Annotated in this window: 51 protein-coding genes, 1 tRNA gene and 1 pseudogene (1 of these 53 running past the window's edge); 23 read left to right on the plus strand and 30 right to left on the minus strand. The window is 63.9% G+C overall.

All coding sequences use genetic code 11. From position 1 onward, the window contains the following. A pseudogene (locus YUA_RS52065) lies at positions 1-143 on the plus strand (IS701 family transposase); the annotation flags it as partial. Positions 144-368: 225 nt separating this feature from the next. Here the strand turns inward: YUA_RS52065 and mfd are convergent. Beyond that, positions 369-3,887: a transcription-repair coupling factor gene (mfd, locus tag YUA_RS0133235; RefSeq protein WP_027534551.1), complete on the minus strand. Its 3,519-nt coding sequence runs from the start codon at positions 3,885-3,887 to the stop codon at positions 369-371. Continuing rightward, complete coding sequence (locus YUA_RS0133240; RefSeq protein ID WP_027534552.1) at positions 3,884-4,174, minus strand: succinate dehydrogenase assembly factor 2; 291 nt, start codon at positions 4,172-4,174, stop codon at positions 3,884-3,886. The genes mfd and YUA_RS0133240 overlap by 4 nt, the downstream gene beginning before the upstream one ends. Before the next feature lie 185 nt (positions 4,175-4,359). On the opposite strand from YUA_RS0133240, the gene recG reads away from it, so the two are divergent. Continuing rightward, positions 4,360-6,468, plus strand: a complete 2,109-nt coding sequence (gene recG, locus YUA_RS0133245) for an ATP-dependent DNA helicase RecG (protein ID WP_027534553.1) — start codon at positions 4,360-4,362, stop codon at positions 6,466-6,468. A 15-nt stretch (positions 6,469-6,483) separates the two neighbouring features. On the opposite strand, the gene YUA_RS0133250 is transcribed toward recG, so the two are convergent. From YUA_RS0133250 to glmS, 3 genes are all read right to left on the minus strand, one after another. After that, complete coding sequence (locus tag YUA_RS0133250) at positions 6,484-7,341, minus strand: NAD(P)-dependent oxidoreductase (protein WP_027534554.1); 858 nt, start codon at positions 7,339-7,341, stop codon at positions 6,484-6,486. Positions 7,342-7,461: 120 nt separating this feature from the next. After that, on the minus strand, positions 7,462-8,232 hold the full coding sequence (locus YUA_RS0133255) for a DUF502 domain-containing protein (protein WP_027534555.1): 771 nt from the start codon (positions 8,230-8,232) through the stop codon (positions 7,462-7,464). A gap of 79 nt (positions 8,233-8,311) precedes the next feature. Continuing rightward, the gene (gene glmS, locus YUA_RS0133260; protein ID WP_027534556.1) at positions 8,312-10,138 is read right to left on the minus strand and encodes a glutamine--fructose-6-phosphate transaminase (isomerizing); all 1,827 of its coding nucleotides are present in this window, start codon (positions 10,136-10,138) and stop codon (positions 8,312-8,314) included. Positions 10,139-10,359: 221 nt separating this feature from the next. On the opposite strand from glmS, the gene YUA_RS0133265 reads away from it, so the two are divergent. After that, positions 10,360-10,578 carry a hypothetical protein gene (locus YUA_RS0133265; protein WP_027534557.1) on the plus strand — a complete coding sequence of 73 codons (219 nt, stop codon included), beginning with the start codon at positions 10,360-10,362 and terminating at the stop codon, positions 10,576-10,578. Positions 10,579-10,584: 6 nt separating this feature from the next. On the opposite strand, the gene glmU is transcribed toward YUA_RS0133265, so the two are convergent. Next, positions 10,585-11,952 carry a bifunctional UDP-N-acetylglucosamine diphosphorylase/glucosamine-1-phosphate N-acetyltransferase GlmU gene (gene glmU, locus YUA_RS0133270; RefSeq protein WP_027534558.1) on the minus strand — a complete coding sequence of 456 codons (1,368 nt, stop codon included), beginning with the start codon at positions 11,950-11,952 and terminating at the stop codon, positions 10,585-10,587. Positions 11,953-12,132: 180 nt separating this feature from the next. Here glmU and YUA_RS0133275 point away from each other — a divergent pair, with 180 nt between their 5' ends. Then, complete coding sequence (locus tag YUA_RS0133275; RefSeq protein WP_027534559.1) at positions 12,133-13,539, plus strand: hypothetical protein; 1,407 nt, start codon at positions 12,133-12,135, stop codon at positions 13,537-13,539. 375 nt (positions 13,540-13,914) lie between these two features. Then, entirely contained in the window at positions 13,915-14,295 is a 381-nt protein-coding gene (locus tag YUA_RS0133285) for a hypothetical protein (RefSeq protein WP_027534560.1), read from the plus strand. Here YUA_RS0133285 and YUA_RS0133290 read toward each other — a convergent pair. After that, positions 14,255-15,814, minus strand: coding sequence for a beta-1,6-glucan synthase (locus YUA_RS0133290; protein ID WP_027534561.1), 1,560 nt, complete (start codon positions 15,812-15,814; stop codon positions 14,255-14,257). The two genes, YUA_RS0133285 and YUA_RS0133290, sit on opposite strands and share 41 nt — an antisense overlap. Before the next feature lie 330 nt (positions 15,815-16,144). On the opposite strand from YUA_RS0133290, the gene YUA_RS0133295 reads away from it, so the two are divergent. The 3 genes from YUA_RS0133295 to YUA_RS0133305 all read left to right on the plus strand — a co-directional run bounded on the left by YUA_RS0133295 (position 16,145) and on the right by YUA_RS0133305 (position 19,959). Next, on the plus strand, positions 16,145-16,741 hold the full coding sequence (locus YUA_RS0133295; RefSeq protein WP_027534562.1) for a hypothetical protein: 597 nt from the start codon (positions 16,145-16,147) through the stop codon (positions 16,739-16,741). 212 nt (positions 16,742-16,953) lie between these two features. Then, entirely contained in the window at positions 16,954-19,614 is a 2,661-nt protein-coding gene (locus YUA_RS0133300; RefSeq protein ID WP_027534563.1) for a glycosyltransferase, read from the plus strand. 269 nt (positions 19,615-19,883) lie between these two features. Then, positions 19,884-19,959, plus strand: a tRNA-Lys gene (locus tag YUA_RS0133305). Between the two features lie 254 nt (positions 19,960-20,213). Here YUA_RS0133305 and YUA_RS51490 read toward each other — a convergent pair. Next, entirely contained in the window at positions 20,214-20,609 is a 396-nt protein-coding gene (locus YUA_RS51490) for a hypothetical protein (protein WP_210164571.1), read from the minus strand. Between the two features lie 353 nt (positions 20,610-20,962). On the opposite strand from YUA_RS51490, the gene YUA_RS0133320 reads away from it, so the two are divergent. Next, positions 20,963-21,121: a hypothetical protein gene (locus YUA_RS0133320; protein WP_156947428.1), complete on the plus strand. Its 159-nt coding sequence runs from the start codon at positions 20,963-20,965 to the stop codon at positions 21,119-21,121. Between the two features lie 137 nt (positions 21,122-21,258). Here the strand turns inward: YUA_RS0133320 and YUA_RS0133325 are convergent, their stop codons facing one another. From YUA_RS0133325 to YUA_RS0133370, 9 genes are all read right to left on the minus strand, one after another. Further along, complete coding sequence (locus tag YUA_RS0133325; RefSeq protein ID WP_027534566.1) at positions 21,259-21,444, minus strand: hypothetical protein; 186 nt, start codon at positions 21,442-21,444, stop codon at positions 21,259-21,261. A 408-nt stretch (positions 21,445-21,852) separates the two neighbouring features. Continuing rightward, on the minus strand, positions 21,853-22,521 hold the full coding sequence (locus YUA_RS0133330; RefSeq protein ID WP_027534567.1) for a hypothetical protein: 669 nt from the start codon (positions 22,519-22,521) through the stop codon (positions 21,853-21,855). Positions 22,522-22,743: 222 nt separating this feature from the next. Continuing rightward, complete coding sequence (locus YUA_RS0133335) at positions 22,744-23,202, minus strand: hypothetical protein (RefSeq protein WP_027534568.1); 459 nt, start codon at positions 23,200-23,202, stop codon at positions 22,744-22,746. Continuing rightward, positions 23,186-24,100: a DUF2950 domain-containing protein gene (locus YUA_RS0133340; protein WP_027534569.1), complete on the minus strand. Its 915-nt coding sequence runs from the start codon at positions 24,098-24,100 to the stop codon at positions 23,186-23,188. The genes YUA_RS0133335 and YUA_RS0133340 overlap by 17 nt, the downstream gene beginning before the upstream one ends. Then, entirely contained in the window at positions 24,097-25,794 is a 1,698-nt protein-coding gene (locus YUA_RS0133345) for a DUF3300 domain-containing protein (protein WP_027534570.1), read from the minus strand. Before YUA_RS0133345 ends, YUA_RS0133340 begins: the two co-directional genes overlap by 4 nt. A 419-nt stretch (positions 25,795-26,213) precedes the next feature. Next, positions 26,214-28,112: a HAMP domain-containing sensor histidine kinase gene (locus YUA_RS0133355; RefSeq protein ID WP_245285321.1), complete on the minus strand. Its 1,899-nt coding sequence runs from the start codon at positions 28,110-28,112 to the stop codon at positions 26,214-26,216. A 95-nt stretch (positions 28,113-28,207) separates the two neighbouring features. Beyond that, positions 28,208-28,627: a hypothetical protein gene (locus YUA_RS0133360; protein WP_027534572.1), complete on the minus strand. Its 420-nt coding sequence runs from the start codon at positions 28,625-28,627 to the stop codon at positions 28,208-28,210. 10 nt (positions 28,628-28,637) lie between these two features. After that, a complete protein-coding gene (locus YUA_RS0133365) occupies positions 28,638-29,870 on the minus strand; it encodes an HlyD family secretion protein (RefSeq protein WP_027534573.1) in 1,233 nt (410 codons plus the stop codon). Further along, complete coding sequence (locus YUA_RS0133370) at positions 29,863-30,276, minus strand: hypothetical protein (protein ID WP_035972433.1); 414 nt, start codon at positions 30,274-30,276, stop codon at positions 29,863-29,865. Before YUA_RS0133370 ends, YUA_RS0133365 begins: the two co-directional genes overlap by 8 nt. 162 nt (positions 30,277-30,438) lie before the next feature. Between YUA_RS0133370 and YUA_RS0133375 the strand changes: the two genes are divergently transcribed. Then, a complete protein-coding gene (locus YUA_RS0133375; RefSeq protein ID WP_027534575.1) occupies positions 30,439-30,909 on the plus strand; it encodes a hypothetical protein in 471 nt (156 codons plus the stop codon). A 25-nt stretch (positions 30,910-30,934) separates the two neighbouring features. Next, positions 30,935-31,735: a polyphosphate kinase 2 gene (gene ppk2, locus YUA_RS0133380; RefSeq protein WP_027534576.1), complete on the plus strand. Its 801-nt coding sequence runs from the start codon at positions 30,935-30,937 to the stop codon at positions 31,733-31,735. A gap of 46 nt (positions 31,736-31,781) precedes the next feature. On the opposite strand, the gene YUA_RS0133385 is transcribed toward ppk2, so the two are convergent. The 5 genes from YUA_RS0133385 to YUA_RS0133405 form a co-directional block, all read right to left on the minus strand. After that, a complete protein-coding gene (locus YUA_RS0133385; RefSeq protein WP_027534577.1) occupies positions 31,782-32,216 on the minus strand; it encodes a hypothetical protein in 435 nt (144 codons plus the stop codon). A gap of 29 nt (positions 32,217-32,245) precedes the next feature. Further along, positions 32,246-33,946 (minus strand): aspartate:alanine exchanger family transporter, encoded by a 1,701-nt coding sequence (locus YUA_RS0133390; protein ID WP_027534578.1) that lies wholly within the window; start codon positions 33,944-33,946, stop codon positions 32,246-32,248. A 12-nt stretch (positions 33,947-33,958) separates the two neighbouring features. Further along, positions 33,959-36,712: a decarboxylase gene (locus tag YUA_RS0133395; RefSeq protein WP_027534579.1), complete on the minus strand. Its 2,754-nt coding sequence runs from the start codon at positions 36,710-36,712 to the stop codon at positions 33,959-33,961. 134 nt (positions 36,713-36,846) lie between these two features. After that, positions 36,847-38,550 carry a SulP family inorganic anion transporter gene (locus YUA_RS0133400; protein ID WP_027534580.1) on the minus strand — a complete coding sequence of 568 codons (1,704 nt, stop codon included), beginning with the start codon at positions 38,548-38,550 and terminating at the stop codon, positions 36,847-36,849. Beyond that, positions 38,547-39,227: a YoaK family protein gene (locus YUA_RS0133405; RefSeq protein ID WP_027534581.1), complete on the minus strand. Its 681-nt coding sequence runs from the start codon at positions 39,225-39,227 to the stop codon at positions 38,547-38,549. The genes YUA_RS0133400 and YUA_RS0133405 overlap by 4 nt, the downstream gene beginning before the upstream one ends. A gap of 135 nt (positions 39,228-39,362) precedes the next feature. Here YUA_RS0133405 and YUA_RS0133410 point away from each other — a divergent pair, with 135 nt between their 5' ends. From YUA_RS0133410 to YUA_RS0133420, 3 genes are read left to right on the plus strand one after another with little or no spacing between them, the layout of a single operon-like run. Then, positions 39,363-41,051, plus strand: coding sequence for an aspartate:alanine exchanger family transporter (locus YUA_RS0133410; protein WP_027534582.1), 1,689 nt, complete (start codon positions 39,363-39,365; stop codon positions 41,049-41,051). Positions 41,052-41,062: 11 nt separating this feature from the next. After that, entirely contained in the window at positions 41,063-41,947 is an 885-nt protein-coding gene (locus YUA_RS0133415) for a dienelactone hydrolase family protein (protein WP_027534583.1), read from the plus strand. A gap of 23 nt (positions 41,948-41,970) precedes the next feature. Then, positions 41,971-42,543 carry an invasion associated locus B family protein gene (locus tag YUA_RS0133420; protein WP_027534584.1) on the plus strand — a complete coding sequence of 191 codons (573 nt, stop codon included), beginning with the start codon at positions 41,971-41,973 and terminating at the stop codon, positions 42,541-42,543. A 47-nt stretch (positions 42,544-42,590) separates the two neighbouring features. On the opposite strand, the gene YUA_RS0133425 is transcribed toward YUA_RS0133420, so the two are convergent. After that, the gene (locus YUA_RS0133425; RefSeq protein WP_027534585.1) at positions 42,591-43,214 is read right to left on the minus strand and encodes a response regulator transcription factor; all 624 of its coding nucleotides are present in this window, start codon (positions 43,212-43,214) and stop codon (positions 42,591-42,593) included. A gap of 307 nt (positions 43,215-43,521) precedes the next feature. Here YUA_RS0133425 and YUA_RS0133430 point away from each other — a divergent pair, with 307 nt between their 5' ends. After that, entirely contained in the window at positions 43,522-44,205 is a 684-nt protein-coding gene (locus YUA_RS0133430; RefSeq protein ID WP_027534586.1) for a helix-turn-helix domain-containing protein, read from the plus strand. A 1-nt stretch (position 44,206) separates the two neighbouring features. Here the strand turns inward: YUA_RS0133430 and YUA_RS0133435 are convergent, their stop codons facing one another. Further along, complete coding sequence (locus YUA_RS0133435; RefSeq protein ID WP_027534587.1) at positions 44,207-44,659, minus strand: potassium channel family protein; 453 nt, start codon at positions 44,657-44,659, stop codon at positions 44,207-44,209. Positions 44,660-44,823: 164 nt separating this feature from the next. Here YUA_RS0133435 and YUA_RS0133440 point away from each other — a divergent pair, with 164 nt between their 5' ends. Together YUA_RS0133440 and YUA_RS0133445 are read left to right on the plus strand one after the other, a co-directional pair. Beyond that, positions 44,824-45,471 carry a CoA transferase subunit A gene (locus YUA_RS0133440; protein ID WP_027534588.1) on the plus strand — a complete coding sequence of 216 codons (648 nt, stop codon included), beginning with the start codon at positions 44,824-44,826 and terminating at the stop codon, positions 45,469-45,471. Between the two features lie 3 nt (positions 45,472-45,474). Next, positions 45,475-46,125 (plus strand): 3-oxoacid CoA-transferase subunit B, encoded by a 651-nt coding sequence (locus YUA_RS0133445; RefSeq protein ID WP_027534589.1) that lies wholly within the window; start codon positions 45,475-45,477, stop codon positions 46,123-46,125. 174 nt (positions 46,126-46,299) lie between these two features. Here the strand turns inward: YUA_RS0133445 and fabI are convergent, their stop codons facing one another. The 5 genes from fabI to YUA_RS0133470 all read right to left on the minus strand — a co-directional run bounded on the left by fabI (position 46,300) and on the right by YUA_RS0133470 (position 52,691). After that, entirely contained in the window at positions 46,300-47,088 is a 789-nt protein-coding gene (gene fabI / locus YUA_RS0133450; protein ID WP_027534590.1) for an enoyl-ACP reductase FabI, read from the minus strand. After that, positions 47,085-48,299 (minus strand): acetate/propionate family kinase, encoded by a 1,215-nt coding sequence (locus tag YUA_RS0133455; protein WP_027534591.1) that lies wholly within the window; start codon positions 48,297-48,299, stop codon positions 47,085-47,087. The genes fabI and YUA_RS0133455 overlap by 4 nt, the downstream gene beginning before the upstream one ends. Before the next feature lie 4 nt (positions 48,300-48,303). Beyond that, positions 48,304-49,266, minus strand: a complete 963-nt coding sequence (locus tag YUA_RS0133460) for a phosphate acetyltransferase (protein WP_027534592.1) — start codon at positions 49,264-49,266, stop codon at positions 48,304-48,306. A gap of 29 nt (positions 49,267-49,295) precedes the next feature. Further along, positions 49,296-51,536 carry a DUF3141 domain-containing protein gene (locus tag YUA_RS0133465; protein ID WP_051383507.1) on the minus strand — a complete coding sequence of 747 codons (2,241 nt, stop codon included), beginning with the start codon at positions 51,534-51,536 and terminating at the stop codon, positions 49,296-49,298. 63 nt (positions 51,537-51,599) lie between these two features. After that, a complete protein-coding gene (locus YUA_RS0133470) occupies positions 51,600-52,691 on the minus strand; it encodes an AI-2E family transporter (protein ID WP_051383508.1) in 1,092 nt (363 codons plus the stop codon). Between the two features lie 162 nt (positions 52,692-52,853). On the opposite strand from YUA_RS0133470, the gene YUA_RS0133475 reads away from it, so the two are divergent. The 4 genes from YUA_RS0133475 (at position 52,854) to YUA_RS0133490 (ending at position 54,563) form a co-directional block, all read left to right on the plus strand. Continuing rightward, positions 52,854-53,405: a GNAT family N-acetyltransferase gene (locus YUA_RS0133475; protein ID WP_027534595.1), complete on the plus strand. Its 552-nt coding sequence runs from the start codon at positions 52,854-52,856 to the stop codon at positions 53,403-53,405. 113 nt (positions 53,406-53,518) lie between these two features. Further along, positions 53,519-53,689 (plus strand): hypothetical protein, encoded by a 171-nt coding sequence (locus YUA_RS51320; RefSeq protein ID WP_198029551.1) that lies wholly within the window; start codon positions 53,519-53,521, stop codon positions 53,687-53,689. A 237-nt stretch (positions 53,690-53,926) separates the two neighbouring features. After that, positions 53,927-54,169, plus strand: a complete 243-nt coding sequence (locus YUA_RS0133485; protein ID WP_027534596.1) for a hypothetical protein — start codon at positions 53,927-53,929, stop codon at positions 54,167-54,169. A gap of 154 nt (positions 54,170-54,323) precedes the next feature. Continuing rightward, the gene (locus YUA_RS0133490; RefSeq protein ID WP_027534597.1) at positions 54,324-54,563 is read left to right on the plus strand and encodes a hypothetical protein; all 240 of its coding nucleotides are present in this window, start codon (positions 54,324-54,326) and stop codon (positions 54,561-54,563) included. A gap of 160 nt (positions 54,564-54,723) precedes the next feature. On the opposite strand, the gene YUA_RS0133495 is transcribed toward YUA_RS0133490, so the two are convergent. Beyond that, the gene (locus YUA_RS0133495; RefSeq protein ID WP_027534598.1) at positions 54,724-55,644 is read right to left on the minus strand and encodes a LysR family transcriptional regulator; all 921 of its coding nucleotides are present in this window, start codon (positions 55,642-55,644) and stop codon (positions 54,724-54,726) included. Between the two features lie 107 nt (positions 55,645-55,751). On the opposite strand from YUA_RS0133495, the gene YUA_RS0133500 reads away from it, so the two are divergent. Both YUA_RS0133500 and YUA_RS0133505 read left to right on the plus strand, forming a co-directional pair. Then, the gene (locus YUA_RS0133500; RefSeq protein WP_027534599.1) at positions 55,752-56,075 is read left to right on the plus strand and encodes a Dabb family protein; all 324 of its coding nucleotides are present in this window, start codon (positions 55,752-55,754) and stop codon (positions 56,073-56,075) included. Next, on the plus strand, positions 56,072-56,858 hold the 5' portion of the coding sequence (locus YUA_RS0133505) for a maleylacetate reductase (protein ID WP_027534600.1). Its footprint extends 293 nt past the window's final position; the window shows 787 of its 1,080 coding nt (coding positions 1-787); its start codon is at positions 56,072-56,074; its stop codon lies beyond the right edge, outside the window. The genes YUA_RS0133500 and YUA_RS0133505 overlap by 4 nt, the downstream gene beginning before the upstream one ends.

The following is a 56,858-nucleotide window of genomic DNA, read 5'->3' on the forward strand; positions in this document are numbered from 1 at the left end:
CAACCCTGTGCATCGCAGCCTATGGCTTTCTGATCGCCGAGCAGGCGACGATTCCCCCCTCAGGACCACGTTCCGCCCCGTCAGTCCCGGTACCTCGCTTACCCGACGATTATCGACCGAGAGGCTCCGCCCACGCGGCCTGAACGCCACGTCCCGAACTCGATCGCAACCATGCGCGCCCGATTGATCCGCATGCTCATTAAAACCTTGCCGCGATGTCCATGCTGTGGCATCGGCGCAGCATCCAATGGACGACGACGCCCATGACGCAGTAAGATTAGCCGAAGGCGTAACCCACCACTGTTCGCATCCGCAGAGACAAAAGAGGTGGATTACGCCTTCGGCTAATCCACCCTACGGCAGCTCGCCTACGCCGCCTTCTTTTTCTGCGCGAGCTGCGAAAGCTGGCGCATGATCTCCGTGGTGCCGGCGAGCCGTTCTTCCGGCGTCTCCCAATCCTGCAGGAACACCACCTTCATGTCGGGGCGGACCTTGGCGGCCTGGCCGTAGCTGCGGATGAACGTCACCAGACGGTCTGGATGGGCGAAGGAATTGTCGCGGAAGGTGATGACGGCGCCCTTCGGGCCGGCATCGATCTTCCCGACATTGGCCTGGCGGCAGAACGCCTTGATCGCGGCGACCTTGAAGAGATAGCGTACCTCGTCCGGCAGCACGCCGAACCGGTCGCGCATCTCGGCGCCAAAATTCTCGATCTCCTCCTCGCTGTCGAGATCGGCCAGCCGCCGGTACAGCGACAGCCGCACCGAGAGATCGCCGACGTAATCCTCGGGAATGAGCACGGGCATGCCGATGGTGATCGTCGGCGACCAGCGGTCGGCGGCGGGCTCGGACACGCCGGCCTTGAGGTTGACGATCGCCTCCTCCAGCATCGACTGGTAGAGCTCGAAGCCGACCTCCTTGATGTGACCGGACTGTTCCTCGCCGAGCAGATTGCCGGCGCCGCGAATGTCGAGATCGTGCGAGGCAAGCTGGAAGCCGGCGCCCAGCGTCTCCAGCGATTGCAGCACTGTGAGCCGGCGCTCGGCCTGTGCCGTGATCTTCTGCTGCGGCGGCAGCGTAAACAGCGCATAGGCCCGCAGCTTGGAACGGCCGACGCGGCCGCGGAGCTGATAGAGCTGGGCGAGGCCGAACATATCCGCGCGGTGCACGATCAGCGTGTTGGCGTTGGGAATGTCGAGGCCGGACTCGACGATGGTGGTTGACAGCAGGATGTCGAACTTGCCGTCGTAGAACGCGGTCATGATGTCTTCGATCACGGCGGGCGGCATCTGGCCGTGCGCGACCGCAACCTTCATCTCGGGCACATTCTTGTCGAGGAAGTCCTTGACCTCGGCGAGGTCGTCGATGCGCGGCACCACATAGAACGCCTGGCCGCCGCGATAGCGTTCGCGCAGCAGCGCCTCGCGGATCATCAGCGGATCGTGCGGGGCGACGAAGGTGCGGACCGCAAGCCGGTCGACCGGAGGCGAGGCAATGATCGAGAGCTCGCGGACGCCGGTCAGCGCCAGCTGCAGCGTACGCGGGATTGGCGTCGCCGACAGCGTCAGCACATGCACCTCGGAGCGGAGCGCCTTCAGTCGCTCCTTGTGCGTGACGCCGAAATGCTGCTCCTCGTCGACGATGACGAGGCCGAGGTCGCGGAATTTGATCGCCTTGCCGAGCAGCGCGTGGGTGCCGACAACAATGTCGACAGAGCCATCGGTCAATCCCTTCTTGACCTCGTTGAGCTGCTTGGTCGGGACCAGGCGCGAGGCCTGCGCCACGTTCACCGGAAAGCCCTTGAAGCGCTCGGTGAACGTCCTGTAGTGCTGGCGCGCCAAGAGCGTCGTCGGCACCACGACCGCGACCTGCCTGCCGTCGAGCGCGACGGCAAAGGCCGCGCGCAGCGCCACTTCCGTCTTGCCAAAGCCGACGTCACCGCAGATCAGCCGATCCATCGGACGGCCGAGCTCGAGATCCTTCAGGGTGGATTCGATGGCGCCGAGCTGGTCCTCGGTCTCGTCATAGGGGAAGCGCGCACAAAATTCGTCGTAGACACCCGGCTGCACCATCAGCTTTGGTGCCTCGTGCAGATGGCGCGCGGCGGCGATCTTGATCAGCTCGCCCGCGATCTCGCGGATGCGGTTCTTGAGTTTTGCCTTGCGGGTCTGCCAGCCGGAGCCGCCGAGACGATCGAGCTCGACCGTGGTCTGGTCGGAGCCGTAGCGCGACAACAGCTCGATGTTCTCAACCGGCAGGAACAGCTTTGTCTCGGCGGCATAGTGCAGCTCGAGGCAGTCATGCGGCGCGCCGGCGACGTCCAGCGTCTGCAGGCCGATGAAACGGCCGATGCCGTGGTCGACGTGGACGACGATGTCGCCCGCGGTGAGGCTCGTCACCTCCGAGATGAAATTGTCGAGCTTGCGGCTGGCCTTGCGCGGGCGCACCAGGCGGTCGCCCAGAATGTCCTGCTCGCTGATCAGCGCGATCTCGTCGGTCTCGAAGCCGCTTTCGAGGCCGAGCACGGCGAGCATGGTCTCGTTGCGCGGGGTCGCCTGCACCGTTCGCCAGGTGTTGACGCTGGTGGTGTGGGTCAGCTTGTGGTCGCGCAGCATCGAGGTCATGCGATCGCGCGAGCCTTCGCTCCACAGCGCGATCACGACCTTCTTGCGGCTCGCGTGCAGCGCCATCACGTGGCTGACGACGGTCTCGAACACGTTGACCGTGGTGTCGTTGCGCTCCGGCGCGAAGTCGCGGCCCTTGCGGGCGCCGGCATCAACAACGCTCGTGCCGTCGGTCGGCACGGAGAATGGCGTCAGCCGCGCCAGCGGGATGTCCCGGATCAGCTTGCCCCACTCGTCCTCGCTCAGATAGAGCCTATCAGGCGGCAGCGGCTTGTAGATGGCGCCGCCGCCCGGATGCTCCATGGCATCGCGGCGGGCCTCGTAATAGTCCTGGATCTGCTTGAAGCGCTCGCGGACGGCGTCCTCGGCCTGCGGCTCGATCGCGACGGCGGCCCCTTGCAGATAGTCGAACAGCGTGTCCATCCGGTCCTGGAACAGCGGCAGCCAATGCTCCATGCCGGGATGACGGCGGCCTTCGCTGACGGCCTCGTACAGCGCATCATCGCGCTCGGGCGCGCCGAACTCGGCGACATAACCCATGCGGAAACGGCGGATGGTGTCGGTGACGAGCTGGAATTCCGAGATCGGCACCAGATTGAGCGCGCGCATGTCGAGCAGCGTGCGTTGCGTCTCGGCATCGAAGGTGCGGATCGATTCCAGGCTGTCGCCGAAGAAGTCGAACCGGACCGGCTGCTCGAGGCCCGCCGGAAACAGGTCCAGAATGCCGCCGCGCACGGCATATTCGCCGGGCTCGCGCACAGTCGAGGAGCGGTTATAGCCGTTGTGCTCCAGCCAGGCGACGATGGTGTCCATCGGCACGACATTGCCGGGCGCGACCGACAGCGCCTGCGCCGCGACGAGCTCGCGCGCGGGCACGCGCTGCACCACGGCGTTCACCGTCGTCAGCACGATCAGCGGCTTGTCGCTGCCGGTGAGCGAGGCCAGCCGTGCCAGCGTGGTCAGGCGTTGCGCCAAAATGCCGCCATGCGGCGAGACGCGGTCATAGGGCTGGCAGTCCCAGGCCGGGAAGGTCAGCAGCGGCAGATCGGGCGCGAAGAATTGCAGCGCGCGTTCGAGCTGCTGCATCCGCGCCCCGTCGCGGCAGACCACGGCAAGGCTGACGGCCGGCTTCTTCGGCCGCGCCGCGATGGCGCGCGCCAAATCCGAGATCACAAGGCCTTCGGCGCCTTCCGCGACGTTGGCAAGCGTCAGCGCGCGGCCGGGCGTGAGCAGCTCGGCCGGAGATTTCATTCCCGGTTTCATACGTCGCGGTCCGCGATCGGATAGGCCTTGATCCGGGCAAACAACGCGCCGGTGACATCAGCTGGCAGCACCTTGTCACCGGTGATGGCGGCGTAGAGATCGGGATCGTTGACTTCGAGCAGGGTCTCCAGCTCGCTCAATTCAGGCTCGGAGAGATGGCCGATCTCAGCATCCGCGAAGCGCCCGAGGATCAGATCCATCTCGCGCGTGCCGCGGTGCCAGCAGCGGAACAGCAACCGCTTGCGGCGGTCGTCCAGCCCGTTGCTTGATCGTGTCGTTCCCGTCATGTCTCGAATCCAGTCAAACGCCGAAAGCCCGGACGTGCCGGGCCGGGGTGATATAGCCATTGGAACTGGCTCTGTCAGCCCTCGATTTGGCATGGCGCCACCCGCGCGAAGGGCTGCGAAAAAAGACGTGGATGCCCGGCATAAAGCCGGGCAAGACGAGCCGAAACGATCCTGGATTCGCTCTCATGCGCCCCAGCCTGCTCAATCCGCTGTTTGCTCCCGTGACCAGCCTGCCCGGCGTCGGTCCGAAGCAGGACAAGCTGCTGCAGTATCTGCTCAGCCGCAGCGAGACGCCGCGGCTGGTGGACCTGCTGCTGCATCTGCCGAGCCAGGTGATTGACCGCCGCGCCCGGCCCAAAATCCGCGACGCCGTGCAGGGAACCATGGTGACGCTGGAGGTCACCGTCGACCGTCACCGCCCGCCCCCGCCGCGCAATTCCCGCGCGCCGTACCTGGTCTATGCCAGCGACGACACCGGCGAGGTCGTGCTGACGTTTTTCCGCGCCAAACCCGGCTATGTCGAAAAGCTGCTGCCGATGGGCGAGAAGCGCTACGTCTCCGGCACGCTGCAGATGTATGACGGCATCCCGCAGATCGTTCATCCCGACCGCGTGCTTGACGAGGAGGCGATTTCAAAGCTCTCGGGCATCGATCCGGTCTATCCGCTCACCGAGGGCCTCGCGCTCGGCTCGCTCCGCCGCGCGATCGCGCAGGCGCTGCAGAAGCTGCCGACCCTGCCGGAATGGATCGGCCCGGACGTGCTGCGCCGCTGCAATTTCCCGCCGGTTGCCGAGGCGCTCAACCGCGTGCATCAGCCGGTCGAGCTCACGGATATCCTGCCGGACCAGCACTACTGGTCCCGCCTCGCCTTCGACGAGCTGCTCGCCGGCCAGCTCGCGCTCGCCTTGATCCGCGCACAGCTGCGCCGTCCGGCCGGCGTGCGCAATGCCGGCGACGGCCATTTGCGCAACAAGATCGTCGACGCGCTTCCTTACGCGCTCACGCCTTCCCAACGCAGCGCCGCGGCTGCCATCGCCGAGGACCTGCAGCAGCCCGTGCGCATGCTCCGCCTGCTCCAGGGCGACGTCGGCTCCGGCAAGACCGTGGTCGCGCTGCTGGCGGCTGCCGCCGTGGCTGAAGTCGGCAAGCAGGCCGCGCTGATGGCACCGACCGAAATCCTGGCGCGTCAGCACATCAAGACCATCGCCCCGCTCGCCGAGCGCGCCGGCATGCGGGTCGCGATCCTCACCGGCCGCGAAAAGGGCAAGGAGCGCCGCGAGATCATCGCGGGGCTCGCCGAGGGTGAGATCGATCTCCTCGTCGGCACCCATGCGCTGATCCAGGACGACGTGTTCTTCAAGGACCTCGCGCTCGCGATCGTCGACGAGCAGCACCGTTTTGGCGTGCGCGAGCGGCTGGCGCTGACCTCGAAGGGCGAGGCCGTCGACGTGCTGGTGTTGAGCGCGACGCCGATCCCGCGCACGCTGGTGCTGACCTATTTCGGTGACATGGACATCAGCGAGTTGCGCGAAAAACCCGCTGGCCGGCAACCAATCGACACCCGCGCCGTCGCCATGAGCCGGCTCGGTGAGGTCATGGACGGCGTCGGCCGTGCGCTCGTATCGGGCAAGCTGGTCTACTGGATCTGCCCGCTGGTCGAGGAATCCGAGGCCGAGGGCACCGAGCATCTCACCAACGCGACCAAGCGCTTCGAGAGCCTGCAGAAGCGTTTCGGCGACCGCGTCGGCCTCGTGCATGGGCAGATGAAAGGCACCGAGAAGGATCGCGTGATGGGCCAGTTCGCCGCGCACGAGATCGGGCTTCTGGTCGCGACCACAGTGGTCGAGGTCGGTGTCGACGTCCCGGCCGCCACCATCATGGTGATCGAGAATGCCGAACGCTTCGGCCTCGCCCAACTGCACCAGCTTCGTGGCCGCATCGGGCGCGGCTCGGAGGCCTCGACCTGCATTCTGCTCTACAGCGAACCGCTCGGCGAAATGTCGAAGGCACGGCTGAAAGTGATCCGCGAGACCACCGACGGGTTTCGTATCGCCGAAGAGGATCTAAAATTGCGCGGCGAAGGCGATGTGCTCGGCGTCCGCCAGAGCGGCCTGCCCGGCTACCGCATCGCGCGCCCGGAGGTCCACGGCCAGCTCATCACGCAGGCCCGTGACGAGGCGCTGCGCATCATGAAGGACGATCCGAAGCTCAAGGGTGAGCGCGGCGAAGCGCTGCGCTGCCTGCTGTATCTCTACGAGCGGGATGAGGCGATCCCGCTGATCGGGGCGGGTTGACCGGCACCCTCATGATCAGGCTTTCTTCCTCGCAATACTTTCGGCAAACGCCTTCAATAGCGACGCATCGAGCGCCTCGCCCTTTGCGTCGCCGGCCAGATGCTCGAACCATCTGGCAAAACCTTGGTAGATCTGGCTTGCCGGATGATCCGGCCCGAGGAAGCCGGAAATCTCCTGCATCTCCGCGACCCATCGGTGGGCCTTCGGGATCATGTCGGGCAGCGCGACCTCGAGCCGCGCCAGGATCGCGGGCTGGCTGAGCGCGAGCTCGTCGCGCAGCGCATCCGCAGCCCCCGCCTTCGTTGCCGCGACCACCATGGCTGAGCCGATCCCGGCGAGACCCTTGACGATGCCGGCGTAGGACATCTTGAGCGCAGAGGCCGCCCCTACCGGGCCTTCGACGATACGCAGGTCGAGCCCGAAATCCCTGAGCACCGCTACATCCTTGGCATGCTCGCCTGACACGTAGAATGCCGGGCTCTTGCCGCCCGGCTGCGGCGGGAAGCCGATGATGCCGCCATCGACAAAGGGCGCCTGCGCCGAGCCGATGATCTCCTCGATCCGCTTCACCGTGTCGACATTGACGGCGTTGCAGTCAACCACGACCGGCTTCTTGTTGTGCCTGGCGATCAAAGCGGCGAGCCGCTCGGCCAGCGCCACGGCCTCGCCTGGCGGCACGATCGAGAGGATGATGTCGGCGTCCGCGATCGCCTCGTCCTCGGCGCCGACCATGCCGGCATCCGCCGCCCGCTTCAGCGTCGCCTCGCTGCGCCCCTTCAACGACGTCAGTACGCGCGCGCCGTTCTCGCTCAGGCGGCGAGCCACCGCGCTGCCCATCGCACCGGGCGCGAGGATCGCAATGGTCTTTGACATCGACGTGGACATTGGGGGCACTCCAGTTCGAATTCCAAGCGTTGCGCTCAGTTCAACCGGAACATTAGCAGAGGACGCGGACGGCTGCGTGACCTGCGGCCATCCCGCGCAAGAATAGCCCTACTCCACCTTCGCAGGCTCGGGCCGGAGCGTGGATGCATTGGCAATGCGCGCGGCATTGGCCATGCCGGCGAGCGCGGCGGCCTTCTTCGGATCGGGCGCCGAGCCCGGCTGCACCACGCCGGCGGACATGATCAGCGTTGCGGCGTCCTCGGCGCTGAGGTCGACCTCGATGATCTTGCTTTTGGGCACGTAGAAGAAGAAGCCGGTGGTCGGATTCGGCGAGCACGGCAGAAACACCGAGACATGTTCCTCCTGCCCCGGCAGGTTGCGCGCGATGTCCTCGCTCGGCGATTGCGAGATCAGCACGATCGACCACATGCCGGGCGACGGAAACTCGACGAGGCCGACCTTGCGGAAGCTCGAGCCCTTGCCCGAGAACAGCGTCTCGAACACCTGCTTGAGGCCGCGATAGATCGCGCGGACAGCCGGGATCCGGCCCAGGAAGGTCTCGCCGACATCAACCAGCGTGCGGCCGATCAGGTTCGCGGCGAGGAATCCGACCAAAGTGAGCGTGAAGAATGCAACAACAAGTCCCCAGCCGGGAATGACATACGGCAGATAGGTTTCCGGCCGATAAGCCAGTGGCACGAACGGCCGCACCACGCCATCGACCCAGGTGACGAACCACCAGACCAGATACAGGGTGATCGCAATCGGCCCCGTGACGACGAGGCCCGTGAGGAAATAGTTGCGGAAGCGGCCCATCAGGCCGGTATGCGGTTCCGGCGCGGGATCAAGCGGCGCAGGCGCGTCGTCGCGGGGGGTCATTCGGGTTCCAGGTCGGTCGCTACACTCAAGCTAGGGACTTCTAGCAGGTTTTGGAAGAGTGCGACCCGATCCCTTCTGCCTATTCCACCGTCACCGACTTGGCGAGATTGCGCGGCTGGTCGACGTCTGTGCCCATGACCACGGCCGTATGGTAGGCCAGCAGCTGCACGGGGACGGCATAGACCATCGGCGTGAAGGCCGCGGCCATGTCAGGCATGACAATGGTGACCAGCGAATCCACCGTCGCCTCCGCCGCGCCCTTGGCATCGGTCATCAGGATGATGTTGCCGCCGCGGGCAGCGACTTCCTGCATGTTGGAGACGGTCTTCTCGAACACGCGGTCGTAGGGCGCGATCACGACGACCGGCATGGTCTCGTCGATCAGCGCGATCGGGCCGTGCTTGAGCTCGCCGGCGGCATAGCCCTCGGCGTGGATGTAGGAGATTTCCTTCAGCTTCAGCGCGCCTTCGAGCGCCAGCGGATAGCTGGTGCCGCGGCCGAGATAGAGCACGTCGCGTGATTTTGCGATCCTGTGCGCGAGCTTTTCGATCTGGAGCTCGGTGGTGAGCGCATCCGACATCAGGCGCGGGATCTCGACGAGGCCGTGGACGAGCTTGGTCTCGTCCTCGGCGGACAATTCGCCGCGGGCCTTGCCGGCCGCGATCGCAAGATTTGCCAGCACCATGAGCTGGCAGGTGAACGCCTTGGTCGAGGCAACGCCGATCTCGGGGCCCGCCAGCGTCTGCAGCACGGTCTCGCTCTCGCGCGCGATGGTCGAGGTCGGGACGTTGACGACGGCAATCGTATGCGCGCCCTCGGCCTTGGCGTAGCGCAGCGCAGCCAGCGTGTCGGCGGTCTCGCCGGATTGCGAGATGAAGATCGCGAGATCGCCCTTGCGCAGCGGCGCTTCGCGGTAGCGGAATTCGGAGGCGACATCGACCTCGACCGGCACGCGTGCAAAACGCTCAAACCAGTATTTTGCAACGATGCCGGCGTAGCTCGCGGTGCCACAGGCCGTGATGTTGATGCGCTGGATGTCCTTGAAGTCGAACGGCAGCTTGACCGGCAGCGAGACGCGCTCGGTCGCCATGTCGACATACCGCGCCAGCGTATGGCCGACCACTTCCGGCTGCTCGTGGATCTCCTTCGCCATGAAGTGGCGATAATTGGCCTTGTCGACCAACGAGGTCGAGGCGGCGTGCTTGATCTTGCCGCGCTCGACGGCCTGGCCGTCCTTGTCGAAAATCGCAGCGCTCTTGTGGGTCAGGACGACCCAGTCGCCATCCTCGAGATAGCTGATCGTGTCGGTGAACGGGCCAAGCGCGATCGCGTCCGAGCCGAGATACATCTCGCCGTCACCATAGCCGATCGCCAGCGGCGGGCCGTTGCGGGCGCCGATCATGAGGTCGTCGTCGCCGGCGAAGATGAAGCCGAGTGCGAAGGCGCCGCGCAGCCGAGAAAGCGTCAGCTTGACTGCTTCCACCGGCTTGTTGCCGCGCGTCAAGAGATCGTCGACGAGGTGCAACACGATCTCGGTGTCGGTCTCGGTGTGGAACACCGTGCCCTTCTTTTCGAGCTCCTCGCGCAGCTCGCGGAAATTCTCGATGATGCCGTTATGGACGACAGCGACGCGCTCGGTCGCATGCGGATGGGCGTTGTTGACGGTCGGCCTGCCATGGGTAGCCCAGCGGGTGTGACCGATGCCGGTCGTGCCCTTCAGCGGCTCGGCTTCCAGCCGCCTCTCCAGATTCTTCAGCTTGCCCTCGGCGCGTCGGCGCTCGAGATGCTTGCCTTCGAGCGTGGCGACGCCCGCGGAATCGTAGCCGCGATATTCAAGACGTTTGAGCGAATCCACCAATTGCTCTGCAACCGGCTCGCGCCCGAGAATGCCGACAATCCCGCACATGCGGATCAATATCCCCCAAATCGTCGAAAAATCGCCTAAACGACGCGCTCGGTTTTTAGCGAAGTTCCTAAGGAACCAGATACTCAATAATTATGACGGATTGCGACAGCGTCCGATGACGGCAACCCCACGCCTGCGTCGATGTGGCCGGCCTTTAACCGCGCGGATTAACTCGTTGTCAACAAATTTGACCAACGATTCGAGTCCGGGAGATCAAGACCATGAAAGCCACGTCCGACCGCAAAGGTCTGTCTTCGATGTACATGCGTGCCAGTGAGACCTCCGGCACGCATCTCGCGCATTGGCCGCCGCCCCAGCGCGGCAGGGAAAGCAAGCCCGTCTTCATCAAGCACGCAGCCGGTGAGCCTGCAAAGCGCGCCAAGCCGCGCGGCTGGCGCCTGACGCGCGCGATCTTCTCCGAATTCGCCGACGACGAATAACGCCGCTCACTTCTGAGGCGGCTTCTCAGTTTTCTTGCCGCTCGTCTTCATCTCGCGGTAGCGCGCAGCGCCGCCTTCGCGGATGGTCTGCTGGTTGCGCTCCAGCGCCATCGCATCGTCGGGCACGTCGCGCGTGATCACCGAGCCCGAGCCGATATAGGCGCCGTTGCCGATCTTCACCGGCGCAACCAGCGACGAGTTGGTGCCGACGAAGGCGCCCTGCCCGATCACCGTCTTGTGCTTCTTGAAGCCGTCGTAGTTGCAGGTGATGGTGCCTGCGCCGATGTTGGAATTGGCGCCGACGGTGGCATCTCCAATGTAGGAGAGATGGTTGACCTTGACGCCGGCCTCCAGCGTCGCGGCCTTGGTCTCCACGAAATTGCCGATCCGCGCGCCGTCGCCGAGCGAGGTGCCGGGGCGCAGCCGCGCATAGGGGCCGATCGAGACGTTCTTGCCGAGCGTGGTCTGCACGATATGCGAGAAGGAGTGGATCACGGTGCCGTCGGCGATCGAGACGCCAGGTCCGATCACCACGAACGGCTCGATCGTGACGTCCGTGCCGAACACGGTGTCGGCGGCGAGATAGACGGTTTCCGGCGCGATCAGCGTGACGCCGCCCTCCATCGCAGCCTTGCGCAGCCTTGCCTGCATCACGGCTTCCGCTTCCGCAAGCTGGGCCTTGGTGTTGATGCCGCGCACCTCGTCCTCACTGGTCTCGATCACCACGGACTCCCATCCATTGTCGCGGACGATCCCGACCGCATCGGTCAGATAATACTCGCCCTTGGAATTGGCATTACCGATCTTGTCCAGGATCGTGAGCGCGCGGCGGCCATCGATCGCCATCACGCCGGCATTGCACAGATCGATCTTGCGCTCGTCCGCGCTGGCGTCGGCGTGCTCGCGGATCGCGACCAGGCGGTCGCCCTCGACGATGAAGCGGCCATAGCCGGTCGGGTCCGCCGCGCGAAAACCGAGCGCGGCAATCGCAGCACCTTTCGCGAGCGGTGCTCGGAGCCGCGCAAAAGTCTCGGCCGAGATCAGCGGCGTATCGCCGAAAGCGATCAGGACGTCGTCGACGCCGCGCGCAATCGCCTCCCGCGCCCCCAGCACCGCGTGCGCGGTGCCGAGCCGGTCGGCCTGCACGAAGATGAGCGCATCGGAGCGGATACGTTTCGCCTCGTCGGCGACGGCCTGATGATCGGGGCCGATCACGACTGCGAGCGCAGTGCCGGTTCCGCGCGGAGCGCCGCCGAGCACATGGGCGAGCAGCGTCTGGGAAGCTAAGGGATGCAGCACTTTCGGCAGGCTGGATCGCATGCGCGTGCCTTCGCCGGCGGCGAGCACGATCGTGAGGCTTGAGCGGGCGGTCATTGCAATCCTGTCAGATATGGCCGAATCGATCATCACATCGGCGGGCGACAAGTCGATGTCGCCTGAGCTTATCGCCTTGCTACCCCCGCAAACGCCCGGAATTCAAGTGCGGGTGGGTTTTCCTGTTAATGTTCCTTGATTGATTCGGGGACGCCAGACAGGGCTGGGCACTATACGTTCATGGCAAAGGATTCCGACCCACTGGCGGATGCCTTCGGCGACAAGGAGACCGGCGGGCTGTTCTCCGGACTCTTGGCTGAAGAAAGCACGTTCGATCGCCGTATGCTATGGCGGCTGGGCTCGTGGGGCGCGGCCGCCGTCGGCGCCGTCGTGATCGCCGTGATGGCCAACCAGGCCCAGCTCGGCTGGCGACGCGACCAGGTCGCCTCCGCTGATCTCGCCCGCCAGTCCGACCGGCTCCAGGTGCTGACCAAGGAGAGTCAGCTCGAAGCGCGCCGCCTCACCTCCGCCATCGACACGCTGAACACCGATCGCGACCGGCTCTATGCGCGCGTCACCGTGCTCGAGCAGGGGCTCGATTCCGTCACCGGCGCCATCGCCAGGCAGAGCGCGACATCGCCGCAGACGCCCGCCGCGAAGCCGCAGGACACGCCGGTCGCCGCCGCGCAGCCCTCGACCCCGGCCCCGGATGTCGCGCCGGTCGCCTCGACCGCGGCGTCGCTGGTCGACAAGCCGCGCGTAACCGCCGGCAAGGAGCCCAAAGACAATTCGAAAGAGGCGGCGAAGGATCAGCCGAGCCCGCCGCCGCAGACTGCCTCTGCCGCTTCGCTCGTTCCGCAGTCGCCGGTGACGACGTCGGCGCTGCCGATCCTTCCGCTGGTGCCATCGAAGTCGATCATGGCGCCGCCTGATCCGGCGGCGTCGAAACTGATTCAGCCCGAGACGGCCGAGAAGGCCGCCGAGAAGAAGCCCGAGGCAGTGCCCGCTCCCACCGAAGTCGCCGCGGCCCCAGCCAGGCCGCCCGAGGCAATCGAAGCCGAGTCTCCCGCGATCGCGGTCCAGCAGACGCGCTTTGCGATCGATCTCGGCGGCGCGAACTCGGTCGACGGCCTGCGCGTACTCTGGCGCGGCCTGAGCAAGTCCAATCCAGAAGTCGCGGCGCTGCGGCCGATCATCATGATCAAGGAAGGCAATAACGGCCTCGGGATGCAGCTCCGTCTGGGTGCCGGCCCCCTGATCAATGCCGCCGCCGCCGCAAAGCTCTGCGCAGGCCTTGCCGAGAACAACCGCCATTGCGAGACGACAGTGTTCGACGGCCAGCGCCTGTCGATGCGCGGCGGCTCGGACAAGTCCCAAGACAAGAACCAGGACAAAGGCCAGGACAAGGGTTCAGACAAGGACCAGGACAGGAATTCGGAAAAGAGCCAGGACGCGGTGCCGCAGGCTGAAACCGCGCCCGCGCCCGTCGCCAAGCCAGACAAGCACCGCCGCAGCTACACTTCCAAGCGCTCATCAAAGCGCGAGGAGCCCGCGCCCGCGCCAGCACCCGCGGCACAGCCGGCCGCTCAGGCCAAGCCGGAGACGGCGTCGGCGAGTTCGACGATATCGTCGTTCTTCAGACGGTAGGACTATCGGAGCTTTTGATTGAGTCGCGAGGGCGTCTCACCTGAGACTGCGCCACTCAAAGAATGGCTACCAACTGGCTGATCTTGATTGCCGCGCAAATGATCATGCCCCAAAGCGCAAAATTGACCTGCAACGCCTCAACCATTGCCAACCTCGCTCGCATCCTCGTAGTCGCGTTCTTGAACGACGCGATCTGCTCCTGATTGGATCAGCGATCACGTCCACGCTTCAAGTCGGATGTTAGGCGACGTTGGACCCCTCGCAAATCCGTATGGCTACGGTTCCGATGCGTTCGGGGAGGCCCGAGCGATGCCCCGGTGTAAAAATCCCCTCGCCCCTGTTGCTCCATTCCGCCATCCCGACCATATTGCCGGCATGACAAAAAAGCCGTTTCGCCTCACGCCCTATCAGGTCCAGTTTCTCATCGTCGTCGGTTTCGTCACCGTCGGCTGGGCGCTCTATGTGCGCTATCTCGCGATCGAGTTCTCGCAAGTAGCACTCGCATGCGATGCCGGCTTGCAGACCATGATCTGCAAGGCGCGCTCGGTGTCGACGTCGCTGTTCAAGAATTCGGTGTTCGGCATTGTCGCGCTGGTGATCGCGACGCTGAACCTGATGCGGCCGTCGATCGTGCTGCTCACGCTGGGCGTGGTCGCAGCCGGCCTCGGCATCGTGCTCTACAACATCGTGCTGTCGGGCCTGGCGATCGGCCTGCTCATCCTTGGCTTTGCACGGCCCGCGCCCGCCACAGCGTGAGCGCGAACAACAGATAGATCGCGCAGGTCCACATCGCCTGCCAGTTGTCGCGGCCTTCGTTCAGGATCACATAGACCGCCGACAGCGCCAGCAGCCCCGCGAACAACGCTTCCGCGATCGGGCGCGCGCCGATCTGCGGCCGGTTCAGCATCAACAACGCGAACGGCACCACCGCCATCGTCAGCGACGCATAGGGGAAGTCGCGGTAGCGCGGGTCGAACACGAAGCCGAGCGCGGTCTCGGCCGCGATCACCGCCGTGACCGCCAGGGTCAGCCCCAGCACGGCGGAGAGCTTCGACCATTTCCGCCCCTCGCGCGGACCGAGCAGGTCGAGGAAGCTCGGCAGGTTGCGGCCAATGACGAGCGCCTGCGCACAGAAGATCGGCGAGAGGATGCCGGCCAGCAGCAGCGCCCCCCATTGCAACCAGCCGCCCCAGCCGTAGCTCTCGTAATACATCTTGTCGGCAGCGATCCCGAGCAGGATGCCCGCCGATGTCGCGGAGATACCGACGCCAAGCCAGGTCGAGAAGCGCGGCGTCCAGGGCCGGCGGCGCAGCGTGATGCCGGCAACCGCAAACACCAGCACGCTGAGGCCCATGCCGGCGCCCATGTACCATTTCCAGAACGGGAAATTGCTGATCGGCTCGCCCGGCGGATATTTCAGCTGGCGACGCACGGAATCGATCAGGCCCCAATAGCCGCCGACAGTGCCTTCGAGCCGCCGCTTCCACGGCTGGTCATAGGCCTCGATCAGGTTGACGCGAAATTTCTGCGCCTTCGCGAGCCCGAGGATTTCCGAGACAACGCGCGCCTGATTGGTGCGTGACGGCAGCGCGCCCTCGCGCATGCGGCCTTCGCTCGGCCAACCGGTCTCGCCGATCAATATCTCCTTGCCGGGGAAAGCCACCGCCATCCGTTCGCGGATCGCCTCGACATGGCTCGCCGCGAACTTCGCCTTCACCGGCATATCCTCCCAATAAGGCAAGATGTGAATCGTGACGAAGTCGACGGCATCATAGACATCGCGGTTTTTCAGCCAATACTCCCAGACGTCGGCATAGGTCACGGGTACGGTGACCTGCGCCTTCACCGAACGGATGATCGCAGTGAGGTCCGACGTCGTCATCTCTCCGCGCAGCAAGACCTCGTTGCCGACGACGAGCGTGGAGATGGTGTCGGGAAATTCCTTGGTGAGGCGGACCGCGGTCGCTACTTGCGCAAAATTCTTCGCGCGATTGCTGCTGAGCCAGATGCCCTGGATCACCTTCAGGCCGCCGATCCTGGCCGCGACCGAAGGCACCTGGTCGAGCCCGTTCTCGAGCGAATAGGTGCGGACGCAGTCGGTGATCTGCTTGAGTTGGCGCAGGTCCTGCTCGAGCTGGTCGGCCTCGATATGGGTCCATTCGTTCAGCGGCGTCTGCTCGCCGCGGAACGGCGCGTAGGACACGCACTGAACCTTGTCATTGGGATCGATGGGGGCGCGCGCGAGCGTGATCGGCGTGGCCAACCACCACCACACGGCAGCAATCGCACCCAGGGAGACGAGCAGGAGCGCCAGTGGCGTACGAAGTGAAATCGGTTCGGTCCTCCGCGAAGGGCCCGTCGATTACCTGCTCGCACGCCATCTGCCAAGGGGGGACACGGGCGAGGCGCTCGCTCTCCCCGGCGAATTGGGCTGCGGCCGTTCGACCGGGCCCTAGGATCGTGACTTTGCTGGACAAAAATCCAAATTCAGGTCATGGGATTTTGCGGGACTTTTCCGCCGCATTGGAGACCCATTTGGACGCCATCACGTCGGCGCCCGCGAGGTCCCGCCATGCGGGCGGACGGTTGAGATATTGGGGAATTCATGCGGCGACGGGTGTTCGAGTTACGAAATGCGGTCCTGCGGCAGTTCGCCGCCACTTTGGCCGTCTCCTCCCTTGTCCTCCTGGCCAGCCTAGGTGGCGCCTCCGCCCAGAGCGGCTCGCCCGCCCCCGATCAGGGCAAAGCCGCCGCCCAGCCCGCCGACGCCGCCAAGGACGCCACCGCCCAGAACCAGCGCCGCACCGATGAATTCGCCGAGGCCGCCCAGGCTATCAACGGCCCGGCCGGCAATCCGGAATGCGTCTGGCTCGGCCGGCGCGTGGTGCGGCTGATGTGGCGGGATGACCTCGATACCGCGTTCCGCCATCTCGACCTCTATGACCGCTTCGGCTGCCCGGGCGGCCACATCCAGGCCGCGTTCCGCTGCCTGACCCGCTTCGGCGCCCAGATCGATCCCAAGGTCGCCGAGACCCTGGACAGCCGCGTGCACGCCTGCTGGATCAATCCGGCCTCCCAACCGCAGCAGGCGGCGGCCGCGGCGTCCCAGCCTGCAGCACCGACGGCAGGCAATTCGCAGCCACCCCAGCCGGCCGCGAGCCCCGCGCCTGCGGCAAGCCCGACGCCGGCCCCCCAGAAATAACCGCGATCGTTTCAGCCTTCGTTCAGGAACGATCGGCGATATCTGCGGTTGGCACTGCCGCGCTTCCGAAAGACCATGCCCTCATACGGACATGAGGCCATGACAGTTGTGAAACCGCGCGGCAGAGGTATGCTCCATTTGCCGCGGACTTGGTCGGATCTCGGGGTCGGATCCGCTTCCCTGCCCCCTCAGCCCCTTTTGGTTTAGCCGCGATGCGCGTTGTCGCCGCCGTTCTGTTGCTCGTGTCCATGCTCCACGCCGGCCTCTGGGGAGTCCTGCGCGACAAGGAGCCCGCGCCGGACTTCAAGGGCCTATTGCCGAGCCTCTCTTATACGCCGTTCGAACCGGGGCATGTCGTCGACAACAACGTCGACCCCGACAAGATTCGCGCCGATATGAAAAAGCTCTCGACCCTCACGCGCGCCATCCGATCTTACTCCGCGACGGAAGGCAACGAGTTGGTGCCGCCGATCGCCGCCGAGTTCGGCCTCAAGGTCACAGTCGGCGCCTGGATCGACAAGGATCCGGACCGCAACGAGCGCGAGACCAAGGCCGCGATCGAGCTCGCCCGCAAGAACAGCAATGTGAACGGCGTGGTCGTCGGCAACGAGGTGATCTATCGCGGCGAGCAGAAGGTCGAAGACCTCATCGAGATGATCAAGCGGGTGAAAAGCGCGGTCCGCGTTCCCGTCACCACCGGCGAGATCTGGAACATCTGGCGGGATAATCCCGACCTCGGCTCCAACGTCGATTTCATCGCCGCTCACGTCCTGCCCTATTGGGAAAACTTCCGCTCGGACCAGGCGGTCGACCAGGCCGTCGACCGCTACAATTTGTTACGCAACCAGTTCCCGGGCAAGCGCATCGTGATCGCCGAGTTCGGCTGGCCGAGCGCGGGCTACAATTTGCGCAACGCCGACCCGGGTCCGTTCCAGCAGGCGCTGACCTTGCGAAACTTCGTCAGCCGCGCCGAAGCTCTCGGCATGGAATACAACATCGTCGAGGCCATCGATCAGCCCTGGAAGTATTTTGAGGGCGGCGTCGGTCCGTACTGGGGCATCCTCAATGCCAGCCGCGAGCCGAAATTCGCCTGGACCGGCCCGGTCGAAAACCCCGACTATTGGAAGCTGATGGGGATCGCGCTCCTGGCCGGCATCCTGCTGTCGCTGCCGATCCTGCGGCTGGAGCAGCCGACCGCATGGCAGGCGTTCCTGTTGTCGGCCACCGCCAACGGCGTCGGCGCCTGGGCCGCGACCGTGTTTGCATTCTGGAACGGGCACTATTTCATCTTCGGCTCGGCCTTCGCGCTGACGCTCGGCATGATCCTCCTAGTTCCTCTTGTCCTGATCGCGATGGCGCGCATCGACGAGATCGCGGCCGTCGCGTTCGGCCGGCCGCCGCAGCGGCTGCTCGCCAAGAGCAAGCCCGTCGAGAACGTGCCGGAGAATTACTATCCGAAGGTCTCGATCCACATTCCGGCGTATTTCGAGCCGGTCGAGATGCTGAAGCAGACGCTCGATGCGCTGTCGCGGCTCGACTATCCCAACTACGAATGCGTCGTCATCATCAACAACACGCCGGATCCCGCATTCTGGCAGCCGATCCAGGACCATTGCCGCACGCTCGGTGAACGCTTCAAGTTCATCAACGCCGAGAAGGTGCAGGGTTTCAAGGCCGGCGCGCTGCGCATCGCCATGGACCGCACCGCCGTCGATGCCGAGATCATCGGTATCCTCGATGCCGACTATGTGGTCGAGCCCGACTGGCTGAAGGATCTCGTGCCGGCCTTCGCCGACCCGCGCGTCGGCCTGGTGCAGGCGCCGCAGGAGCATCGTGACGGCGATCTGTCGATCATGCACTACATCATGAACGGCGAATATGCCGGTTTCTTCGACATCGGCATGGTCCAGCGCAACGAGCTCAACGCCGTCATCGTGCACGGCACGATGTGCCTGATCCGCCGCGCTGCGATGGACATGGCCGGCGGCTGGTCCAGCGACACGATCTGCGAGGACTCGGACCTCGGACTTGCGATCCAGGAGCTCGGCTGGACCACCCACTACACCAACCACCGCTACGGCAAGGGGCTGCTCCCCGACACCTACGAGGCCTTCAAGAAGCAGCGTCACCGCTGGGCCTATGGCGGCCTCCAGATCGTGAAGAAGCACTGGCGCTACTTCCTGCCCGGCAAGAGCCGGCTGACGCCCGACCAGAAGCGCGAATACGGTCTCGGCTGGCTGAACTGGCTCGGGGCCGAAAGCCTCGGCGTGGTCGTGGCACTGCTCAACCTCGTCTGGGTGCCGATCGTCGCCTTCGCCGACATCGCCATCCCCGACAAGATTTTGACGCTGCCGATCGTCGGCGCCTTCGTCGTCTCGCTCGTGCACTTCCTGTCGATGTACCGCGCGCGCGTCGCGATCAAACCCGGCCAGATGCTGGGCGCCATGATCGCCGCGATGAGCGTGCAATGGACGGTGTCGCGCGCGGTCGCGCAGGGACTGATCACCGAGCACATCGCGTTCGCGCGCACCTCCAAGGGCGGCCTGTCCAGGATGTCGATCGAGTTCCAGGCGTTCTGGGAGGCCGTGATCGGCGCCCTGCTCCTGATCGGCTCTGGCGTGCTGATCGCCTCCAACAGTTTCAGGCAGATCACCGAGATCTACATCTTCGCCGGCGTCCTGGTGCTGCAAAGCCTGCCGTTCCTGGCCGCGGTTGCGATTGCGATCCTCGAGCTCAGCCGCATCAATTCGTTCCAGTTCTGGCGCGACAGCGCGATCCGCACCGCCGAGCTGATCGGGCTGCGCCCCGTCGCCCTGCCGGCGCCCGGCAACGCGCAGCCGGTGCCGAGCGAGGTGCGGCGGGAGGCGAACTGAGCTCGACGTGGACGACGGGCCACCAATCGAGGTGAAAATCCCCGGTTAAGCGGTGGAAACTTCGGACGAATCGCCGGTCCTGCCGCGATCTTCGGCAGCCATTCGCGCTATTGACCTCCGCGCCCCATCCCCCTACACAGCGCGGGCCGAAAGCATGATCCGGAAACATCCGGTTTTCCCCGTGACGCAAGTTGAGCGTAGCGGCAAGACATGCTTTTCCAGATGACCGAGACGATGGCGATCGATTTCAAAGCCATCAGCGGCCATGGGAGCGCGTAGCTCAGCCGGTAGAGCACGTGACTTTTAATCACGGGGTCCTGGGTTCGAGCCCCAGCGCGCTCACCAAAATAAATCAATGACTTAGATCGATCTTCCGCCGACGCCAAAAAACAGCACGTCTGCACCGCATCTACAAATCGATTGCGATGGCACACATGAGACCGCCGATTTTTCCTCCACACTCAGGCGGCACGGATTCGCAGCAATACCTTCATCGCGCGCGGCAGTTCCGCGAAGCAGCAGTGCGCTTGCCCGACTCGCGAAACGGCGACCAAAACTGGCCGAAATATGCGCTGATCACGCACGCCATTGAGTTGGCGCTAAAGGGCTTCGTGTTTCATTCGGCCAGGAGCAGGACGATCGCGAACGAGCCAAGACAGCATGATCTCGTCGGCTGGCATGAAGCCGCCGTCAGATTCGGGCTGGAATACGACGCGACCATTGCCGAGAACGTCGGTTTTCTGAATGAGCTCCACCGGACCCACTTCATGCGGTATCCAGTGCGACAGGCGGGACCGGTGCCAAATCCTGAGACGATCGCGGACCAGACCGTCGACCATCTCCTTTTCGAGATAACCCAGGTCGTCAATCCTCGTTGAGGGTACACTTAACTCCGAAACCAGCCACGACCCGATTAAGCCTTGTTCGCCGCCTGCTGGCTTCGGAGCTTCGGTCCACGCTTGGCGGACAGCATCAATTGAGTGCTGGACCGTCACGGCAATTGCATCGCGCTCGCCGCAGGCACAGGAACGTTTCCATGCGCGGGGACTCTTACAGTCGCAATCGATCCTATGTTGCTCGTGGATCGAACGATGGAAAAAGCCGTTGCCTATGCCATCTCAGCGCTCCTTGTGGGCTTCGGTGCCTGGATACTCGTCGTTGGCCTCTCCTCTAGCTCGCCCGCCCTTTGGACCCTCGTGGCGCTGGTCCCGATTACGATTGGAATCGTGAGCGCTTTTGGCCCGACGTGACTTGATGGGGACAATTGGAGATGGGTCAGCGCGTCTGCATTTTTCGAATCGAGGTTCTGTGGTCGCTCCACTGGTGCGTCGCATTCGGGGGTGTAGGCGTGAGCCAGTTTCTATCGATGCTGCTGCTAGTTACTGCCGTCTTTCTGACCGTCTGCTTCGGAGTGGCGGCCTGGCGCCTCACTGATGAGAAGGACCTCGACGTCACCGGCCAAATCGCGCGTCAGTCCTATGGATGGAAGGCGCCTCCGACCCGGTAACCGTGGCCCTCGCCGGCACCCGGCAACCGCCGTCCTCGTAGACGTGGTTGTAAGCCGGCAGCACTTGCCGCTTATCCGATGGAGCGGGGATCCGTGCAGAGCATCTTGCCCACACAGAGGTCACCATCGACGGAGCCTTACGGTCCAGCGCTCTTGTGCCGCTCCAGCAGCGCCAGTTCGACGTGTTCCGCGAGCACGGTCAGATGATTGGCCAGCCGATCAAACAGTTCGCGCTTGGCTTTGTCGGTCGCAAGATCGCGGATCAGTGCGCACTCGGCTGCGTCTGTGCGCAACTTCTCTAGCTGAGCCTGGCAGTCTTTCATGGCTCGTCGCCCGCCAATTGCCGCTCTTTCCCGAAAAATTTGACAGGGAAACTGCAGAGTCAACCCGGGAAGGCTCGCACCGCTATCGCCTCTCGACAGAGCCGCAAGACGGCCCCGGCCGTGGGGGCTTTTTTGGGGTGTAGGGCCGGGGCCACTGCAGATGCTAGGTCTTTTGGGGAAGGCCCAAGCAAATGGAAGCTTACACCTGGATCGAAGCGCTGCTCTGTTCGTTTCAGCACATTCGGCGATGTTTTTCCGGGTAGCAACACGCCGAATATTGCCTGATTTTCCCGACTTTATTCACATGGACAAATGTACTTCGATGAAGTGGTGCGGCTTACTTCGCCAATCGCAGCGAGTAACGTGGTACCATCCTTGCTCGTCCAAAGCACTTTGCCTGCCGTGCCTTCAGCTCTCCGGGGCTGCAACCGTCGCCGGCACGCTCAGCGGAGCGCCCCCCACCGAGACAGGCCCGATAGATTTCGACTGCCGAACCATCCGCTTGCGCATCATCAGCCGATCACGCGCGCGCCCTCTTGGGATGGACGAGGTTATGTCCGACGTCATGGTACTTTGCAACGCATCGATCTTCGCGATCAGCGTTGAAAGCTGCGGCGATATCTTCTTCACGTCGCCCCGTTCGTCCGTGATGCTCTGTCGGAGCGACAGGAGGGTCGTTGAATCCTGCTGCCGCAGAGCCACGTTCTGCTGCAACGAGGAATTGATCTCCTGCAGCGCGGCGGCCTGCTGCTGCTGGGCTGACTGGATGTCCTTCAAAGCCGCGACAATCGGATCCGGTTCCGGCGCGGCGGCTTCCCGGCTCGGAAGCAGTGCGGCCAAGCTGCTGATATTCGGCGACGGAAGATCAAACGGCAATGTGTAGATCGCCGCCGCGCCATTGATCGCCAAGGCACATACCGACAGTGCCAGGACCGATTTCCGGCTGGACCGCTTGCCCGGTACCGGCGTTTTGGCAGCTTCAGGTTCGGGTTGGGGTTCGAATGCTGCGGCTGCAAGTGCTGCGGCGTCGAGGTGTTCGGCAAAGCCCTGCGTTTCGGATGTCGTGGTCATGCGCATTGACCTCTTGAGCGAGCAAAAGGAGGCCGTCGCCGGAACGTCCTCGCGACGCCTCCCTTACGCAGCACCCACTTACAACTGCCTAGAATTGTGGGCTTTTCGGATTAATTCCACGTTAGCGACGTGGCCGCCAGGCCTGTCCAGCCACCCCGGCCGATTACGGGGCTATGCGATGGAATTGGCGGTGCGAATAGCAGAGATGGTGCATCAAAACTCCGCATGTCACTTCAGCGAGATCACAATCGCGCTGAGATTGGCCGCCAGCTCCAGCCCCGCCTTCGGGCCCTGGAGCACGATCGTGACGCCCTTCTCGTTGCGGAGGTGGACGCCGCTGACGCCGCCGACCAGCGCGAAGCTGCCGCCAACGGAGCTGTAGGTACCAGCGAACTCACCCACCTCGCGAATATCCGAGGCCCAGCCGTCGAGACGGCCGACCGTGGCACCGGCGGTGATGCCAAAGCTCAGGCCGCTGACTTTGAACGGATAGGTCTTGCCGCGATAGACCAGCGTTCCGCTGCCGACACCGCCGCCGACCAGCAGGCCGGCCTTGACGATCTTGACCCGGACCTGGCCGCCCGCCTGTGCGAAAGATGGGGTCGCCGGCGCGGCGAGCCCGAGTGCCAGCACGAGCATTGCAATCAGACGGAACACGCGCACGCGCCGTTCAGGGTTTTGCGGCATCGACCTTCTTCCAGGTCTCATCAGGATCGAACAGCGTCGTGCGCCCAGCGATGAACTCCGTGCGCTTGCCGAGGTCCTTCTGGTAGACGGTGCCGGCATGATTGACGAGGAAGGTCATGACGCCGGAATTGCCATATTCGGCAGGCCAGGCGATCAGGCCAAAGCCGCCGATCATCTTGCCCTTGACGACATAGTTGAGCGCGCCGCCCGGCGCATCGCGGCCCTGTCCTTTGAGGATGTGGAAGTAGTAGCCGTGATAGGGCGCGGGCCCGACATCGCCGGCGCTGTAGCCCTCCTTCGACGCTTCCGCCGCCAGCGCGCCGAGCGGGCTCGGATCGCTGTCGTCGCGCCAGAACAGGCCGTCCTTCTTGCCCGGCGACGAGACGATGCGCTGGGCATAGACACCGGCGCCCTCGCCGCGGTCCTTGTCGGCATATTCGTTCTGGGCGTCGACATAGGCGAGCGCGGTCTGGATCGCGTCGAGCTCGTTGCGGCCGATGCGGCGGCGAAGCACCTCGATCCGTCCCTCGTCGGTGTCGAACGCCCATCCCGTCTTGGTGTTGAGCAGCGGAATCGGGAACGGGAAATCATCCGGTCCCAGCATCAGGGTCGCGGTCTTGTTGCCCTCTGCCTTGATGCCGTGCTTGGCGTCGTACATCGACGTGAAGCGTGCGCGGATGTCGTTGTCAGCGACCTCGTCCCCGGACGAAACGATGTCCTCGGCGGCCCTGCCGAGTACTTTCAGGATGTCTTTCGGGCCACTCTTGACTGCCGCGGCGAGCGCAGCGGCTGCGTCCTCCGGCGACTTGTAGGATTCCTGCGCAAGTGACGCATTTGGTAGCGCCAGCGTCACCAGGCTGAGCAGGGCCGCGCGTCGAAGCAATTGCAGGCCGATCATGGCATCACCTCCGCCGGGATCTTCGCGCCGCCGGCGACCCAGTCGCAGTAGGTGCGGAATGTCAGCCCGAGCCTCTCGTAATAGACACGCAGATATCCGTCGCTGCCGCGGGTCACCGCGTCAGGCATCACCTGCTCGACCTCCTGCGCCATCACGCCGACATAGGGCTTGTCGCTGCCGTTGTAGCTGAAGCGGTAATAGCCAAGGCCGTTACTGAGATGGCCGAGCAGGACGATGTCGTGCTTCAGCGCGATATCGGAGCGCCGGCCACCGCCGCCACCTCCACGACCGCCGCCGCCTCCGAAGCCACCGCCACCTCCACCTCGACGCGCCGCCATTCCGCCGCCACCGCCGCGGCCAGCCATGCTCGGGCCACCGCCGCCGCCGCGCGGCATGCTCGCCATGCTCGACCGTCCGCGCGCAGATGCCGCAGCCGCCGACCTGCCGGACGAGACGTTCATTGCGCCGCCGCGATTGCCGCCACCGCCACGGTTGCCTGCATTGCCGGCGGCGCGGTTCGCAGCCTTCGCGCGATCGCCGCCGCCTTTGTTGCCGGCCTTGGCGCGGTCACCGCCGCCTTTGGCACGATCAGCAGCAGCCGCGCGGTCGCCACCGCCGGGTCGATCGCCACGGTTGCCCGCGCGGTCACCTGCCCGATCTCCGGCTCGGTCGCCCGGACCGCCACGATCACCAGCACGTTCGCCGGCACGATCGCCGGCACGGTCTCCCGCGCCACCTTGGCTCGGACGCAGCACCTGGTTGCCGTCACGGCCGCGGAAGTCCATCCGATCCGACGCGCCCGCCTTGATATTGTTGTTGCCGAAGCGCTGCTGGACGTTGGCGTTGTTGTAGCGCACACCGCCGCGATGCGCCGGATTGTGCTGCCAGCCGGTGTTGATGTTGGTGGTGCGGTGGTTGACGTAGACGTTGCGGTTGCCCCAGTTGCAGCCGCCGCCCCAGTAATTGCCCCAGCGTCCGATCGCCCAGGCAGTGCCGAAGGCGAGGCCGGCCGCGACCACACCCGCGCCGATATAGGATGGATAGCCCCAATAATACGGCGGATAATCCGCATAGGGCCAGGTGCCGTAGACGGTGGCCGGATCGTAATAGGGAACGTACATCGTCGAAGGATCGGCCTGCTGGATCACGATCGCCTGCTTGCCTTCCTGAGTCTGGACGCTGACCTTCTGCTGCTTGGTCGTGACGAGCTTCTTGTTGTCATAGGCCTTGCTGCGCAGGCGCTGGATCGCATCCATCACATCAGGCTGTTGGGCGAGAAAGGCATCACCGAGCTTCTGGGTCCATTCGAGCTTGTCGCTCATCATGGTCAGAACATCGGCCGTGCTGGCGAGCGCCTTGATGCTGTCGTCCCAGGCCTGCTTGTCGACCTCGGTCTTCAGCGCGTCGCCCTTCAAGGTCTTGCGCTCTTTCAGCCAGCGGTCGGCCTGCACCACCTCAAGCGGATAGGTCGAGGCGGCCAGCACATTGGCAAGGAGTTCGTCGGGATAGAGCGCTATCGGCGCGACCAGGGCCTCGAGCTGCTCCGGCTTCAAGAGCTCGGCGGTCGGCGCCGGTGGCGCTGCGGGCTGCGGCTGCGGGCTCGGAGCGGCCGGCGTGGTGGCCTGAGCCATTGCAGCGGCGGGGACCGCCACCACCAGCGCAAGCGCCATCAGGATCCTGCCGCAGCGAAACATCGCAACCTCCACAAAGCTTACCGTCCGCGACCATCAGACCGGGGCACGGGCGCTTGTTGATCGAGATCAACGAAACCGCGCCGGCCGCGCCGCTGCACCGCAAGAGCTCACTCGATCAGCTCGGCCTCCATCAGAAGCCGGCCCGGCACTCGGCGTCGCGTCGCGCAGCGCCCGGATCGTCCCCGTGCTCGTCGCAAACAGTACGTCCGGCCTGGTGGCCATGAGCTCGCGCGCTTCTATTTGCTGACGTGCCGGATTGGGGCCGGGTCAGCGCACCTCAAGACGGTAGCTTTGTTTGGCGATCCAACCGAGATCGGCGAGCCCCTGCTGAAAGGCATCGACGCGCATCTGTGCGCCGGGATCCCAGGCACGTTGCCGGTCAGGACACCGACCAGCAGACTTCCGAGCTGTGATCGAGATCAAGAACCCGTTCGTTGTCGGACGATCGGCAGCCTGACCGTGAACAGCGCCCCGCCCGCTGGCAGGTTCTCGGCAGCCATCGTGCCATAATGGGCCTCGACGATGGTTTTGGCGATCGCGAGCCCAATCCCCATGCCCTCCGGCTTGGTCGTAAAGAAGGGATTGAAGACGTTTGCGAGATCGTCGGCCGCGATGCCAGGGCCGGTATCGGCGATCCTGATCTCTGCCTGATTGCCGGCGCGGAGCGTCGCCACGCTCACCTCTCGCTTCTTCATGTCAGCATCGGAGATCGCGTCCATCGCGTTGATGATGAGATTGAGAATGACCTGCTGGACCTGGACGGGATCGCCCTTGATCGGCAGTTCGGTGACGGCAGGCACATAGCTCAGTGCAATGCGGCGTCCATCAGCAACGGCCGCCGCCAGCCCGATCGCCTCGCGCACCGTGTCGTTGAGCTCTAGGTTCCTGATCTCGAACGGTGTCTTCTTCAGAACGCTGCGCAAGCGGCGGATCACCTCGCTCGCACGCTGGTCGTCGCGTCTGATGTCGGCGAGAATTTGCCTAACTTCGTCGAGATCGGGCGAGGCAGCCTTGAGCATGAGCTCCGCGGTCTCGGTGTTGGTCAGGATCGAGCCAAGCGGCTGGTTCAGTTCGTGGGCAATCGACGTCGTCAGTTCTCCGACGGCCGAATAGCGATTGGCGTGCGCGAGCTCGGCAAAGCGCTGCCGTGATTCGACCTCGGCGACCTGGCGACGTTGACGCTCATGCAGCAATCCACTGATCAGGCCGGCCTGCACCAGGATGATGGCGGCGATCAACAGCACCTGCCAGCGATAGCTCTGCCAGAGGGTCGGCTCGCGGAACATGATTTCGCTGCCCGGCGGCAGATCGCTCTCGCTGATGCTCCAGCGCTGCAATTCGCGCCAGTCGTATCTTGGCGCAGCGAACTCGATCGGCTCGTATTTGATGTTGGACGGCTTCTCCCCGCCAAGAACACGAATGGCTGCATTCACGGTCTTTTCGCTCGTTTCATTGATCGAATGCATCGGACCGCCGACGGTGCTGCCGCCGAAAAAGGGCTCCTGGTAGGAAAAGATCGGTGCGTTCGCGACCGCATGCAGGCGGCGCAGCGCGATATCGCCCTCGTGGACGATTCCCGCGGCATCGACTGACATCAGACCCCAAAACAGTGCCGTGTGCGGGGGTAGCACCGCTGCGCGCTTCAGGATCTCCTCGAACGACAGATCCGAATACCAGATGAAGTCGAGCCGACCCTCCAACGGTTTCAGCTCCCGCTTCACCTCATCCATCCAGAACGTCTCGAGCGGCGATGCCCCGACGACGACAGCGACCGTTTTGGTCTTCGGCAGAACGTGAAGAATGTTGCGAAACGCGGCCACGAAGTCATTGCGGACCGACACGACCACGTCGTTGTCGGTGAGATCGGAGCGGTTGATGAGCCGTTGCTCGACCACGGTCAGCACCATCGGCGCGTCCGGGAAGAGTTTGCTGCGGTATCTCTGCACGAATCGCGCGGCGGGCGCACCGATGCTCAGCACGATATCGGGGAATGCGCCCTGATACAGCGAGGCGAGGTAGTCAACGAAGGGCGCCTCCGGGCCCGGACTGTTGAAGCGCGCCGTGAGCAGCGCGTGCTCCTGGACGTCGAGTGGCCATGGCGACTGCCGCTCGAGCTCGGCCTTGATGCTGCGAGTATACTCGCTCCACGGACGAAACTCGCGGCCGAAAGAATGCAGGATCAGGACACGCTTGAGCTCACCGCCCAACTGCCGTTCAACGGCATTGGCCCGTCCGGGCGACATGCACACCGCGACGAACAGGCCAAGACACAACAGCGCGGCCGCGGCCGGCCACGACCTGACCGAGTCAGTCGACATGCGCCCGCTCATGCTCCAGTCCCGCGGCTTCCGACGGCCGCTTTCCGGACATTCTAGCGGAAATTGCAATGCGCAGACAGCCCCTAGACCTGCCGCTATGTCGCCGGGCAGCGGTGATAGCGGATCTCCATGTCCTCCATTCCCGGGAACAGGCGGATGAGGCTGTTGGCATCCAGCTCCTTTAGGCTGAACTGGACGTTGGAGAGCATCATGTCGGTCGCGCAGGCGGCAATCAGGTTGACGTTCGGCCCGCTATCTTTCCGGCCCTTGATCCGACAGCGCGCGAACTTGCCGATGATCTGGTCGCCGTCGACGATGAAACCACCGCCAAAGACGTCCGACATGTCGGTGAAGGCGATCCGGCTGCCCTTGCGTTCGAACACCTTTGGGCAATTGTCGGCATCGGTGACCCATGCACCGTTGAGGTCAAGCGCAGCCGCGCAGCCGACCGATGCGAGAAAAAAGCCGCTCGACAATGCGAACGCGGTCGGTTTCGGCAGGCGACCCATCGCCATCATCCCTTCCTCAGTGACCGCTCAGCACGAGCGTCTTGATCGGCAGCAGCAAGGCCTGGATACGCAGCAGCAATGCGTGCACAAGGCCGACGCCGTCCACGACGTGCAGCGCAATCGCCCGGCTGGTCGAGGTGTCCGCGGCAGAGATCTCCTCGTGATTGCTGGTATAGGCGTTGACGATGCAGCTGCTGCCAGGCGTAACGCCTTCGAGCCCACCCTTGTAGAGCGGCTCAAGAAACGCGAGAATCGTGCCCGGTCTCACGGCATTCTGCGCTTCGACCAGTTGCTGTCCCCCTGCGATCTGTCCGGCGGCGATGTAATCCTGAACCGACGTGACCACCATCGGGATGATCACCCAGGGTTTGGAAATGCAGCTCGCTTCCGCCACCATCCCTTCCTTGATCACGTTCGACTCGATCTGGCCAAAACCGGCCTGCAAACTCTTCCTGCCGGCTCCCTCCGGGATCAGAACGCCGGCCGGCCGCATGATTTGGGCGACAAGGTCTCCCCTGCGAAGCACGAATTGCTCGACGCGCCCATCGACGCCGGCGCGAATGATGGTCTTGTCGAGATCAACCTGGGCTTGCGCGAGGGCAGCTTCAGCGCTGGCCTTCTGCGCCGGTAGAAGCGTCGAGACCTGCAGGGCCGCCGACTGACCCGCTGCAGTAGCCGCGTCGATGCCGGCCTGGCGTTGATCGACCAGTACCTGGAGCTTGTCGATGTCGCGTTGCGCAACGATGCCGGGATTGCGACGTTGCAGCTCGGACTTTGTGTCAAGTTCATCCTTGGCCTGCTGGTGGTTGGCCTTGGCTTCCTGGGTCTGCGCTTCGGCCTTGACCACGTCGGATTTCGCCGCCACCAGCGCTGCATCAATCTCGGCAATCTTGCGTTTGGCGGTTTCGAGCGCGGCCTGCTGCTTGGAACTGTCCAGTGTAAAAAGCACGTCGCCCTGCTTCACCTGCTCGCTGAAGCCGACCTTGACCTCCTCGACGCGTCCCGAGCCTTCAGGCAGGATCGGTACGGTGCGGAAATAAAGCGCCGCCGACTCTGCGGTGGGATGAAAGTAGAAGATCATGGTGATCAGAGAAATCGTGAGCATCAGGCAGCCCGTGATGCCCCATCGCAGCTCGTACCAGACCGAAAAGAACGTGATCTCCTTGCCGAACCGCTTTCCCTGGGCATAGCGGCGATAGAGATAATCCGGCACAATCGTCAGCAGGGAGCAAAACATGAGCTCAAACATGACTGTGCTCCCTTTCCTTGGCTGGACCGGTTTGTTGTGGCGCCGCCGGGCCGGGTTGCCCGGCCTCGCTCACCTCCGCCGGCGTTGCGTCGGCGATCTTCTCCACGGAATCGGCAATGCTGCGGAGCGGCGTACCGAAATCGGGGATATCGATTAGCGCGAGCAGCAGGCCCGCTACCCAGAAAACGTGCATGTGCGTGAACAGCGAGATCAGGCCGAGCACCGCGACAAATTCGAATTGCAGCTTCTGCGATTTGTGCGCCATCCGCTCCGGCAGGCTGTGCAGGCGCCAGTATAGCGTTCCCACCCAGAGCACTGTTCCAATCAAGAAGATGCCCATCACCACCATCAGGACGTCAGTCCCGCTCCCCGGCGCGAGGTAGAACGGCAGATGGTGCGGCGCCATCGGATGTAGTTGATCGTTCAAATGACTCTCCCCGCCAAACGTGCTCGAGCGGCACTGTGTTCAAGCAGTCTCCCCGTTTGCTTGATCTGAATCAAGGGAAAGCGCCCTGCCGGACATAGCGTTTCGTCAATGATGATTGCACAATCAAAGGGAGCCGCAGCCATGCCCGGCCTCGACGATCTCATTCCCAACGCCACCCAGATCCGCAAAGAGGCCGCTCTCAAGGAGGCGGAGAAGGCCGAGGAATATGTCCGGCTCGCCGCAGCCGCCGAGGCCGAGAAACGCGGGCTGATCGAGCGCCTGAGCAAGCCCTCCGGCAAGAGCGAGGAAGAGAAGATCAAGCTCGCCGCCACGATCATCCAGCGCGCCGTGCGAAGCGGCCTGACCGAGGTGCTCGTTTATCGCTTTCCCAATTCGCTCTGCACCGACAAGGGACGCGCCATCAACCAGATGGAAAAGGGCTGGGAGAATACGCTGACCGGAATCCCCAAGGAGATCTTCCAACTCTGGACCGACTATCTGAAGCCGCGCGGCTATCGCATCGCCTACCAGATCATCGATTTCCCGGGCGGCATGCCCGGCGATATCGGCGTGACCATTTCATGGGACGACGATGAATCTCGAGATCATTGACGAGCGCAACAGCGAAAGGACAGGCATGGCCAGGGACGAGCCTGCGGAGAAAATGAAGCGCAAGGCCTACGAGAAGGAGCTCGAAAAGCTCCAGGTCGAGCTCTGTCACCTCCAGGAATGGGTCAGGGACCAGAAATTGAAGGTGATCATCATCTTCGAGGGACGCGACGCCGCCGGCAAGGGCGGGACCATCAAGGCGTTGACGGAAAAAGTCAGCCCGCGCGTATTCCGTGTCTGCGCCCTGCCTGCGCCCTCCGACCGGCAAAAATCCCAGCTCTTCCTGCAGCGCTATATCGAGCAATTCCCGGCCGGCGGCGAAATCGTGATCTTCGACCGCAGCTGGTACAACCGCGCCGGCGTCGAATATGTCATGGGCTTCTGCTCGCCGGCCGAGCACAAGCGCTTCCTGGAATTATGTCCGCTGGTCGAGAAATTCGCCGTGGACGCCGGCATCATCTTGATCAAGCTGTGGCTCGAGGTCGGGATGGACGAGCAGGAACTCCGCTTCAAGGCGCGAATCGAGGATCCGTTGCGGCAATGGAAGCTGAGCCCGATGGACACCCAGTCGTTCGGGCGGTGGTACGATTACTCCCGCGCGCGCGATATGATGTTCCAAGCCACCGACACCAACCATGCACCGTGGCGACTGATCCGCTCCGACGACAAGCGGCGCGCCCGGCTCAACGTCATCTCGCACATCCTGCAAACGATCCCCTACAAGAAGATCAAGCGCGAGAAGGTCAAGCTTCCGCCGCGGTCCCACAAGGGACGCTACAACGACCAGGCCAGCCTGCGCGGACAGAAATTCGTTGAGGAACGATATTGAACTGCGAACCGGGCTGCGGTGACGCGGCCCGGTCTGCCTTAGCGACCTATTTCAACTTGATCGTGACACCACCGACCGCGGCCGACACTTCCGCGCCGACCTTCGGCCCACTGAGCTGAAGGATCACGCCATTGCCGTTCTGCAATTGCACGGCGCCGGCGCCAGCGGCAACCGCACCACCCGCTCCACCGGCTGCGTAGGAGCCTTCAATGGACTGCGGACCCTTCAGATTGAGCGCGCGGCCGACCAGCTTGGTGGTCGAGGCGCCGATCGTGAAGCCGACGCTCATCCCGGAGACGGTGAAGGGATATTTGTGGCCCCGGTAGAGCAGTACGCCCTCCCCGCCGCCGACACCGACGATGAAGCCGCCTTTGGTGAAGACGACGGCCACTTGGCCGGTGTCGGCACGCGAGGGCGTGCTGAAGCCGGCCGCCACCGCGAGAGTGGCAGCGAGAGCGACGTACTTGGCAAATCTTCTCATGACCGTTTCCCCTTGAGTTTGACGTCGACCTATTGCGCTAGGATCATCGCGAAGTAGCCGAAGATGGTGAGAAGGATGCCTGATACGGCGTAGCCGACCGGGAATCCGATCCAGGGCACGGAGCTCTGGATTTCGACCGCGGCCTCACGGCACGGACCGGAATGCGACCGCGCCCCGGCGACCCCGCCCATCAGCACGGCCGGATTGATCTTGAAGACATGAAACCCGATCGCCCAGACGATGAACGGCGGGATTGTGCAGGCGATGAAGCCGGCGATGAAGATCTTCAAGGCAATGGCACCCGTGAGCTGCGAGAGCAATCCGGCACCGGCGTTGACGCCGACGATGGCGACGAAGACGACGAGGCCGAGATCCTCCAGCACGTTGCGCGCCGCGTTTGGCGTGTTGCCGAAGAACCGCAGCCGCGACACCGCCGAGGACACAATCACGCCGGACAGCAGCAGGCCGCCGGCATTGCCGAGGCCGATCTTGGCGCCGAAAGCCGGGAATTCGATCATGCCAATCAGGAAGCCGAGGATCATGCCCGCGGCTAGTGTCAGCAAGTCGGTCGAGGTGTTGGTGCGCGCAATGCGGCCCCACATCTCGCCGAGCTCGTTGACGGCAGACTTCAAGCCGACGACCGTGATGATGTCCATCCGCTGCAACTCGGTCTTGAGACCGGCTGGAATCTGAACGCCGCCACGCTCGACCTTGCCGATCTGCAGCTGGCCGGCAATCGCCTGCTCCCGGAACGATTCAAAGGTCCGCCCGACCATCTCCTTGTTGGTGACGAGAATCTCGGCCTGATCCAAGGGAACGCCGAGCGCCTTGGCGTCGGCAACCTCGGGACCAATCAAACCCATCTTGTCGGTGAGATTCTCGGTCGAGCCGCCGAGTGCGACGACGTCGCCTTTCTGGAGCACGAGATCAGGATCGGCCCCAAGCGTCTCACCGCCGCGCAAGACGTTGACGATGCGATATTCGGGATTCTCCTTGCGGAAGCCTTCGATGCTCTTGCCGTTCTGAGCGGTATTCTCGAGCCGGTAGGCGCGCAGACCGAACTGGCGATAGCCCGTGAGGCCGCCGCCTTCGAGATCCTTGACTCCGAACTCCTGCTCATACCGCTTCGCCGCCGCCTTGGCGTCGACACCCCACCAGCGCGGCAGGTACTTGCAGATCAGGATGATGCCGACGGTACCCCAGATGTAGGTAATGCCGTAGGACAGCGCGATCATGCCCGAAGCATCCTCGGGCTTCATGCCGTCGGGCAGCTTCACGACGCCGGATGTGACCGCCTGCTCAGCAGAGCCGATCGCGGCCGACATGGTCTGCGAGCCCGCGAGCATGCCGCCAGCGGCGCCGGGCGGCAGTGAGAAAAGTCTTGCGCAGATGACGACAAGCGCCAGGCCAAGCACGCTCGACACCACTGCCAGGACGCAGAATTTGAGACCGTCGCCCTTCAGGCTGTTGATGAAGGACGGGCCAACGCGCAAACCGACGCCGTACATGAAGAGATAATAGAACAGGCTCTTGGCGAAAGCGTTCAACTCGAGCTTCACGCCGTAGGTGGAGGCCCAGACCGACAGGCCCGCGCCAACCACGATGGCACCGGCGACCATGCCGAGGCCATAGCCCTTGATGCTGGCCCGCCCGATCCAGACGGCGAGCCCGACAACAAAGAACAGCAGCAGAAATGGATTCTGCTGCAAGAACGTGAAAAACCCCTGCATATTATGTCCCCCTTATGACGCGGCCTTGAGCTTGGGTTGCGCGCCGGGCTTCGGCCGGCCGAGCTTCGCCAGGGCCTCCGTGCGCACGAGCTTCAGCCCTTCCTTGGCGTCGTAACCATGGATCTCCTTCACATCGAGCTTGCGCATGAAGTCGATGGTTTCCTGGGTGATGACCTGGCCCGGCACCATGATCGGGAAGCCCGGCGGATACGGGATCACGAAATTGGCGGAGACGAGCTCGGGACCGGCCTTCAGCCGCCGGTCGATCTCGGGATCGTTGAGGCGGAGGTGCTCGCAGCCCGCGACGTCATAAGCGGCATAGAAGCCGGTGCGGATGTCGCCTTCGTTGGTCTTGGTGCCGGCATCGCCACGGAAGCTCGGGTGGAAATGCGAGAAGTTCGGAAGATCAGGCACGTCCTTCATCAGGCTCTTGACCCGCGCCTCGAAGGTCAGGCGCGCATTGGCGCCGCCTTGGGCGAGCCCGCGGTCGACCTCGCCCGCGATCTCGGCGAGGACGCGGATGAGGTGCGCGACGTCGCTGCGGGTGTTGTTGATGTTGGACTGGACCAGGACCGAATTGCGCGAGGTCTTGTTGACCTGGATGTTGTACTCGTTGGCCAAAATGCCCTTGAACTGTGTGCCGTCAAAGCCAGCCGTGCCGCACACCAGGGTCATGCGGGTTGGGTCGAGACAGAACTCGTCGTCGTCCAGGCTCTTGAGCGTATTGGCCCAGTTCACGCCGGCCGCGAGATAGTCGGTGAAGCCGCTCTGACGGTACTGCGCCGGCACCATGGCGTCGGCGCCGAGGATATGGAAGTATTTTGAGAGCAGCGGATTGTTGTTGACCGCCTGGCGGATCGCGAACGCGATCTCGATTGCATTGGCGACGAGACCATAGCCCTCCAGCTCCATCTGCCGCCGTGAGATATCGAGGCTGGCGATGAGCTGCTGGTTCGGGCTGGTGGAGGCGTGGGTGAACACGGCCTCCTTGAACTGCTGCTCGACCGTGTGGAATTCGACGTCCTTGACCGAGAGCATGGAGCCCTGCCGGATCGCCGACATCGACTTATGGGTCGAGTTGGTCTGGTAGACGCGCAGTCGGATCTGCCGCGGATCGGGAATGAGCCTGGTCTTGAGCAGCATCTCGTCCGTCGGGTTCTTGCCAAGTTCGGCGTGCTGCTTTTCATAGGCCGTGACCGACTTCGGATCATGCATCCACGCCTCGATCTCATTGGCGGCGCCCAGTCCAGTACGGCGGCGCAGGAACGGCGAGAAGCGCGCGAAGCCGAACCAGGCCTCGTCCCACAGGAAGATCAGGTCCGGCTTGATGGCGAGGCATTCCTCCATCACCCGGCGGGTGTTGTAGATGTGACCGTCGAAAGTGCAGTTGGTGAGGTCGAGCAGTTTGACGCGGTCGAGCCGGCCGTCGGCCTTGGCACTCAACAGCGCCTGCTTGATCGTCTTCAGCGGTACCGCGCCGTACATCGAATATTCCGTCATCGGGAAGGCTTCGACATAGAGCGGCTGCGCACCAGCCAGGACCATTCCATAGTGATGCGACTTGTGGCAGTTGCGATCGACGATCGCGATGTCACCCGGCGCAAGCAGCGCCTGCACTGCCATCTTGTTCGAGGTCGAGGTGCCATTGGTGACGAAGAAGACGCGGTCAGCGCCGAGCGCCCTCGCCGCCTTCTCCTGCGCCTTCTTGATGTTGCCGGTCGGCTCCAGCATGCTGTCGAGGCCGCCTGTGGTGGCGCTGCTCTCGGCCAGGAACAGGTTCGGGCCGTAGAATTCGCCCATGTCGCGGATCCAGTCGGATTTGAAGATGGATTTGCCGCGGGCGATCGGTAGCGCGTGGAACGTCCCGATCGGACGCTGCGCGTATTTCTTGAGATTGTCGAAGAACGGCGTGTCGTAACGATCCTGAATGCCTTCGAGGATCGACAAATGCAGCTCCAGCACCTCTTCCACGGAATAGAAGATGCGACGGACGACATTGGCCTCGGGATTGCCGGCGAGCTCTTCGACATCACGGTTCGAGATCATGTAGAGGTCGAGCTCGGGACGAACCCGCTTGATGATCTGAGCAAGCCGCAATGCGGAAGCATCGGATTCGTCGTTGAGGCCGGCGGAGGCCGTGATGGAGCGCAGTATCGGCGCATTGTGCCGGGAACGCAGGCCAAAACCCTCGTTGACGACCACCGCCCCAAGGTTGGGATTGAGCATGGTCGCGCAGAAAGCGTCCTCGAGACTGCCGACGATGACGGGTTCATAGATGAAGCCATCTTCCGGGCGGCGCAGCTTGCGCCATTCTGCCGCGAGCGCCGGCCATTGGCTGGATGACACGCCGGTGACAATCAGAGTCTCGAAATAGGGCCGGCGTGCCGTATGTCCACCGAAGGTGGGCGACACCAGCTCGGGCGTATCGCCATTGCCATCGTCCTTCGCACTCCAGTCGCCGGCATGCTGGCGGAACGATCGCGTTGCCAGAGCCTGGGTGATCCGGGTCGCAAGCGATCGCGACGCAGCCGCATCGCCGGCCGATGATGCTTCGCGCAGGGCCGCCATCAATTGCAGACCGGGATAGCCGTGGAATTCTTCCGTCACCGATAGGCTGGCCAGCGCCGCGTCATAGTCCGCGCGATCGCCGCCGCGGGCCCATACCTTTGCGGCCTCGACCAGATCACGCCAGTCGTCTGCTCGCGCTCCGGGACCAGAAAAGAACTGGTCGATGCGCTTCTGCGCGGGTTTGGTGTCCTTAGCCATATGTCTCTCCCGATCCCCTGGGGCGAAGGTGATGCGGGATCGTACTTTCGGCGCCTGGTCGCTCCATTGATCCAAGTCAACGGTCGCGCGCCTGGGAAGGCGAAGCGACGCAATCCGCATCGCAACAGGCATCGTCAGGCCGTTCGTTGAGTCGGATCGCCCTTATCGTCACCGAGAACACTGTCGAGCGAGCGCAGCCACTGACTGCTGTCGGTCTTCTCCCCCAGCCCCTCGGCGCGCAGGAGGTCGCGAAGCTGCGCATGCGCGCCGACGATGCAGAGAGTGACTCGCCGTGAGGCAAGCTCATCATGGAGATCGCGCAGCATGCGCGCGCCCGCCAGATCGATATAAGGCGACGCCGAAAGGTCGCAGGCGACCAGACGAATGCCCGGTGAACTCCTGACCGTGGTCAGGACCGTGTCCAAAATCGTCTCGGCATTGATGTAGAGCAGCGAGGCCTCGGGCCGGAAAGCGATGATTCCGGCCAGCGGCTCGACATCCGCGTGGCGCGCACTGTCCGAATAGCGGCCACTGCCCGGCAGTCGGCCGAGGAATGCGACGTTCGGCCGCGACGCCCGCGCCAGCAGCAGGAAGATCGATGCAATCGACGCCAGCAGGACGCCCTGGAGTATCCCAAGCAGCAACACCGCAACGAGCGAAATCGACCCGGCGAAAAAATCGATCCGGCTGACCTGCCACATTCGTATCAGCGCGCGGATATCGACCAGCTTGTAAACGGCGGCGAAGACGATGGCAGCGAGCACCGCCTTGGGCAGATTGGTAAGAAGCCCCGTGAAGAACAGCAGGCAGAGCCCTAGCGTCACGGAGCAGACGACCAGAGCCAAAGGTGTCCGCGCTCCGGCACTGTCGTTGACCGCCGATTGCGACAGCCCGCCGGCGACGGGATAGCCATGGCCGAAGGCAGCGGCGAGGTTCGCGGCGCCCAGTCCCAAGAACTCCTGTCGAACGTCCAGGGGATAGCCGTGCTTGGCGGCAAAGCTCCGGGCTGCCGAGACGCCCTCGATGTAAGCCAACAGCACGCAGCCCGCGGCAAACGGAAACAGATCGTCGAACTCCAGCAGGCCGAAGGTCGGCATCCCCAGCGCCGGCAGCCCTTCCGGTATCTTCCCGGTAACGGGCACACCCAGCGCCGGGAAGCCAAAGAGCGTCGCCACCGCAATCGCCAGCGCCACGATGGTGATGCCAACCGGCTTGCCCGGCAGCAGCCGTTCGCCAAGCAGAAGCAACAAAAGCGCGACCGCGCCGATCGCCAGCACGAGCGGATCGAGATGGCCGAGTTGCCTGATCAGCTTGATGGCGCGCTCAAAAAAATTGTGACCGCCGCCGGCTACCCCGAACAGGCTCGGTAACTGGCTCATGATGATGGTGAGCCCGGCACCGGCCTTGAAGCCGATCAGGATGCTGTCGCTGACGAGGCGGACGAGGACGCTGAGCTTGAACAGCCAGGCGATGAAGCACAGCACGGCCACGCCGAAAGCCGCGAGACTTGCGATCTGCGCATACTTCACAGCATCGCCGCCGGCGAGCGCGCCGACGGTTGCGGCAATCATCAGGGAGATCGCCGAGGTCGGTCCGATCGCCAACTGCCGCGACGCCCCGAGCAAGGCATAGCCGATACCGCCAAGCATGTAGCCATAGACGCCGATCTGCGGCTGCAGGCCAGCGAGCGCCGCATAGGCCAGCGAGACGGGAATGGCGTAAGCGGCGAGCGTGACGCCGGCAACAGCGTCGGAAGGGAGCCATTCGCGGCGATAGGCAGCGAGCCAGCCGGCCGGTGGAAAGAAGCGCATCCAGTTCGGTTCGGAAGGCGAATTCATTCGACCACCTCGCGTGGCGTCGTTTCGCAGCGCAGCAAGACGATCAGCAACGCGACGACGGGAATACCGAGCGCGAGGTTAGGAATGGTCCTGGTCGCAAAAGCGCCCGCGGCCGCGCCGCAGCCGAACACTGCACACAACGCGAAGAGGATAACCGACTTGCGCAACGTCCCGAGCGGCGCCCCTCCATAGACGGCCGCGAAGATGTTCTCGACGGTCTGGCGCATGTTGCCGGTGATCATCACCGTACTGCAAACCGTGCCCTCGACCTTGATGAACATCGCCGTCTGTATCGCCGCGACCATGGAAATACCCAGTGTGCCGGCCAGATCCGGCAGTCGGTTGTGCAAAATGCCGATCGCGATCAAGAACAGAATTTCGAGCAAGACACTGAGCGCGCCGGCCCGCTCGCCGGCAACGCGACGCAGCCAGGCGGCGATCACGATACCGACGGTGAAGGCCAGGATCGGCGGCGCGAAGTGAAATGCCTTCGCCCAGTCGCCGGCCATCGCGAAGACCCACAGAAAGATCACATTGGCGGTCTGGGCATTCGCCAGCACGCCGTGAACGATCCAGGTATAGGCGTCGATAAAGCCGCCGACGAAAGCCAGCAGCAGAACGATCTCGACCGTTTCATGGCGGCGGATCGCGCTGGCAGCAACGTCCAGAGTACTCATGTCGGCAAAGCCGGCTGCCGCAAACTCTTCATTGCACCATAGGCGTCGTCGCGTCCCTGCCGGGACTTGATCTGGATCAAGCAATCTCCGGTCGTCGCGGGTCAAATCCCCCGCAACGCGCCGGGGAATGCGACCATGGACACCGTCAGGTGGATCATCACCACTGCACCGGAGATCTTCCTGCTGCTGGCGATTGCGATCGGCACCATTCTGGGCCGGATCAAGATCCGCGGCTTCGCGATTGGCACTACGGCGTGCATCCTGATCGTGGCTGTGCTGATCGGACAGCTCGGAACTTTCGCATTCCCATCGCTGCTGCGGGTGGTCCTGTTCAGCCTGTTTGTGTTCACCATCGGCTACAGATCGGGACCAGAGTTCTTTGCATCGCTCAGCATGCGTACCCTGGCACAGGTTGCCATGGCGCTTGTGCTCGGCGGAACCGGACTTCTCATCGTACTACTATTCGCCCATAGCTTCCGGCTCGATCCCGGCACAGCCTCCGGTATTGCCGCCGGCGCGCTGACCCAGTCCTCCGTCATCGGCACGGCCTCGGGCGCGCTGGCGCAGTTGGGGCTTGCCAAGAGCGTCCTGGAGCAACAGGAGGCGAACATCGCCGCGGGCTACGCCGTGACTTATGTGCTCGGCTATATCCTGACGCTCATCTTCGTCCCGTTCGTGGCGCCAAAGCTGATGCAGATCGACCTGAAGGTGGAGGCAAAGAAGCTCGAAGCCGAGCTCGCGGGCGCCGATCCCCCAAAGACCGAGAACCTGTCCTACCGCAAATTCCAGGCGCGAGCCTATCGCGTCTCGGCTGGCACGGGCCGCACCATCCAGGCGATCGAAGAGGAGATCGGCAGCCGCACCGTCGTCGTGCGCGTCGTCCGGCAGGGGCTGGACGTCGAACCACATCTGGACACCGTTCTCGAAGCCGGCGATGACATCGTCATCGAGGGACGTACAGCCGTCATCGTCAACGCCAAGCCGATCATCGGCACAGAGATCGATGCCGACGAGATCCTGAAATCCATCCCGGGCAACGTGATCGAGGTTCTCGTCGACAACCGCAAGCTCCACGGCCGGTCGGTCAGGGATGTCGCGGAGCGCGTCGGCGCCAGCGCCCGCGGGGTCTTCCTGCGCGCGCTGACCCGGATGGGTCGCGAGGTGCCTCTGAGCGCGGATACCCGGGTCTATGTCGGCGACGTCATGACCCTGGTCGGCAGCACCCGCAACATCGAGCGGGCCTCGGCAAGCGTCGGCCAGATCCTGCGCTCCGGCGATCGCGCTGATATTGCGTTTCTTGCCGCCGGTATCGCCGTGGGCCTGCTCGCAGGACTCGTCAGCTTCAAGGTCGGTGGCGTCGCGCTGACGCTGGGCGGCGGCGGCGGCGCACTGATTGCCGGCCTCGTCTGCGGCTGGCTGCGTTCGCGGCGGCCGACCGTGGGTGCTCTGCCGCCCGCCGCACAACAGACGCTGAGCGATCTCGGGCTGGGCGGCTTCATCGCGGCGATCGGCCTTGGCAACGGCGCCGCGGCCTGGACTGCGATCCAGGCGCACGGGCTGTTGCTGGTCGGCATGGGCCTCGTCATCACCCTCGTGCCGCTGATCGTCGCAACCCTGTTTGCCTACTATGTCCTGCGCATGAATCCCGTGATCACCTGCGGCGCGCTGGCGGGCGCCATGACGGTCGATGCGGCTGTGACCGGGGCCTGCGAGATGGCGGAGAGCCAGACGCCCGTGCTCGGCGTTGCCGTGCCCTACGCGGTTGGCAACGTTCTCCTGACGGTGCTTGGCCCGATCATCGTAGCCGCCACCTTTGCCGGATGAGGGACCTCGATATGCACCGGCGATCGGCTGCAATCCTGCGAACGCTCACGACGACGCTGGTCCTCATCGCGGCTCTGGCAGCGCCGGCCCGCGCAGAGGACGAGGTCCGCATCCAGGAGGAGATCTGGGCGCTACCGCTGCCACTACCGATGTTCGCTTACCTGGTCCGCCCGGTCGGCGACGGCCCCTTCCCGCTGGTCATCATGAACCACGGCGTCTCGCTCAACCCGACCGACCGCAGCTTCTTTCCGCTGGTCGAATTCCGCGACGCCGCCAAATGGTTCGCGAAGCGCGGGAGTCTCGTGGTGGCGCCTGTCGGCACCGGCTATCGCGCATCGGCGATCGATATTCCCGAGCGTGGCATCTATGGCCCGTTCTTCTCCAAGATCGGCAAGTGCACCAACCCGAACTTCCACGATGCGGGCCTCGCGGTCGCACAGGTCGATCTCTGGATCATCGACTACATGGCCGCCGAAAAGCGCATCATCCCGAAGGACGTCATCGTGGTCGGCCAGTCCGCTGGCGGCTGGGCGGCCATCGCCCTGTCGAGCGTGAACCCGCCGGTGAAGGCGATAATCACTTTCGCCGCCGGCCGCGGCGGCCGGGTCGGAGGCAAACCCAACAATAATTGCGCGCCGGACAAGCTTGTCGAATCGGCCGCGGATTTCGGCCGCTCCTCGCGGGTGCCGATGCTGTGGATCTACGTCGAGAACGACACGTTCTTCGGCCCCGATCTGTCGAAGCGCATGCAGGCGGCCTTCACGGCCGCCGGCGGCAAGGCCGAGTACCATCTGATGCCGCCATTCGGCAACGAGGGCCACTTCTTCATTGGCTCACCGGACGCGATCCCGATCTGGTCGCCGCTGGTAACGAAGTTTCTCGATACGCAAAAATAGAGCCCGGCTCCGGAGACGCGACCATGCCCAGCGCCCGTGATCATATCGCAGTCCTTCCTGCCATCGTCATCGCCGCGTTCACTGCATTGCCTTGTCTCGCCGCACAGGCCGATAAGCCTGCCGAAGTCGCAACACGCGGTCAGCGCGAGGCCAAGGACATCACCTATGGCGATTGGCAAAAGCTCTGCTTCAAGGCGGGCGGCGCGCCGACGCTGTGCCGGACCTCGATCACCGGTAAATTCCCGACAGGTCAGATGGCGGTGCGCGTGGACCTGATCGAGCGCGAAGGAGCTCCGACACCTCGGCTGCAACTCTTCGTGCCCGTCGGGATGTATCTGCAACAGCCGGCGAAGCTGACCGTCGACCAGGGCACGCCCGTCCGCGTGCCCTACAGCTGGTGCCTGACAAACACGTGCATCGCCGCCGACGTCGCCCCCGCAGCGATGGTCAAGCAGATGGAGTCCGGAAAGACGCTGACACTCGAGACCGTCGACTCCAATCTGCTGGCGCTGACGACATCGATACCGCTGGCCCAGTTCGCCTCGGCCCACAAGGGCGCACCGGCCAAGACGCTGGAGCAATATGTCGATGAATGAGCAGAACTGCGCGAGATCACATGGTCGCGGACCGCACCGCGCAACGGCTATAGGGTGCTAATGTCAAGCATTCCGAGCCGCTCCGCAACGGAAACCAGTTCTGCGAGCGAATGAACCTGCATCTTCTCCATGACCTGGTGCCGCTGCGCTTTCACGGTGCGCTCGGTCGTGCCATGCTCGTGCGCGACTTGTTTGTTGATCTTGCCGCGCACGATCATATCGAACACCTGTCGCTCGCGCTGAGTCAGCGTCGCGAGGCGCGTGCGGAACGTCTCGAGCTTGCCGCGTTGCGCATGCGCAGCATTCTGTCGCGCCAACGCGCGCTCGATTGCGTCGAGCAACTGCTCCGAGGAGACCGGCTTGGTCAAAAAATCTTCCGCGCCAGCCTTGATCGCCCGCACGGTGGTCGGCGTGTCGGCATGGCCGGTCAGGAAGATCACCGGCAGCGTCGAGCCCTTCGCGATCAGGCGGCCCTGCAAGTCGGGTCCGCTCAATCCCGGAATCCTTACGTCGAGCAAAATGCATCCCGGCTGCGCGTCGTCGGGGTCGGCGTCGAGCAAATCTTCAGCGGTCGCATAGGTCGCGACATCATAGCCCGCCAGCTTCAGCCGGCGCTCGATCGCTGTCCGGAACGAAGCGTCGTCATCAACCACATGAACCAGACTGGGCACCCCTAACCTCTCGCCAGATCCACCAAGACTGGATGAAGTCCTCTACGTTCTGAGCGTCTAGTCAAACCGTTCGAAAATCGTCGCATGTGTTTCGAAACCGGATGCATTCCTCGCTTTGGCAGGCGCCTTCTCATTTTGCACAACGAACAGCGCCGATGTCCCTTGGTACTATGCACCTTAGGACAATGGATTGAAAGACAGCCTTGGCCGTAAATCAACCATGGCGGGAGTGGGATAGCGCGGCGCATTTCCCGCGAAGAGTATCAGTCTGACAGACCAATTCGGCGGTAACCTTGAGGAGTTGGCCATGTTCGTTCGCATCACGACGGATTCCACACCGCGCCCCAATTCCCTCCGTGACCTCGGAATGACCAGCGACTCAAATGCGCTCGTCAGTTTAAGCGAATTTTCCTATAGAAAGGGCACCGAGATCTACGGCGAGAAAGAGCCCGCCGAGTATGTCTATCAGGTCAGGGCCGGTGCAGTGCGAAGCTACAAGCTGCTGTCGGACGGCCGCAGGCAGATCGGCGCCTTTCATCTGGCTGGCGACATATTCGGCCTGGAGAACGGCTGGGAGCACCGCTTCACGGCGGAAGCAATCGTCGACACCCATGTGCGCCTGGTCAAGCGGCAAAGCCTCGAAATCGTGGCCGAGAGCGATGCCATGGTCGCCAAGAACCTGCTCAGCATGACCACGAACAATCTCCAGCACGCGGAAGACCACATGCTGCTACTCGGTCGCAAGACCTCGCTGGAGCGGGTCGCGGCATTCTTGCTCGAGATGGACAAGCGATTGACAGCCGCCGGCGTGATCGCGCTGCCGATGTCCCGACGCGATATCGCCGATTATCTCGGCCTCACGCTGGAGACTGTCTCCCGCGCGTTGTCGCGGCTGCATGAGCTCGGCATTCTCGGCTTCATCGGCAACACCCAGCGCCAGATCGTGCTGCTCGATCGGAACCAGCTCGCAAGCCTCGACCTGCAGCCCTGAGTTATCCTCTTCTTGGAATGACGTCGTCATTGATCAGCCCGACGTGGTCGAGTGTCTTGCGCAAGAACTCGAACAGGATCGCTGCTGACCAGCCGAACAGCAGCACACCGTTCATGGCGGTCAACGGGCCGATCAGCCGCCATTCGCGCACCGGCGTGATATCGCCATAGCCGAGCGTCGTATAATTGACGAAGGCGAAATAGAGCAGATCGCTGTCAGGCGGAGCGGCCTGAACGATGGCATACGTCCAGGCCCACACCAGGACTTCCAGCGCGTGCGCGGCCTGCAACACCGCCGCCGTTGCCATCATGACACCCACCAAATGCAATCGCGGCCGCACGACCTTCCGCAGCCCGGCGCTGCGCGCGATCCAGACCGCAACGACCGTCACCAGCGCGTGGATGCCGATATTGATCACGCTGACCAGCGCGCCGGCGAGCAACTGAAACAGCATCAGGACCAACCAGACCTCAATCGCACGTGACGGGGTAGGGCTCAGAGCGCGCAGCCGCACGTATCAGTCTCGCTATCGCGGATGACGAGAGCCTTGACGTAGATCAAGGGTACGACGCGACGGCTCTCCAACATGCAAGTGCCCGCCCGAGCAGGATCCTGACCATGAAGGCCATCTCCGTTGAGGAAGCCGTCGCAATGATCCCTGCCGGCGCGAGCATCATGGTCGGCGGCTTCATGGGCGTCGGCACGCCCGAACGTCTGCTCGACGAAGTCGTACGGCAGAAGAAGTCGGGATTGTCGCTGATCTGCAACGACGCATCCATGCCGGGAAAAGGTGTCGGAAAGCTGATCGACGCGGCATTGGTTTCTCGCCTGACCGCGACGCATATCGGGCTCAATCCGCGAGCGCAGCAACAGATGCTGGCGAACGAGATCGGTGTCGATCTGATCCCGCAGGGCACACTCGTCGAACGGATCCGTGCGGGCGGCTGCGGCCTCGGCGGTGTGCTGACGCCGACCGGCGTCGGCACACTGGTCGCGGAAGGCAAGCGCCAGATCGAGGTCGACGGCAAGCCGTTTCTGCTCGAGACGGCGCTGCGGGCACAATTCGCGCTGGTGCACGCCTTCCTTGCCGACTACCTCGGCAACCTCGCTTACGCGCTGACCGCGCGCAACTTCAACCCGATCATGGCAATGGCTGCCGACACGGTCATCGTCACGGCGGAGAACATCGTTCCCGTCGGGGTGATTGCGCCCGATCACATCATGACGCCGGCACCACTGGTCGATTATCTCATCACGAACGGGTAATCCATGGACCCGCAGATCATCATCGCCCGTCGCGTTGCCCGCGAGCTCCGCAACGGTAACCTCGTCAATCTCGGCATCGGAATTCCGACGCTGGTCGCGAATTACGTTCCGTCCGATCTCAAGGTCTTCTTCCAGTCAGAGAACGGGCTGATCGGCACCGGACCTGTTCCCGAGCAAGGCATGGCGCATCCAACGCTGACGGACGCCGGCGGCCGTCCGATCAGCGCGCTTCCGGGGGCGGCCACCTTCGACAGCGCGATGTCGTTCGGCCTGATCCGCGGCGGCCATGTCGACATCACCGTGCTCGGCGGCCTCCAGGTCGATGCGCATGGGCTCCTCGCCAACTGGATGATCCCCGGCAAGATGGTCCCGGGCATGGGCGGTGCGATGGATCTCGTCACCGGCGCCAAGCGGGTCATCGTCGCCATGCAGCACGCTGCCAAGGGCAAGTCGAAGATCGTCACCAAATGCACCCTGCCCTTGACATCGGTGCGGCCTGTGGACCTCGTCGTCACCGACCTGGCCGTGATCGGCTTTCCCGGCGGCAAAGCGACGTTGCTGGAAACCGCGCCCGGAATCGGCATCGCCGAGGTGCTCGCGGTGACGGAGGCCAATCTCATTGTCCGCGACGCGGTGCCGGAAATGTCGATCTGATGAGACATGTCGAAAACAACCCCATGCACGGTAGCCCGGGGCTTGGAGTCGCTAGGTTTTTCGACCAACGAAATTTCAGTCAGAAAAGCGATTGCTCCGTCGGGCAAAACACTGGCATGATGCCATGATCAGCCCCTCCGAGCCTGCCAGCCACGACAGCGGACGGCATCTCGCTCAATCGATGATGTGATAGCCGCCATCGATGTAGAGCACACCGCCGGTGATCAGCTTGGCGCCGTCGAGCGCGAGGAACGCGGTGGCGTTGCCGACATCATCGATGCTGACGAGGCTCCGCGACGGCGCCTTCGACTGTGCCTTGTCCATGAGCTCATCAAACTCGGGAATGCCTGACGCCGCACGCGTTGCCAGCGGCCCCGGCGAGATCGCGTGGACGCGAATGCCCTTCGGGCCGAGCTCGGCGGCGATATAGCGGACGGAGGCTTCAAGCGCGGCCTTTGCGACACCCATCACGTTGTAGTTCTCCACCACCATCTGGCTGCCGTAATAGGTCATCGTGAACAGCGTGCCGCCGTTTTTCATCAAAGGCTCGGCCAGATGCGCCATGCGCATGAACGACCAGCAGGAGACGTCCATGGTCTTGAGGAAGCCGTCGCGGCCAACGTCGACGACGCGGCCGTGCAAGGCCTCCTTGGGCGAGAAGGCAATGGAATGAAGCAGGAAATCGAGCTGCCCCCACTCCGATGCGATGCGTTCGAACACTTCCTCGGTCTGGCCTTCGACTATCACATCGAGCGGCATGAAGATCGGCGCCTCCAGCGCCTGGGCCAGCGGCTCGACGTGTTTCCTGGCGCGATCGTTCAGATAGGTCACCGCGAGATCGGCGCCGAGCGCACGAAACGCCCGCGCGCAGCCCCAGGCGATCGACTGGTCGTTGGCGATACCGACGATCAGGCCCTTCTTGCCCTTGAGGGCAACCTTGCTGTCCGGGAATACAGGGATCATGACACCCTCTCAGGCCGTGTGTTGTGGGATTGACCATTCATCAGCAGCGACAACGTGTGCTGCGCGATCATCAGTTCCTCGTCGGTCGGAATGACGTAGACGGGGATCCGGCTGCCGCTCCGCGAGATCAGCCGCGAATGGCGGGCGTTCTCGCCGGCATCGAGCGCGACACCGAGCCATCCGAGCTGCTCGGCGATGCTCGCGCGGATCGACGCCGAGTTCTCGCCGATCCCCGCGGTGAAGACGAAGGCGTCCAGGCCCTGCAAGGCCGCAGCCAGCATGCCGGCGTTGAGGCCAATGCGATAGACGAAATAATCGATCGCGAGCCGCGCGTGCGGGTCTGCGCTCGCCTCCAGCTCCCGCATGTCGTTGCTGACCCCGGAGAGGCCCTTCAGGCCGCATTCGCGGTAAAGGAAGTCCTGCACCCTGGCCGCCGACATGCCCTTTTCGGTGAGGAGATAGAGCACCACGCCGGGATCGATCTGCCCCGGCCGCGTTCCCATGGGCAGCCCGTCGAGCGCCGTAAAACCCATGGTGCTCTCGATGCTGCGCCCGTCCTTCAGCGCGCACATCGAAGCGCCGCTGCCGAGATGGGCAACGATCACACGCCCCTTGGCAATATCGGGCGCAACGCTCGGGAGCGTCCGTGCGACATATTCGTAGGATAGTCCGTGAAAGCCGTAGCGCCGCACGCCCTCGAGGTAAAGCTGGTGAGGAATGGCGTAGTGGTCGGCGACCAAATCGTGCGTGCGGTGGAACGCCGTGTCGAAGCACGCCACTTGAGGGAGTGTCGGAAAATTCGCAAGCAGCGAGCGGATCGGTGCGAGATTGTGCGGCTGGTGCAGCGGCGCGAGCGTCACAAAGCGTTCGAGACGGGACACGACGCCGTGGTCGATCAGGATCGGCCGGACATAGTCCGGACCGCCGTGCACGACGCGGTGGCCGACCGCGATCGGCGTGACCCGAAGTTCGTCCCTCAGCCAGTCGCCGGCTACAGCCATGGCGGCTGGCACGTCCGGCACGGCTTCGATCGGATAGGCGCGATCGGCCAGCGGATCACCGCTCGCGCCGCTGGCCCGCAAGCGCGGACGGCTGCCGATGCCATCCATCTGTCCCTTGATCTGGCGGCGGAGCGCACCGTCGCCCTCCGCTGAATAGACCTGAAACTTGACGCTGGAGGAGCCGGCGTTGACGACGAGGATCGTATCCATGGCATCACGCCGCCACCGTCGGCGCCTTCTGGCGCCGCGCGCGAGCATAAAGCGCAGCGACTGCGCAGGATGCCATCCGCGCTCGCGCCGAGTCCGCGCGCGAGGTCAGGACCACCGGCACCCGCGCGCCGAGCACGATGCCGGCACCATCCGCCTTGGCGAAATAAGCGAGGTTCTTGGCCAGCATGTTGCCGGATTCCAGATCTGGAACCACCAGGATTTGCGCGCGGCCGGCGACCTCGGACGCGATGCCCTTGATCCGCGCGGCCTCTGGATCGATGGCATTGTCGAACGCCAGGGGACCGTCGAGCAATCCGCCGATGATCTGGCCTCGATCCGCCATCTTGCACAGGGCAGCAGCCTCGATCGTCGACGGAATCTTCGAGGTCACCGTCTCGACGGCCGACAGGATCGCCACTCGCGGCGTCTGGCCGAATCCGGCCTGGTTGTAGAGGTCGATCGCGTTCTGGATGATGTCGCGCTTGGCGTCGAGATCGGGGAAGATGTTGACGGCGGCATCCGTGACAAAGATGGTTTCGGCATAGGCCGGCACGTCCATGACGAAGACATGGCTGATGCGCCGGTCAGTGCGCAGGCCGCTGGTCTTGGCGGTCACGGCGCGCATCAGTTCGTCGGTGTGCAGGCTGCCCTTCATCAGCAGTTCGCCCCGCGCAGCATGGATGAGCTCGACGCCCTTGGCCGCAGCGTCGTCGCTATGCGCGGCATCGACGATCTCGAAGCCGGACACGTCGAGATTGAACCTTGCGGCCGTGTCCTTGATCTTCCGCTCCGGCCCCACCAGGATCGGTCGGATGATGCCCGCACTGGCGCTATCGATGGCGCCGCGCAACGAGGTTTCGTCGCAGGGGTGGACGACGACGGTCGGCGTCGGCGGCGCGGCCCTCGCCGCCGCGATCAACCGATCGTATTTGCTGCCAGACTGGGCTTGCATCGTGTCGGCCGCCATCCTGTCACTCCCGCTTCCGCCAATGCGCGTTACGACGCTCTTGCCTTGGGGTCGAAAGGGGCGACGTTCGACGTCCACTCTCCCTCCCCGTCCAGGCCAAAGAGCCCGGCAACACGCTTCAGACGGTTGGCGCGCTCGCCGGTGATGTCCTCGCTCGCCGACAGCACTTCGCGCATCGCGGCGAAGGCCATGCGCCGCTGGTTCATGTCGTCAGGCAACAATTTGGGGATCGCCGCGAGCGCCGCCTCGCGGTCGAGCAGCAACATGAAGAACTGCTCGCGCACCAGCATCTTGAACTCGGCGAGCGTCATCCGGGGGCCGGCATGGTCACGCCGGACCTGGCGCAGCGCCTCGACGCTGCGCTCGTCGACCATGCCGCGCGCGGAGCCGACATAGAGCAGCGCGCGGAGCGTCGCCTCACGAAGACCGCCCTCCTCGATGTGCGACTTCAGCTCGGCAATTCGCTTCTCGAGCATGGCCTGATGCTCGGCCGACATCTCGCGCCGGCGCGACGGAGCCGAATTCGGGTCGATGCCGAGGGCAGCCTGAAGCACAGGCGAACCATAGATGTTGAGGAAGATGGTTTCGCTCAGCGCCTCCTGCGCGTCACGCCAGCTATCGAGCGCATGGACGATCTGCTTCGAGATCTGCTCCTGGAAGGCCAGGAACGGATTGTCCTTCGAGACCGGCCTGCGGTTGCCTTCGACACGATCGGCCGCCGACTTGACGGTGGACATCCAGGGATTTTTGCTGCTGAAGGCCTCATATTGCAGCCGCATCGGGTGCATGTCGCGCGCCCATTGCGCCAACTGCGGCGTCACCATGCCCTTCACCAGCGGCCGCAAGAATTTCTGATACGCCGCGAGATTGAGCTCGGAGACACGTTTGGCGGCGGCGAAGCGCCGCTCGTCCTCCGGCGAATTGCCGCCCATGGCGCGGATATCGTCGAGCGTCCGCGCCTCGCAGCGCATCACCCACTGGCCACTAGCGAGATCGGCATTGAGTGTCTCGTTGCCGCGCGCCTCGAACGTGGCTTCATAAAGCCCGGGCGGCAGCACATCGATCAGATCGATGTTGCTGGAGAACTCCGCATGTTCCTTCTTCGCCACGCCGCCGGAGACGAAGATTCCGAGATGGCCGATGCTGTCGTGAACGGTGTAGACGATGGTCTGGCCATAGGCCCTGATCTCGTCGACGTCGGAATAGGAATCCAGGATCCAGTCCAGTGCCTGCTGCGGCGGCGTGACGTTGTCGCCCTTGGAGCAGAACACCACGATCGGCGAGCGGATGTTGCGCAGATCGACCTTCTGTCCGTCCGACATCTCGATGCGGCCGGCGGCGAGATTGTTGCCGATGAACAGCTCGTCGACGATGAACTGAATCTCCTCGGCATTGAGGTTGACGTGCCCGCCCCACCAGCGCTCGAAATCGAGATAGCGCGCGGCTTCGGTGTCGACCTTGGAATAGACGTTGTATTGCTTGGTCCAGAGCGTGTTCGACGGGTTCTGGTTCTCGAAGTTCTGCACCAGCCAGGCGCCGTCGAACTTGCCGGCGCCGAGGTCGCTCGTCAGCGCCGTCAGCCAGCTTCCGCCCATCAGCCCGCCGGAATAGCGCATCGGATATTGGCCGTGCACGCCTGCCCAGTAGGCGAGCGGCGCACCGGCGATGATCAGGGGACCGAACAGTTCCGGCCGCAGCGATGCCAGCATCATGACGGCCCAGCCGGCCTGGCAATTGCCGATCACGCAGGGCTTGCCGTCGGCGTCGGGGTGACGGCTGATCACCGTCTCGAGGAATTTCGCCTCCGCGCGCGCGATGCGCTCGATGGTCTGGCCCGGCACCGGCTCGGGCAGGAACCCGATGAAATAGCAGGGATGTCCCGCCTTCATCGCGACACCGATCTCGCTATCCGCCTTGAACCCGCCGATGCCAGGGCCGTGGCCAGCACGCGGATCGATCACGACGAACGGCCGCCGGCTCATATCGATCTCGACATCGCGGGGCGGAATGATGCGCACCAGCGCGTAATTGACCGGTTCGTCCAGCGTACGACCGTCTGTGATTAATTCGGCAGCATATTGCAGCACATGCGGCGCGGTTTGAGCGACGTGCTCGCGATATTGGTCCCCCCGCTGGCGCATGATGTCCAGGAACAGCACACTGCGCTGTCCCGCATCGACCATGTATTCAACCGCGGATGAGACAAGGCCCGACATCGGGCCGCCGGGCAGTTTCACATTCTCCGTTGCCTTCAGATTCTCTGTCGCCATGTTCAACCTCGCCGTCGCCCATGGCCATTCAATGTGCACTGCAATCGCCGACGTTGATTTAGGTCAACGGTCGGCAACAATATCCGGCACCGGCGCCGCGCGCTCGATGCGGATCCAGGCAGCCGCGAGTTCCCAGGCGACGGCGAGGATGATCGGCCCGATGAACAGACCGATGATCCCATGCGCCAGTGTTCCGCCGATCACACCGACCAGAATCACGAGCGTCGGCGTGGTCAGCCCGCGTCCCATCACCAGCGGCTTCAAGATGTTATCGAGGACGCCGACGATGACGAAGAATATCGTCAGAGGCAGCGCCGTGGTCACGTCCTTGTCCATCCATATCCAGATGACGACGGGAATGAGGACGATGACGGCACCGATTTGCACGATCGAGAGCAGGAGAACGATGATAGCGAGCAGCCCCGCGCTCGGAATGGCAGCGAGCTTGAAGCCGATGCCGGCAAGCAGCGCCTGAATGATCGCCACCCCGATTATGCCCTGCGACACCGCACGGATGGTCGCGCCGGAGAGCTCGAGAAAATGCTCGCTCTGTTCAGGCACGATCCGGAACAGGAATCCGCGGATCGCGCCGGCGAGTTGCGGCCCGTACGGAAACAGGAGTCCAGCGACCAGCACCGACAGCAGGAACTGGAGCGTGCCGACGCCGGCGCTGCCGGCGAAGGACAGCATGATCCCGGCGAGCGGCTTCAGATATGGCGTCACCTCGCGCAGCACTGCGCGAACGTTGGTGTAGGCCAAATTCCAGAAATCGTAGAGCTGCGGGCCGATCAAGGGCCAGCTCTTGATCTGCTCCGGTGCTGCCCGAAGCGCAAGATCGCCGGTGCTGATCTGGCTTGCGATATCCCTGATACCGTCGACGGCACTCAAGCCCAGCCACGCCGCCGGGCCTATGACAATGCCGAGCATGACGACAGTGAGAATGGCCGCCGCAATGCGAGGGCTGCCGCCGAGACATTTGGCGAGCCAGCCGAAGACCGGATAGAACGCCACCGCGAGCACCGCGCTCCAGGTCAGGATCGGCACGAACGGCTTGATGATCAGGAACGTCCAGATGATCAGCAGCGCCAGCAATGCAAGCCGGATCACGAGCTGGACGACGGCGTCGGCGGGTAAAATGCTGCGAATTGTCTTCACGATCTGGGGCCTTTGCGTCGCAGAGGCAGTTCGCCGAGTGTAGCGGGCCCGTTCGCGCGGCAGGCTTGATCCAGATCAAGCCGTTGATCGCGGCCAACGCCCTGATCGGTCGATGCGGACGCCGGTCGGCACGTCCGCTTGGCAGCGCAGCGAGACCACTGCATGACTGACGCCGCGAGCTACATGCGCCATGAACAATTACGCGATGGCACGCCCGTCGAGATCCGGGCGCTCCGTCCCGACGACGAAGTCGGAATGCTCGCCGCGCTGGATCAGACCAGCGCGCAGTCGCGCCGGCGCCGCTTCTTCATACCGAAGCAGCATTTTTCAGACAGGGAGCGCGACTTCTTCATGGAGATTGATTTCGTGCATCATGCAGCGCTGGTGGCCTGCGTGGATGATGCGGGCCGCAGCAGCATCGTTGGCGGCGGCCGCTACGTGGTCGCAGAGCCCGGCCGCGCCGAGATGGCCTTCATGGTGATCGACGCCTGGCAGGGGCGCGGCATCGGCGCGACGATCGCGCGTCACCTCATCGTGCTCGCACGCAAGGCCGGACTGACGGAGCTGACCGCGGAGGTCCTGCCCGAGAACACGGCGATGCGCCGCGTGTTCAACCGGCTCGGCTTTGTGACCGCTCCAAAGCGGGATCCGGAGACGATCCATCTGGTGCTGAACCTCACTGGTTTACCGCAACCGGATGCTGCATCGCACTAATCGGTGCCAGGACGGGTCATCATCCTGTCCCCTGTTCCATGAGTCTTGCCCTAAAAAGCCAGAAGACAACGCGCCGGAAAGGTGTAGGATTCGCGAAAATCTGGAGGAGCGGCATGTTTGAAATCACCGGTTTCGACACGGCAGGCGTCGTCAACCTCAAGCGGGAGTCATTCGCCGCCGCCCTCAAGAAGGCCAGGGAGCTGATCCAGGACGGGTGCCGGGACGTTCAGATCGTCGATCCCAATGGCCGGGTCTACACTTCCTTTGAGGAACAGGCAGCCTAACCGCCCCGCCGATCTTTCCATCGCATCAACTCCGATCAGACGCATCCATGTTTTGTGATGCGCCAATCGTTGCGCCACGAATACAGATCGGCATCGCAAGCTAGATGGAAGCGCGCAAACAACGCTATTGCGGTGCCGCATGCCAAATCCCGACTCGCACATGCCACGCCGTTGCCAATCAACTCATTTGAGCGCACGCTCCCGCTGGGCACGCAGATGCCTCCCAGGGAGAAACACATGAAGGAACCGGGCCTGGATGGTCGCCACCGGGACAAGGATGGCGCGATCGGCAAGAAGCACGGCAACACGCTGGTCGGTACATTGCGCAAGATCTACGGGAAGGGTTTTGCGGCCGGTTATCCGGACACAGCCCAGCTCAGTGAGGTCTTGCTTCAATTGAACGAGACGTCGCTGAGCCAGTTGCGCCGCGATCACGACACCGGACATTTGGCGCACAAGATCGACCACGTCCCGAAGTAGCGGACTTCGCTCGACCTCATTCATGGCGCCGAAACGACCCCCGCAAGGCCCCCGCGCGGCCCGGACAGACTGCGCTATCGGTCGCCCTCCCCACATTTGCCGTTTGAGCCTTCCGAAACGGGGCGCTAGAATGAGCCTTTTACGGAGGCTCATTTTGAAACAGGTCATTATCATCGCAGCCGTCGCGCTGCTTGCCACGGCGCCCACCCGATCCCAGGGCCTGGTCGATCCCAGCAAGGTTGCTCCCGAATTCCGCGAAGCGGCCGAAAAGCGCCGCGCCGAGCAGATCCGTCAGCGCGAATGCGCCCTGAAGGCGGATATGGAGAAGGTGCTGCCGCGCGATCGAACCGTCTATCTCAATCACTGCCTGGACACGATGGCCGCGAAACAATAGCGCGCCATGCGAAACGGTCGGAAAGTCCGCAAAGAGCTGCGCGAGGCCGAGGCGGTCCGGCTCGTCGCCGCGCAGGAACCGCGTGTGGCGCCCCGGTCGCGGTCGTCGTCCGCCGAACGGGCGCGGTACGGGGCCGGACCGAGTAGACCCGGTCGGCCGTTTACGTCGCCTCGATCCAGATCCCGGCGTCAGAATGCGCGCGGATGTGGTCGACCAGAAAGTCCGAAAACACCCTGATCTTCGCCGGCAGCCGGACGCGGTTCTGGTAGGCCACGTTCATCGTCAGCAGCGGCAATTCCCAATCCGTCAGGACCGGCACGAGCTTGCCGGCCGCGATGTCGCTCTGCACGATGTAAAGCGGCTGGATCAGGATGCCGAGCCCTGCGCGCGCGGCGCCGCAGATGATCTGGCCATCATTGCTGTCAAGCGTCGGCGCGATCCGGACGGTCTGCGTCGTGCTGCCCTTGCTCAGGCGCAGCGAATAGGGATCGTTGGCGAGGTTGTAGACCAGCATGTCGTGACGCGCGAGATCGGCGGGATGCTCGGGGATACCGTGCGTCGCGAGATAGGATGGTGCTGCCGCCAGCACGCGGCGCATCTGTCCGATGCGGCGGATGATGATGTTGGAATCCGGCTCCTGCTCCCGCGTGCGGATCGCGACGTCGATGCCGGCCTCGATGAAATCAGGATAGCGGTTGGCAGCGATGATCTGGACGTCGAGCTTCGGATAGAGCTTGCGAAACGCCGGCAGCATCGGCGCCATGTAGATCATCGCAAAGGACAGCGAACTCGTGACGCGCAGCATGCCCTTGGGCGACAGCGCGCGATCGCTGACGGCGTCCTCGGCCTCCGCAAGCTCGTTCAAGAGCGTGCTGCAGCGCTGCAGCAGCTCCTGCCCGGCCTCGGTCAGCCACTGCCGGCGCGTGTTGCGCTCGATCAGCCGGACCGCGAGCCGCTCCTCCAGCGCGCTGAGATGCCGGCTCGCCGCGGCATTCGACATCCGTAACGTGTCGGCGGCCTTGGACAGGCTGCCGAGCTCGGCCGTCTTGGAGAACACCTCGAGCTGGAGAAGCCGGTCCATTCTTCCTCATAATGGAAAAGAGACTTACGATTTTTGACCTTTATTTCCGCTTTGCGCAAGGCAAAATGGCCCCAACAAGCAAGATCGCAGGCGAGGAAATTTTGGAAATGTCGGGTCCGATCAAGCACATCGTGATGTGGCGGCTGCGCGGCGAGACGGCCGCAGAGCGCTCGGCGGCCAGGTCCAAGGTCAAGACCCTGTTCGAGGGCCTCCGCGGCCTGATCGATGGCCTCACCCATATCGAGGTCGGGGTCGATGTCAGCGATGTCGATTATGCCTGCGACGTTGTCCTCGTCTCCGAGTTTACCGATCACGCGGCCCTGAAGGCCTACGCCACCCATCCGGAACATCTGCGGGTGCGGGCGGAGCTCGGCGACTTGCGGATCGGGCGCTTCCAGGTCGATTATCCCGTCAAAGAGACCGGCGCATGATCGGTTCGTTCACCTTTGAAAATCTGCCTTGCCGCGTGGTGTTCGGCAGCGGGACGCTGGGCGCGGCCAGGGCCGAGATCGAGCGCCTTGGCGGCAAGCGCGCGCTGGTGCTGACGACGCCGCAGCAGGAAGCGCAAGGCGCAGCACTCGGTGCGGCGCTCGGCCCGCTCTCAGCCGGTATCTTCGCCGGCGCCACGATGCACACGCCGGTCGAGGTGACCGAGCGCGCGATCGCGGCGATGAAGGCGTGCAATGCCGATTGCGTGGTCGCGCTCGGCGGCGGCTCCACGACCGGATTGGGCAAAGCGCTCGCGCTGCGCACCGGCGTCAACCAGCTCTGCATCCCCACCACCTATGCCGGGTCGGAAATGACCCCGATCCTCGGTCAGACCGAAAACGGCCTGAAGACCACGGTGCGCGATGTGGCCGTGCTGCCGGAGACGGTGATCTACGACGTCGACCTGACGATGACACTCCCGGTCGGCCTCACAGCCACCTCCGGCATCAACGCCATCGCGCATGCGGTGGAGGCGCTCTATGCGCGCGACACCAACCCTGTCACGTCGCTGATGGCGGAGGAAGGCATCCGCGCGCTGGCGCGTGCCCTGCCCGCGATTGCCGCCAAGCCCGACGATCGTGCGGCCCGCAGCGATGCGCTCTACGGCGCGTGGCTATGCGGTGTGTGCCTCGGCACCGTCGGCATGGCGCTGCATCACAAGCTCTGCCATACGCTCGGCGGCACTTTTGACCTCCCGCATGCCGAGACGCATACTATCGTGCTGC

It is taken from the genome of Bradyrhizobium sp. WSM3983 (assembly GCF_000473045.1).
Classification (GTDB): Bacteria; Pseudomonadota; Alphaproteobacteria; order Rhizobiales; family Xanthobacteraceae; genus Bradyrhizobium.

What these genes read in the sequence shown, in the direction of transcription:
- mfd (WP_027534551.1), bottom strand. Translation starts at nt 3,887, where the DNA reads ATGAAACCGGGAATGAAATCTCCGGCCGAGCTGCTCACGCCCGGCCGC.
- YUA_RS0133240 (WP_027534552.1), bottom strand. Translation starts at nt 4,174, where the DNA reads ATGACGGGAACGACACGATCAAGCAACGGGCTGGACGACCGCCGCAAG.
- recG (WP_027534553.1), top strand. Translation starts at nt 4,360, where the DNA reads ATGCGCCCCAGCCTGCTCAATCCGCTGTTTGCTCCCGTGACCAGCCTG.
- YUA_RS0133250 (WP_027534554.1), bottom strand. Translation starts at nt 7,341, where the DNA reads ATGTCAAAGACCATTGCGATCCTCGCGCCCGGTGCGATGGGCAGCGCG.
- YUA_RS0133255 (WP_027534555.1), bottom strand. Translation starts at nt 8,232, where the DNA reads ATGACCCCCCGCGACGACGCGCCTGCGCCGCTTGATCCCGCGCCGGAA.
- glmS (WP_027534556.1), bottom strand. Translation starts at nt 10,138, where the DNA reads ATGTGCGGGATTGTCGGCATTCTCGGGCGCGAGCCGGTTGCAGAGCAA.
- YUA_RS0133265 (WP_027534557.1), top strand. Translation starts at nt 10,360, where the DNA reads ATGAAAGCCACGTCCGACCGCAAAGGTCTGTCTTCGATGTACATGCGT.
- glmU (WP_027534558.1), bottom strand. Translation starts at nt 11,952, where the DNA reads ATGACCGCCCGCTCAAGCCTCACGATCGTGCTCGCCGCCGGCGAAGGC.
- YUA_RS0133275 (WP_027534559.1), top strand. Translation starts at nt 12,133, where the DNA reads ATGGCAAAGGATTCCGACCCACTGGCGGATGCCTTCGGCGACAAGGAG.
- YUA_RS0133285 (WP_027534560.1), top strand. Translation starts at nt 13,915, where the DNA reads ATGACAAAAAAGCCGTTTCGCCTCACGCCCTATCAGGTCCAGTTTCTC.
- YUA_RS0133295 (WP_027534562.1), top strand. Translation starts at nt 16,145, where the DNA reads ATGCGGCGACGGGTGTTCGAGTTACGAAATGCGGTCCTGCGGCAGTTC.
- YUA_RS0133300 (WP_027534563.1), top strand. Translation starts at nt 16,954, where the DNA reads ATGCGCGTTGTCGCCGCCGTTCTGTTGCTCGTGTCCATGCTCCACGCC.
- YUA_RS0133325 (WP_027534566.1), bottom strand. Translation starts at nt 21,444, where the DNA reads ATGAAAGACTGCCAGGCTCAGCTAGAGAAGTTGCGCACAGACGCAGCC.
- YUA_RS0133330 (WP_027534567.1), bottom strand. Translation starts at nt 22,521, where the DNA reads ATGCGCATGACCACGACATCCGAAACGCAGGGCTTTGCCGAACACCTC.
- YUA_RS0133335 (WP_027534568.1), bottom strand. Translation starts at nt 23,202, where the DNA reads ATGCCGCAAAACCCTGAACGGCGCGTGCGCGTGTTCCGTCTGATTGCA.
- YUA_RS0133340 (WP_027534569.1), bottom strand. Translation starts at nt 24,100, where the DNA reads ATGATCGGCCTGCAATTGCTTCGACGCGCGGCCCTGCTCAGCCTGGTG.
- YUA_RS0133345 (WP_027534570.1), bottom strand. Translation starts at nt 25,794, where the DNA reads ATGTTTCGCTGCGGCAGGATCCTGATGGCGCTTGCGCTGGTGGTGGCG.
- YUA_RS0133355 (WP_245285321.1), bottom strand. Translation starts at nt 28,112, where the DNA reads ATGTCGACTGACTCGGTCAGGTCGTGGCCGGCCGCGGCCGCGCTGTTG.
- YUA_RS0133360 (WP_027534572.1), bottom strand. Translation starts at nt 28,627, where the DNA reads ATGGCGATGGGTCGCCTGCCGAAACCGACCGCGTTCGCATTGTCGAGC.
- YUA_RS0133365 (WP_027534573.1), bottom strand. Translation starts at nt 29,870, where the DNA reads ATGTTTGAGCTCATGTTTTGCTCCCTGCTGACGATTGTGCCGGATTAT.
- YUA_RS0133370 (WP_035972433.1), bottom strand. Translation starts at nt 30,276, where the DNA reads ATGGCGCCGCACCATCTGCCGTTCTACCTCGCGCCGGGGAGCGGGACT.
- YUA_RS0133375 (WP_027534575.1), top strand. Translation starts at nt 30,439, where the DNA reads ATGCCCGGCCTCGACGATCTCATTCCCAACGCCACCCAGATCCGCAAA.
- ppk2 (WP_027534576.1), top strand. Translation starts at nt 30,935, where the DNA reads ATGGCCAGGGACGAGCCTGCGGAGAAAATGAAGCGCAAGGCCTACGAG.
- YUA_RS0133385 (WP_027534577.1), bottom strand. Translation starts at nt 32,216, where the DNA reads ATGAGAAGATTTGCCAAGTACGTCGCTCTCGCTGCCACTCTCGCGGTG.
- YUA_RS0133390 (WP_027534578.1), bottom strand. Translation starts at nt 33,946, where the DNA reads ATGCAGGGGTTTTTCACGTTCTTGCAGCAGAATCCATTTCTGCTGCTG.
- YUA_RS0133395 (WP_027534579.1), bottom strand. Translation starts at nt 36,712, where the DNA reads ATGGCTAAGGACACCAAACCCGCGCAGAAGCGCATCGACCAGTTCTTT.
- YUA_RS0133400 (WP_027534580.1), bottom strand. Translation starts at nt 38,550, where the DNA reads ATGAATTCGCCTTCCGAACCGAACTGGATGCGCTTCTTTCCACCGGCC.
- YUA_RS0133405 (WP_027534581.1), bottom strand. Translation starts at nt 39,227, where the DNA reads ATGAGTACTCTGGACGTTGCTGCCAGCGCGATCCGCCGCCATGAAACG.
- YUA_RS0133410 (WP_027534582.1), top strand. Translation starts at nt 39,363, where the DNA reads ATGGACACCGTCAGGTGGATCATCACCACTGCACCGGAGATCTTCCTG.
- YUA_RS0133415 (WP_027534583.1), top strand. Translation starts at nt 41,063, where the DNA reads ATGCACCGGCGATCGGCTGCAATCCTGCGAACGCTCACGACGACGCTG.
- YUA_RS0133420 (WP_027534584.1), top strand. Translation starts at nt 41,971, where the DNA reads ATGCCCAGCGCCCGTGATCATATCGCAGTCCTTCCTGCCATCGTCATC.
- YUA_RS0133430 (WP_027534586.1), top strand. Translation starts at nt 43,522, where the DNA reads ATGTTCGTTCGCATCACGACGGATTCCACACCGCGCCCCAATTCCCTC.
- YUA_RS0133435 (WP_027534587.1), bottom strand. Translation starts at nt 44,659, where the DNA reads ATGCTGTTTCAGTTGCTCGCCGGCGCGCTGGTCAGCGTGATCAATATC.
- YUA_RS0133440 (WP_027534588.1), top strand. Translation starts at nt 44,824, where the DNA reads ATGAAGGCCATCTCCGTTGAGGAAGCCGTCGCAATGATCCCTGCCGGC.
- YUA_RS0133445 (WP_027534589.1), top strand. Translation starts at nt 45,475, where the DNA reads ATGGACCCGCAGATCATCATCGCCCGTCGCGTTGCCCGCGAGCTCCGC.
- fabI (WP_027534590.1), bottom strand. Translation starts at nt 47,088, where the DNA reads ATGATCCCTGTATTCCCGGACAGCAAGGTTGCCCTCAAGGGCAAGAAG.
- YUA_RS0133455 (WP_027534591.1), bottom strand. Translation starts at nt 48,299, where the DNA reads ATGGATACGATCCTCGTCGTCAACGCCGGCTCCTCCAGCGTCAAGTTT.
- YUA_RS0133460 (WP_027534592.1), bottom strand. Translation starts at nt 49,266, where the DNA reads ATGGCGGCCGACACGATGCAAGCCCAGTCTGGCAGCAAATACGATCGG.
- YUA_RS0133465 (WP_051383507.1), bottom strand. Translation starts at nt 51,536, where the DNA reads ATGGCGACAGAGAATCTGAAGGCAACGGAGAATGTGAAACTGCCCGGC.
- YUA_RS0133475 (WP_027534595.1), top strand. Translation starts at nt 52,854, where the DNA reads ATGACTGACGCCGCGAGCTACATGCGCCATGAACAATTACGCGATGGC.
- YUA_RS51320 (WP_198029551.1), top strand. Translation starts at nt 53,519, where the DNA reads ATGTTTGAAATCACCGGTTTCGACACGGCAGGCGTCGTCAACCTCAAG.
- YUA_RS0133485 (WP_027534596.1), top strand. Translation starts at nt 53,927, where the DNA reads ATGAAGGAACCGGGCCTGGATGGTCGCCACCGGGACAAGGATGGCGCG.
- YUA_RS0133495 (WP_027534598.1), bottom strand. Translation starts at nt 55,644, where the DNA reads ATGGACCGGCTTCTCCAGCTCGAGGTGTTCTCCAAGACGGCCGAGCTC.
- YUA_RS0133500 (WP_027534599.1), top strand. Translation starts at nt 55,752, where the DNA reads ATGTCGGGTCCGATCAAGCACATCGTGATGTGGCGGCTGCGCGGCGAG.